The sequence below is a fragment of the Vibrio sp. SG41-7 genome (assembly GCF_014164465.1).
Taxonomy (GTDB): domain Bacteria; phylum Pseudomonadota; class Gammaproteobacteria; order Enterobacterales; family Vibrionaceae; genus Vibrio; species Vibrio splendidus.
The window spans coordinates 1-50,112 of record NZ_JACJFF010000029.1 but is presented as its reverse complement, the minus strand read 5'-3'; the positions used below and the strand labels follow the sequence as shown (position 1 = coordinate 50,112).

At 43.3% G+C, this 50,112-nt stretch carries 48 protein-coding genes and 1 tRNA gene; 14 read left to right on the top strand and 35 right to left on the bottom strand.

Annotation, left to right across the window (positions count from 1 at the left end; translation table 11 throughout):
- Positions 1-314 precede the first annotated feature (314 nt).
- From H5300_RS10455 to H5300_RS10440, 4 genes are read right to left on the bottom strand one after another with little or no spacing between them, the layout of a single operon-like run.
- The gene (locus H5300_RS10455; protein WP_017078033.1) at positions 315-878 is read right to left on the bottom strand and encodes a condensin complex protein MksE; all 564 of its coding nucleotides are present in this window, start codon (positions 876-878) and stop codon (positions 315-317) included.
- On the bottom strand, positions 875-2,287 hold the full coding sequence (locus H5300_RS10450) for a hypothetical protein (protein WP_182795938.1): 1,413 nt from the start codon (positions 2,285-2,287) through the stop codon (positions 875-877). Before H5300_RS10450 ends, H5300_RS10455 begins: the two co-directional genes overlap by 4 nt.
- Entirely contained in the window at positions 2,280-5,219 is a 2,940-nt protein-coding gene (locus H5300_RS10445) for a hypothetical protein (protein ID WP_182795937.1), read from the bottom strand. Before H5300_RS10445 ends, H5300_RS10450 begins: the two co-directional genes overlap by 8 nt.
- Positions 5,220-5,222: 3 nt before the next feature.
- Complete coding sequence (locus H5300_RS10440) at positions 5,223-6,002, bottom strand: Wadjet anti-phage system protein JetD domain-containing protein (protein ID WP_017078030.1); 780 nt, start codon at positions 6,000-6,002, stop codon at positions 5,223-5,225.
- A 203-nt stretch (positions 6,003-6,205) separates the two neighbouring features.
- Between H5300_RS10440 and H5300_RS10435 the strand changes: the two genes are divergently transcribed.
- Positions 6,206-7,066, top strand: a complete 861-nt coding sequence (locus H5300_RS10435; protein ID WP_182795936.1) for a YafY family protein — start codon at positions 6,206-6,208, stop codon at positions 7,064-7,066.
- Positions 7,067-7,092: 26 nt separating this feature from the next.
- Here H5300_RS10435 and H5300_RS10430 read toward each other — a convergent pair whose 3' ends face one another.
- The 4 genes from H5300_RS10430 to H5300_RS10415 all read right to left on the bottom strand — a co-directional run bounded on the left by H5300_RS10430 (position 7,093) and on the right by H5300_RS10415 (position 10,117).
- Positions 7,093-8,220: an HNH endonuclease gene (locus tag H5300_RS10430; protein WP_182795935.1), complete on the bottom strand. Its 1,128-nt coding sequence runs from the start codon at positions 8,218-8,220 to the stop codon at positions 7,093-7,095.
- A complete protein-coding gene (locus tag H5300_RS10425; RefSeq protein WP_017078028.1) occupies positions 8,220-8,837 on the bottom strand; it encodes a bifunctional 2-polyprenyl-6-hydroxyphenol methylase/3-demethylubiquinol 3-O-methyltransferase UbiG in 618 nt (205 codons plus the stop codon). The genes H5300_RS10430 and H5300_RS10425 overlap by 1 nt, the downstream gene beginning before the upstream one ends.
- Positions 8,838-9,107: 270 nt before the next feature.
- A tRNA-Val gene (locus H5300_RS10420) sits at positions 9,108-9,184 on the bottom strand.
- Between the two features lie 264 nt (positions 9,185-9,448).
- Positions 9,449-10,117, bottom strand: coding sequence for a DUF2726 domain-containing protein (locus tag H5300_RS10415; protein ID WP_102556137.1), 669 nt, complete (start codon positions 10,115-10,117; stop codon positions 9,449-9,451).
- A 272-nt stretch (positions 10,118-10,389) separates the two neighbouring features.
- Between H5300_RS10415 and H5300_RS10410 the strand changes: the two genes are divergently transcribed.
- A complete protein-coding gene (locus tag H5300_RS10410; RefSeq protein WP_004734943.1) occupies positions 10,390-10,575 on the top strand; it encodes a hypothetical protein in 186 nt (61 codons plus the stop codon).
- Between the two features lie 153 nt (positions 10,576-10,728).
- On the opposite strand, the gene H5300_RS10405 is transcribed toward H5300_RS10410, so the two are convergent.
- Positions 10,729-12,693, bottom strand: a complete 1,965-nt coding sequence (locus H5300_RS10405; protein WP_182795934.1) for a GGDEF domain-containing protein — start codon at positions 12,691-12,693, stop codon at positions 10,729-10,731.
- A gap of 259 nt (positions 12,694-12,952) precedes the next feature.
- On the opposite strand from H5300_RS10405, the gene H5300_RS10400 reads away from it, so the two are divergent.
- Positions 12,953-14,059 (top strand): M20/M25/M40 family metallo-hydrolase, encoded by a 1,107-nt coding sequence (locus H5300_RS10400; protein WP_061024866.1) that lies wholly within the window; start codon positions 12,953-12,955, stop codon positions 14,057-14,059.
- Positions 14,060-14,214: 155 nt separating this feature from the next.
- Here the strand turns inward: H5300_RS10400 and H5300_RS10395 are convergent, their stop codons facing one another.
- Complete coding sequence (locus H5300_RS10395) at positions 14,215-14,637, bottom strand: DUF3859 domain-containing protein (RefSeq protein WP_009846913.1); 423 nt, start codon at positions 14,635-14,637, stop codon at positions 14,215-14,217.
- Positions 14,638-14,711: 74 nt separating this feature from the next.
- A complete protein-coding gene (locus H5300_RS10390; RefSeq protein WP_145568296.1) occupies positions 14,712-15,080 on the bottom strand; it encodes an ATP-binding protein in 369 nt (122 codons plus the stop codon).
- Positions 15,081-15,353: 273 nt separating this feature from the next.
- Between H5300_RS10390 and metA the strand changes: the two genes are divergently transcribed.
- Complete coding sequence (metA, locus tag H5300_RS10385; protein WP_004734938.1) at positions 15,354-16,295, top strand: homoserine O-succinyltransferase; 942 nt, start codon at positions 15,354-15,356, stop codon at positions 16,293-16,295.
- Positions 16,296-16,464: 169 nt separating this feature from the next.
- Positions 16,465-17,232, top strand: a complete 768-nt coding sequence (gene pilW / locus H5300_RS10380; protein ID WP_017080657.1) for a type IV pilus biogenesis/stability protein PilW — start codon at positions 16,465-16,467, stop codon at positions 17,230-17,232.
- Positions 17,233-17,339: 107 nt separating this feature from the next.
- Here the strand turns inward: pilW and rlmF are convergent, their stop codons facing one another.
- Positions 17,340-18,698 (bottom strand): 23S rRNA (adenine(1618)-N(6))-methyltransferase RlmF, encoded by a 1,359-nt coding sequence (rlmF, locus tag H5300_RS10375; protein ID WP_182795933.1) that lies wholly within the window; start codon positions 18,696-18,698, stop codon positions 17,340-17,342.
- A gap of 4 nt (positions 18,699-18,702) precedes the next feature.
- On the bottom strand, positions 18,703-19,200 hold the full coding sequence (locus H5300_RS10370; RefSeq protein WP_004734935.1) for a YgjP-like metallopeptidase domain-containing protein: 498 nt from the start codon (positions 19,198-19,200) through the stop codon (positions 18,703-18,705).
- A gap of 153 nt (positions 19,201-19,353) precedes the next feature.
- Here H5300_RS10370 and H5300_RS10365 point away from each other — a divergent pair, with 153 nt between their 5' ends.
- Positions 19,354-19,590, top strand: coding sequence for a glutaredoxin family protein (locus tag H5300_RS10365; protein ID WP_004734934.1), 237 nt, complete (start codon positions 19,354-19,356; stop codon positions 19,588-19,590).
- A gap of 89 nt (positions 19,591-19,679) precedes the next feature.
- Here the strand turns inward: H5300_RS10365 and H5300_RS10360 are convergent, their stop codons facing one another.
- Complete coding sequence (locus H5300_RS10360) at positions 19,680-20,552, bottom strand: LysR family transcriptional regulator (protein ID WP_182795932.1); 873 nt, start codon at positions 20,550-20,552, stop codon at positions 19,680-19,682.
- Positions 20,553-20,662: 110 nt separating this feature from the next.
- Here H5300_RS10360 and H5300_RS10355 point away from each other — a divergent pair, with 110 nt between their 5' ends.
- Both H5300_RS10355 and H5300_RS10350 read left to right on the top strand, forming a co-directional pair.
- On the top strand, positions 20,663-21,862 hold the full coding sequence (locus tag H5300_RS10355; RefSeq protein WP_182795931.1) for an MFS transporter: 1,200 nt from the start codon (positions 20,663-20,665) through the stop codon (positions 21,860-21,862).
- Positions 21,863-21,947: 85 nt separating this feature from the next.
- Positions 21,948-22,514, top strand: coding sequence for a DUF1415 domain-containing protein (locus tag H5300_RS10350; protein WP_017059169.1), 567 nt, complete (start codon positions 21,948-21,950; stop codon positions 22,512-22,514).
- Between the two features lie 28 nt (positions 22,515-22,542).
- Here the strand turns inward: H5300_RS10350 and H5300_RS10345 are convergent, their stop codons facing one another.
- The gene (locus H5300_RS10345) at positions 22,543-23,613 is read right to left on the bottom strand and encodes a sensor domain-containing diguanylate cyclase (protein ID WP_182795930.1); all 1,071 of its coding nucleotides are present in this window, start codon (positions 23,611-23,613) and stop codon (positions 22,543-22,545) included.
- Between the two features lie 213 nt (positions 23,614-23,826).
- On the opposite strand from H5300_RS10345, the gene H5300_RS10340 reads away from it, so the two are divergent.
- Positions 23,827-24,402: a nucleoside triphosphate pyrophosphohydrolase family protein gene (locus H5300_RS10340; RefSeq protein WP_017059167.1), complete on the top strand. Its 576-nt coding sequence runs from the start codon at positions 23,827-23,829 to the stop codon at positions 24,400-24,402.
- A gap of 190 nt (positions 24,403-24,592) precedes the next feature.
- On the opposite strand, the gene H5300_RS10335 is transcribed toward H5300_RS10340, so the two are convergent.
- The 9 genes from H5300_RS10335 to H5300_RS10295 all read right to left on the bottom strand — a co-directional run bounded on the left by H5300_RS10335 (position 24,593) and on the right by H5300_RS10295 (position 33,681).
- Positions 24,593-25,081 carry a GNAT family N-acetyltransferase gene (locus tag H5300_RS10335; protein WP_050052538.1) on the bottom strand — a complete coding sequence of 163 codons (489 nt, stop codon included), beginning with the start codon at positions 25,079-25,081 and terminating at the stop codon, positions 24,593-24,595.
- A 287-nt stretch (positions 25,082-25,368) separates the two neighbouring features.
- Positions 25,369-25,548 carry a hypothetical protein gene (locus tag H5300_RS10330; protein WP_004734908.1) on the bottom strand — a complete coding sequence of 60 codons (180 nt, stop codon included), beginning with the start codon at positions 25,546-25,548 and terminating at the stop codon, positions 25,369-25,371.
- 222 nt (positions 25,549-25,770) lie between these two features.
- Positions 25,771-25,872 carry a cytochrome bd-I oxidase subunit CydX gene (gene cydX / locus H5300_RS10325; RefSeq protein ID WP_004734907.1) on the bottom strand — a complete coding sequence of 34 codons (102 nt, stop codon included), beginning with the start codon at positions 25,870-25,872 and terminating at the stop codon, positions 25,771-25,773.
- A gap of 19 nt (positions 25,873-25,891) precedes the next feature.
- Positions 25,892-27,019: a cytochrome d ubiquinol oxidase subunit II gene (gene cydB, locus H5300_RS10320; protein WP_102442770.1), complete on the bottom strand. Its 1,128-nt coding sequence runs from the start codon at positions 27,017-27,019 to the stop codon at positions 25,892-25,894.
- 12 nt (positions 27,020-27,031) lie between these two features.
- Positions 27,032-28,618, bottom strand: a complete 1,587-nt coding sequence (locus H5300_RS10315) for a cytochrome ubiquinol oxidase subunit I (RefSeq protein ID WP_182795929.1) — start codon at positions 28,616-28,618, stop codon at positions 27,032-27,034.
- Between the two features lie 142 nt (positions 28,619-28,760).
- Positions 28,761-30,191 carry a PLP-dependent aminotransferase family protein gene (locus H5300_RS10310; protein WP_182795928.1) on the bottom strand — a complete coding sequence of 477 codons (1,431 nt, stop codon included), beginning with the start codon at positions 30,189-30,191 and terminating at the stop codon, positions 28,761-28,763.
- Between the two features lie 208 nt (positions 30,192-30,399).
- Positions 30,400-31,854: a lytic polysaccharide monooxygenase gene (locus tag H5300_RS10305; RefSeq protein ID WP_102453571.1), complete on the bottom strand. Its 1,455-nt coding sequence runs from the start codon at positions 31,852-31,854 to the stop codon at positions 30,400-30,402.
- Positions 31,855-32,229: 375 nt separating this feature from the next.
- Positions 32,230-32,562: a DUF6559 family protein gene (locus H5300_RS10300; RefSeq protein ID WP_182795939.1), complete on the bottom strand. Its 333-nt coding sequence runs from the start codon at positions 32,560-32,562 to the stop codon at positions 32,230-32,232.
- 192 nt (positions 32,563-32,754) lie between these two features.
- The gene (locus tag H5300_RS10295; RefSeq protein ID WP_108196361.1) at positions 32,755-33,681 is read right to left on the bottom strand and encodes a LysR family transcriptional regulator; all 927 of its coding nucleotides are present in this window, start codon (positions 33,679-33,681) and stop codon (positions 32,755-32,757) included.
- Between the two features lie 184 nt (positions 33,682-33,865).
- Here H5300_RS10295 and H5300_RS10290 point away from each other — a divergent pair, with 184 nt between their 5' ends.
- Both H5300_RS10290 and H5300_RS10285 read left to right on the top strand, forming a co-directional pair.
- Entirely contained in the window at positions 33,866-34,801 is a 936-nt protein-coding gene (locus H5300_RS10290; RefSeq protein ID WP_102442777.1) for an NADP-dependent oxidoreductase, read from the top strand.
- A 26-nt stretch (positions 34,802-34,827) separates the two neighbouring features.
- Positions 34,828-35,241, top strand: coding sequence for a RidA family protein (locus H5300_RS10285; protein WP_017057425.1), 414 nt, complete (start codon positions 34,828-34,830; stop codon positions 35,239-35,241).
- 53 nt (positions 35,242-35,294) lie between these two features.
- Here the strand turns inward: H5300_RS10285 and btuD are convergent, their stop codons facing one another.
- The 9 genes from btuD to H5300_RS10240 form a co-directional block, all read right to left on the bottom strand.
- The gene (btuD, locus tag H5300_RS10280; protein ID WP_182795927.1) at positions 35,295-36,053 is read right to left on the bottom strand and encodes a vitamin B12 ABC transporter ATP-binding protein BtuD; all 759 of its coding nucleotides are present in this window, start codon (positions 36,051-36,053) and stop codon (positions 35,295-35,297) included.
- The gene (gene btuC, locus H5300_RS10275; RefSeq protein ID WP_102453527.1) at positions 36,040-37,035 is read right to left on the bottom strand and encodes a vitamin B12 ABC transporter permease BtuC; all 996 of its coding nucleotides are present in this window, start codon (positions 37,033-37,035) and stop codon (positions 36,040-36,042) included. The genes btuD and btuC overlap by 14 nt, the downstream gene beginning before the upstream one ends.
- A gap of 133 nt (positions 37,036-37,168) precedes the next feature.
- Positions 37,169-38,197, bottom strand: a complete 1,029-nt coding sequence (locus tag H5300_RS10270) for a succinylglutamate desuccinylase (protein ID WP_017057427.1) — start codon at positions 38,195-38,197, stop codon at positions 37,169-37,171.
- Between the two features lie 278 nt (positions 38,198-38,475).
- The gene (locus H5300_RS10265; RefSeq protein ID WP_182795926.1) at positions 38,476-40,272 is read right to left on the bottom strand and encodes a M3 family oligoendopeptidase; all 1,797 of its coding nucleotides are present in this window, start codon (positions 40,270-40,272) and stop codon (positions 38,476-38,478) included.
- A gap of 137 nt (positions 40,273-40,409) precedes the next feature.
- Positions 40,410-41,027, bottom strand: a complete 618-nt coding sequence (locus tag H5300_RS10260; RefSeq protein WP_182795925.1) for a histidine phosphatase family protein — start codon at positions 41,025-41,027, stop codon at positions 40,410-40,412.
- 9 nt (positions 41,028-41,036) lie between these two features.
- Positions 41,037-41,648, bottom strand: a complete 612-nt coding sequence (gene cobU / locus H5300_RS10255) for a bifunctional adenosylcobinamide kinase/adenosylcobinamide-phosphate guanylyltransferase (protein ID WP_182795924.1) — start codon at positions 41,646-41,648, stop codon at positions 41,037-41,039.
- A 9-nt stretch (positions 41,649-41,657) separates the two neighbouring features.
- Entirely contained in the window at positions 41,658-42,464 is an 807-nt protein-coding gene (locus tag H5300_RS10250; RefSeq protein WP_182795923.1) for an adenosylcobinamide-GDP ribazoletransferase, read from the bottom strand.
- Positions 42,464-43,510 (bottom strand): nicotinate-nucleotide--dimethylbenzimidazole phosphoribosyltransferase, encoded by a 1,047-nt coding sequence (cobT, locus tag H5300_RS10245; protein ID WP_182795922.1) that lies wholly within the window; start codon positions 43,508-43,510, stop codon positions 42,464-42,466. Before cobT ends, H5300_RS10250 begins: the two co-directional genes overlap by 1 nt.
- Before the next feature lie 44 nt (positions 43,511-43,554).
- The gene (locus tag H5300_RS10240; RefSeq protein ID WP_182795921.1) at positions 43,555-44,166 is read right to left on the bottom strand and encodes a flavin reductase family protein; all 612 of its coding nucleotides are present in this window, start codon (positions 44,164-44,166) and stop codon (positions 43,555-43,557) included.
- A gap of 736 nt (positions 44,167-44,902) precedes the next feature.
- On the opposite strand from H5300_RS10240, the gene H5300_RS10235 reads away from it, so the two are divergent.
- Positions 44,903-45,598 carry an NAD-dependent epimerase/dehydratase family protein gene (locus H5300_RS10235; protein WP_182795920.1) on the top strand — a complete coding sequence of 232 codons (696 nt, stop codon included), beginning with the start codon at positions 44,903-44,905 and terminating at the stop codon, positions 45,596-45,598.
- 184 nt (positions 45,599-45,782) lie between these two features.
- Positions 45,783-47,156 carry an L-cystine transporter gene (locus H5300_RS10230; protein WP_017085107.1) on the top strand — a complete coding sequence of 458 codons (1,374 nt, stop codon included), beginning with the start codon at positions 45,783-45,785 and terminating at the stop codon, positions 47,154-47,156.
- Positions 47,157-47,269: 113 nt separating this feature from the next.
- On the opposite strand, the gene H5300_RS10225 is transcribed toward H5300_RS10230, so the two are convergent.
- Positions 47,270-47,662, bottom strand: coding sequence for a heme-binding protein (locus tag H5300_RS10225; RefSeq protein WP_102442784.1), 393 nt, complete (start codon positions 47,660-47,662; stop codon positions 47,270-47,272).
- 9 nt (positions 47,663-47,671) lie between these two features.
- Positions 47,672-48,682 carry an aldo/keto reductase family oxidoreductase gene (locus H5300_RS10220; protein ID WP_182795919.1) on the bottom strand — a complete coding sequence of 337 codons (1,011 nt, stop codon included), beginning with the start codon at positions 48,680-48,682 and terminating at the stop codon, positions 47,672-47,674.
- Positions 48,683-48,814: 132 nt separating this feature from the next.
- Between H5300_RS10220 and H5300_RS10215 the strand changes: the two genes are divergently transcribed.
- Positions 48,815-49,699, top strand: a complete 885-nt coding sequence (locus H5300_RS10215; RefSeq protein WP_182795918.1) for a LysR family transcriptional regulator — start codon at positions 48,815-48,817, stop codon at positions 49,697-49,699.
- Positions 49,700-50,112: the final 413 nt, after the last annotated feature.

The window sequence follows — 50,112 nt, the reverse complement described above, 5'->3', positions numbered from 1 at the left end:
CGGTTAATGAGTGATTGGTTGTATTGCTTCCAGTTGGTTGTTTTGTAACGAGGCTTAGGCATAGGGCTACGAGAGAGGGTGGAGGTAGCTGATCAGATCGTAGGTTCTTGATTTAGTACCATTGAATTACGCAACAAAGCCCATATTATGGGATATGTTGGGACTAACAATCAATTAAGAACCTTTAAAACATAAACTTACGGACACCAAAAGCCCACGGCAGGTGGGCTTTTTTACTTGTTCATAAGGAATGGATTCACAAACGCCTGGTAGATGATTAGAAATAAAACCACTCAAGCTTCGAATTGACACTCTTACTGATCTTCTGAGTATTTCTCAACATGTAAGTTCAAAAAGTGCATTCCAGCTGAACTTAGAACGTAATGTTTATCACCGCAAGGGTAGAGAAAGTTTCGATCTGCAAGATAATTTATGGCCTTTTCCCAAGTTTCGATTCCAAGCGCCTGTCGAATATCGTCATAGATGGTTTGCTCTGCAATCTCTTCTAGTGCAGTACGCCCGAGCCCAAGAACCGGCGTGGTTAGATCGTCTAGATCAAAACCTTTATCCACCCAGTAACGGGCAATAATTAATAACATTGCCTGAATTTTGGTGGCATTAGTGTCTGCGTCTTCTTCTGCTTCACTACGGCTGATATAGAAAAACTCCCCTTCTACATTGAAATTAAGAGTGAAGCCAATATGCAGATAAAGCTGCGTAAAGTGGTCAAGGTTATTGTAAAGCTCAGTATAGAGAACGCTTTCTATAAAACTTTGCTGGTAAAGGTCATAGCCCTGCTTGGTGATCACTTTACCACTGACGAAGGTAGCGTATATCTGTTGGCTTTTAATCATGTTGATTTGAGAAAATGGAGTCATTGTTGAGGTACTCGCTCTGTTCGAATTTTACGGTATAGATAAATAGTGTCGCTTCGGGCGATACGTTGGCGGAAATTAGTCATTTTAAGTATGTGTCCATCAAGCATCACGTCACTGCGTAATAGGAAATTGAGCCCTTCCAACAGATCAACAAAATGATAGTCAACCAGTTGATCTTTTAGGCGCCGATGCAGTGAAAGTGTAAGGTTTTGATATTCCGTCATTTTCATCTGTTTCACCAATTCAAAGATCTGCTCTGCGCGAGCGAGCCTTCGCTCAGTAGAATCATCTTTAATACTAACTAACTCCACATAGTGGCTCTGCTCTAGCAGACCTTTATCCGCGACTCGCGCATCTATATCACTCACTACGTTGTTGAGGTAGGCTTCTGAACTACTGATTCGAAGCACTTTGGGTCTTGCTTGCTGCATTAAGCCCATAAATGCCCCGTTATCACGGGCAAATTGTCCATCAATCTGGCTGCGCTTTAGGTTGTGCTTTGTTGCATCTAGCTCATTGACTAAATCACCAAATGCCGTTTCAATGGCATTAAACTGTTGAAGACGCTTCTTGGATCGGGCCAAAAACTGGTCTACCGATTGAGACACTTTGCTGATCTGTTTGTGAAAACTGTTAAAGCTTACTTCGTACCTTAGCATCGCAGTAGAACGTTGATGATCTTGATGGTGTTCAAACAGACTGCGCAAGCTTTGCAAGCACTCAAATAAGTTGGGGCCATCTTTCAGGCGGCTTTTTTCATCAAGAAACTGCCGAGTCGGTAAAATATGCCGTGATAAAAGAAGCGATATCTTTTCAATGGATTCTCGCTGCAACACAGAGAAGACTTGTGGGCTATCTGATTTTGCTGCTAGTTCACTAGCTTCACTCAGCTCTTGGTTAATCATCTGCATTTTAACTAAGTTCAAACGGATACTATTTAGCAGTTCACTTAGGCTGTGAAAGAGCTGGTCTATCAGCTCTTTAAAATCCAGGTTCTCATCGCAAAAAAGTAATGTACTTGCTTGAAGTTTGGTCAGTAGCAAACGTATCCCGCCGAGTTGGATTTTTAATGCCACGTCGGTTAAGTCTTGAAACAGACTGCGATCAAATAGCCTAAATACACCAATAACGGAACGTTCAAAGATTAGCCGGCTTTCACCACCAAATTCATCTTTATCAACCAAAATATGCGAAGCAAGTAAGTTCTCGGTCGAAAAAGCTGTCCGTAACTGTTTCTGTTTATCTCTACTTTGTCCTTGAATATAACGATGTAACCGAGCAATAAACGTCGCTTCACGTATATAAGGCTCACTCGTTTCATCCATTTCTCGGATGATGTCACGCATGATTGTGTGATGCTCAAGCATGATGGAAAAAGTCGGAATCGTTAGAAGCCGTTGCTCACTCATCAGCATCTCCAAACATATCAAGCTGCTCTCTATCCAATACACTACCTTGGGTAACAAAACTATCGGGCATACCAGTAAATGCAATGGTCCGTGCCGAACTGTAAGGCGTTGCAGTTCGCATAGCGTCTAACCGGAAGTGCTGCCCGAATTTAAAAATTATTTCGCTGGACGCTGAATTAGTAGAAGCGCTCAATACCCTAAAACCAGCTTTCTTCATATTAGGCAACAGCCAATCAAACTGAGAGCTATCAACAGAAGCACCTTCATCAATAATCAAAGGAAACTGAGTCGTACAAGCGCTATTTCTCAACCTTCCAAGTAGAATCTCAACAAGTTTGATGTTGATGAGCATAAGGGTCGAAGTGGATTGTGATTTGCTCTCCCAACCTGTTTGTCCCTGCTTTTTCACTCGATAAGCAATACCAGATACTATCTGCTCCATCGTTAATAAAGCTGCCTTTCCATCCGGGAAAAATTTCTTACTAAAGGCTTTAAGACGTTCAATAAATTGATTCGAAGCTTTTTGATCCGAATGGGTATCTAAGTGCTCTATTTCACCCACTAAATCACTAAATCTTGCTTCGACCTTAATCTTTGCCTCGACTTCCGCTAGATCATTAATCGTCACCCCCTCAAAAGAGCGATTAATACTCTGTTCAAACTGTAGGACCATTTCTCGATTGTTCTTTAACTCATTAATAATGGCGTGAACGGAATGTTTATGCTCAACAAAGTTTTTCCGTAGAATATCAAACTCTTCATCCAACCCTTGATAGCGAGACTTGAGCTGTTGGAATGCATGCTCTAGCAACTCGTCGTCTATGTGAGAACTCATTAGTTTATCATCGTTCTCAAGCACTTGAGTTCGTACAAAGCTTTGGACTCTTTCGACAATATCAATTTTAGCTTGTCGTTTATTTTGTACACTTTTAATACGAGCTATCAAGTTTTCTTGATTGAGCTCTAATTCATTATCGGGTAAAACTGAGAAATCAGTGGTCGGTAAAGTGTGAGCTTCAAGCTCTGCCTTAACTCGAATTTGATAGCTACCTAGTTTCGCTAGGTCTGAATTCATCTGGCCTACTTTAGTCTTTTGCATTTCAAATGCTTTCTTATCTTGAGCTAATACTAATTTCTGACTTTCAAGTTGACGTTTAAAGTTCTGTGCTTTGTTTTCTATTTGCTCAAGTTCTTCATTTACACTATGAAGCTGCTGTGCGTTGTTGCTAAAAGCCAGTAGCAATTCGATTTCCACCTTAGTTCGCTTAATTTCAGTTTCAAGCGCTGTGATGGCTTTAATTCGCTCAAATCGGCTTTCATTATCCATCGCACTAATTTCTGCTGCACGTCTTCGATTTTTATCAAGCTCTAATCGGACTTTATCTAGCCTGATTTGATCTGATTCTCGATTATCTACAGAAGTCGCTTCCAGCTTTACACCGAATAGGTCATAACCATGCTCATCAATTTCTACTAACTCAGCAAAAGATTCTATTGCTTGTCGCTCTGAAGAGGTCAGTTCACGCTCTGGGTTTGCCTCTGCTACAACAGAATTCATTGCAGCGAGTTTTAACCAGGTAGATTCTGATAACTGCTTAAATAGCTTAAATTCCTGCTTACTCACTGAAGCTTGGTAGCTACGTTCCATCACTTCAAACTTTGTTATCTCTTGATTAAGATCTTGTAGTTCAATCTGTCGCTGCTCAGCACTCTGTTTAAGTTCCAGCTCTTTTTCTTTGCTAGCTAAGTGCTCTCTATGACCTGATACAATCATTTCGAGGGATTCTGACTCATCGTATTGATTCACTACTAGCTGAGTTTTATTCACTAAACCATCTAACTTTGCCTGCTGACGAAGTAGAACCTTTCCCTCGCCTTCTAAACTTTTCTGTTCATTGGTTATATCGCCACAATTTTTGTTAGCTGAACGCACTTTACCTTCCATCAGGCTCAACTGAGCTTCTTCCAAAGCAAGTTCTTTACTTTCTTTACCAATACGATTTTGCGTCATCATGGCGTACTGCATTAACTCATCGTCAGCATTTCTATTTTTCGTTAGTTCTTGGTGGCTATCTGAAAGGACTTCAAAATCAGGCCTTAAACTTTCTATGCTTTTGAGCAGCTCTTCTCTACGTGCCAGTGACTCGTTATGCCCAATGAAGGCATCAATATCAAAGTTAAGCTCATCTTTACGCTCTTTTTTCTGCGACTCAATAATATTAGCGACTGCTAAACGGACGGTATCGGAGCCCGTTTTCATATCAAACAACAAACGAACTAATGCTCGAAAGGCATCTACATCAGTATCATTCGTCGTACTCAGTGGGAATAGGCAATAGCGCATTGCATCAATGTCTAACAACTGGTTCGCATAAATCACCTCTTTAATCGCTGCTGAGCGCATAAGAGTCTTATAATGCTTATCCTCTCGTTTGAGAAAGGATTGAATTTTGCTGACACTCAGATCTTCTACTCGCCCACCGATTCCATCCTCTCCAACACTTGGGTCCCAAAATAGGTGACGAATTTGTTCATAGCGTAAAGCGGTAAACATTCTGCGGTAATCCAGTTTATCTGAGTTTCCTCGATAGAGAATCTGACAATGAGGTAAGGGACCGCCTAAGTAGTTATTACACTCCAAAATCAGAAAGCTCGTACTACTTGGAAAATAATGCTCGAAGCTCTCATCGTTAGTGTAAAACTTACCCTCTTTATCTGAAAAACCAAACTTTCTGGCTGAGTCTTTGAAGTTTTCTTCAGGTAATAGAAATAACCTTATTGCATTGAGGATTGAGGTTTTACCAATATTCCCGCCACCAATGAGTATCCCTCCTTCTCGCAAGTCAATTTCGGCGATAGCAACCCCCGCGGAATCTACGATTACAAGACGAGATATACTTATCAAAAGATTATCGATTGCATTATTAAACATGAGTTAGTCCTGTGATAATTCTGGTAACAGAGCTTCTTGCTCTAAGAAAGCGCGAGTTTGGTTCATGAGATCTGCTTCAGTATTCAATTGAAGCTCACGAGCGAGCTGTATTGCTTTAACAAGGTGAGTATTATGTTTTGGCTTTAATTTAAATTTGTTTCTGAAGATGTCCCAATTATCTGGCGCTAACCAATCGCATTGGGGAAGCGAGGATTTGAGAGTTTTGTATATTTTTAAACCACCGAGTTCGACATCTTGAGCACAATAAATCACCTCATAACAGGAAAGGAACTTTCGATTCATGTGATGACATATTTGATTACCAGAACCAAAAATAATGTCACAATTATCAGCTAAGCCAGAGTGTCCGATAAATTCTAAAAATTCTTGGTAACGATAGAAATTCTCGATATTTTCTATAAGAACAGCCCTTTTCCCAATAAGCTTTCCTTCCGTTTTGAACCCATTAACATCAGAGACAACAACAAAAGGAACCTGAGATTTAATCAAATGATTTAAAACTAAGATATGGGAAAAATTACTTGGAAAGTCATGAGATCTCCCCATGTTAGACGCACTAACTCTATCGCTTGGATCTTCCTCATAAAGTGCGTTATGCCGATCTTCATTAACAATTACTAACTTATAGCCACCGCGAACACGTGTCGCGCTATAGATTTTACGCCACTCATTCACATCAGAATATGGTAAGCATTCGATAAAACGAACGAGGTTTATCGAGCCTCCCTGTGAAATTTTCTTGAGATATTGATTAAGTTTCATTTAAGTAAATCCAGTTTAATCATGTAGATAATGTCCAATATTCCACAAAACAATAAAGAGTATTGCGAACCAGGTCGATATATTGGCGAAGTTATCCCCCGTACCTGTTGACTACTATTTGCTCTAAAAATAATATGACGTCATTAGCTACGGGTAAATACTGAATACATATACACGTAGCATAACTAGGCAGGAGGTGCTCGATGAGTAAATGGCCAATTAGGTGGGATTTACTATCTCGTTATCGCATGATTGAGATTATTGCGTTGTGGGAAGGTCGATTGAATACGAGTCATCTTATTCAAAATTTTGGCATAGGAAGACAACAAGCTTCAAAAGACATAAAAACTTATCTAGCCGATATTGCTCCTGGCAACCTTATATACGACAAACAGCTAAAGGGTTATAAGCCCAGCAATTTCTTTAGCCCAAAACTTACACGTGGTCATGCTGACGAATACTTGCATGTTTTATCACGCACTGAAGATATGGCAGTTACTTTTGATGGTCTTGATATGGGCTTTGAAAATACAACAATGGTCCGCCCGGTGACGCGTAACATCGCACCTGAAATTTTACGACCATTAGCTCAGGCAATCAGAGAAAAAAAACGTGTCGATATAAGCTACACATCACTAACAAATGGTGAAGAAGTAGATAGGATAATTTCGCCACATACTCTGGTTTGCACCCCTCTACGTTGGCATGTTCGAGCTTATTGCGAGCACTCTGCTGACTATCGCGATTTTGTACTGAGTCGAATTAGGGGTATTCCTGACTTAAATGGTAAAGCAGCTTATGAAAAATCAAATGATATACGTTGGAGTACTAAACTTTCTATTGAATTAAAACCAGATCCTCGATTAACTAGTGCTCAAGCAGCAGTTGTTGCTAATGATTATGGTATGGAAAACCATTCTCTACAGATAAACACTAATGCCGCTTTAGCTCGCTACGTTATAGACGCATATAATATAGATATCAATGTGTTAGATTCAAACCCAAAAGGGCAACAGATCATCTTAGAAAACATTGAGGAACTAAGGCCATACTTAGTCTTCTAAGCCAATGGTAAACCTAAGGCAATGAATTATCGGTCCTTAAATAACTCGCCTCGATGATAACGAAGGTATGGTCTGTGATCCGGCATGATTCTAAATGCCATATCTTCCTTTAAACCGATCATATCCGGAGACTCCAAGTAGCTTGAAATAAGTACCTTTCCGTTATCATCAAAGGAGATAAAACCGAGATCAAACGCTTTATCTAGGTTGGCAAGAAGCAGCAAACCATTAAATCTATCTAATCGCTCTTCATTACTAGAATCTCGCCAGGGTTTAATGTGTGAAGCCAATAACAGCTGTGTATTTCGATACCCTGTAATGGCGCAACCTCCCCACATCTGAATCAGTTTAGATCTAAAGTGTCCCTGCCCTACTCTTGTATTAACCAAAATAGTCTTTTCAGTTTCGGACAAAGTTTTGTCAGTCATCACTTGTTTGATGTCTGCATTAACATCGACTTGAGATAGGTCAGCTAAAAACTTGTGGTAATGAGACAAAGCGGCGCTGTACATCCCCTTACCCCTAGAGTCACAAATTTGAAACTGTTCCAACTTTCTCGCTTTTTCTTCATAACCAACAAACTCACGATACGAATTGATATCAGTAAGCGGTGCTTCTAACTCACCAACATCCATCAACCAATTAGATATCGAGCCTCTTATGGCTCCAAGGTAGTTCTTCGCGGTTTTTTCAGATTTACCAATATCAATCAACCACTGATGATATAACGTCGCTAGATCAGATAGATTAGAAACTAAAGCATCCTTTAGTTCGTTAGAAACGATATAGCTTTTCATGTAGCTAAACAGCTCATCGTCAATATATGCGTGGGAGACCGCCTTTACTGAATAACGACTGGTTGACGTATTGTCATAACCGTCATTGAAGAAAAGGTGCCAAAAGCCTTCACTTCTCAAATGGAAGAAAGGGTTTTCTGGGGTATTTTTATCAGCCCCTTGAGCCAAGTTGTCAAAGTGATGAGTAAACCGTTCTTTAAGGGCTTGGTTAAGGCAAATTTTATTGGTCGAAATATGCCCGGCTTGAATTAGATCCATAACAGCCAGCAACATACAGACTTTATGAGGACTTTTTTTGCCACCAGCATTGTTCATTTTCAGGTTTTGAAAACGATCTAAGTAGTACTCTAATGCCATTATCGACCCTTGTTTTTGTTAGACCTTGCATGCTCTAACACTACGGTTTGCCAAGATATACCGGTTCTCTTCAATGAATCAGTGTCTTCGGCAACGTGACAGGCTGCCAGCCCTACAGCTTCACTTAACCTTTCTAATTGTTCGACTGAAACACTGTAAGCACTACGGCCATCATTAAAGCCGCCATGACGCAATGTGATCACTAGTTTTCCATTCTCGGAAAGCAGTTCAGACAATACAGCGATCGACTTTTTTCGAACCGCCGAATTTAGATGCATCCATACCGCTGAAAGTAAAATCAAATCGTAATGACTGCACAGCTCTCTAGCTTTGCTTAAAGCAGGCAGAGCATCGTCTAACCACTGAACTTGAGTCGAGGAGTTTAAGCTCCCTAACTGTCGAAGTTCGCTTGCTGGTTCAACGGCTACCACTGAGCAACCTTGTTCAACAAACCACCTCGTATCTCGGCCTGAGCCAGCACCGACATCAAGTACCCTTGTAGCACCGCAAGGCCAATACACATGCCACGCACGGTGGACATTTTCAAATTCCAAAGAATCATATTGCTTTGAAAGCTGGACCGCGTTTTCGTTGTAATAAGAAGTGTTTACCGACATAAGTCAACTCGTATATCAATCTCACTCGATAATATCTGGGTTGGTTGCATATGACGATTTAGCATTAGATAAGTATTAGTAATTGTGATGAAGATCGCCCGCTTTCGATTAATTAACGGCAACAAGGACAAAATAACAATTAGAGGTCGTAAGCTTAATTCTTAGAATCGTTCATCATGGAAAAATTGAACATTTAATAAAGATAGGAATTGCAGACACAAAAAAGCCCACACTAGGTGGGCTTTTTTGCTTGTTCATAAAGAACGAATTTGGTGCCCGCTACTGGACTCGAACCAGTGACACCTTGCATGTCATGCAAGTACTCTAACCAACTGAGCTAAGCGGGCAATGCTTTGAAACTTAACTAACCGCTTTACTAAGTGGCTAACGCTTCAGAACGAGATGGATAATAACGAGTGAATGGGTAGCGTGCAAGGATAAATTTGCACAAAACGGTTCGTTTGCTTTTAAAAACAACAATCAGAATAAATTTTAAACACAAAGCAGATCAATGGCTTGAAGTAGATCACATTTCGCCTCTAGTTCAATAGCTATATACCTCTGCCTGTTTCGTGTCTTACCCCTCTGATAAAGCATTTTAACTCAAGATATTAGTTAGAATCTTCATCCACATCGAATACCACGTTGTAGTTCTCTGTATACGTACAGTTTGGCTGACGGCTACAAGTGAAAAAGCGTCGGCCTTTGTAATCGCCTTGGCTGGCCAGTTTGATGATCATCGGGCTGCCGCACTTCTTACAGAATCGAACTTCTTTTGATGGCTCGATCAAATCGATGTGTGCTGCCAGTAACCTCTTCAAACGGCTCACTTGGTAGCTGTGTTTAATAGATGCACCAATCAGTGGCAAGCCTGCCGATTTACACACGTGGATCAGTAGCTTTTCTCGATCGGCCTTTCCCTTGTTGAGCTCCTTGCCGTTATCAAGTTCTATGATCACGCGGGGCTCTAACGTTCGCGGGTCGCACACAACAAAATCAAAGTAGCTACGTGAGATTTTGTTGTTGGCGATAAACCAATTCTTCTTGTTGTTCGCCTTAGCAGGAACAAGAACGTTCGACATGCTGACCTTGGCAAACACTTCGCCATGGTTGCCCACCGCGGATTTAAGTGCGTTATAAAATGTCGCCTGTTGCGCCGACATCAACGTCCCTTTTTTCTGGTAAGCATGATCTTTGGTGTCGTCATGCTTCACTAGATACTTTTGGATAAAGTAAAAGAACACAACCAGAACAATTACAACGATAAAGATATTAGTCATTTTCCAACACAATCACGTCTGTATAGGGATTAAGAGAGTGGCTAGCGTATGTAGAAAAGCCTCACGTGGCAAGCAAAAGAGCGAGAGTTGCCAACCAAAATCACGACCTTTGAATGCTGTAATCACCAAGAGGTCGCTCATACGCTAGACACACCTCTCCTATTTGCTAATCAAATCATCAATTACACTCTAGATTGATTCAGATCAATTTACCTAAATTTGTGATCAACTAGTCTGAAAAACGTTAGGCAAATGTTAATAAGGAAATTGATATGGAACTCAAACAAGACCCAAGATGTTATACGGACGTATGTGTAGACGGTAAATGGTTCCACTATGACCACTGCGGAACTCGAGCTTATATGTTAAAAGGCGGTGCTTCCGCGGTGATTGAACTTGCGAGAGAACCAGCTACAGAGGGGGAGCTGGTTGAAATGCTGCAAGGTGCCGCTAAATAACTCATTTAGAAAATGTTGATATAGATAAACTCGACATATCGCTAAGTAAACCCCACTTCTCACTCAAATTTTGATATTAGCGATCTCAGAGTGTTCCAGAAGCCATTCTTATCTCACGAAGATCAGAATGGCTTTTTGTTTACTGATTAGTGGTTAACTTTCAGCGATGATGACTTGATTCCTACCCGACTCTTTCGCTTGATATAATGCATCATCCGCGGCTTTGAGGTACTTCTTGTAAGTATCTTGATTGAGTTGCTCATGAGCAATACCAATCGACGCTCCTATCGATGTGGTGAGGTCCAAAGAGCCGGAGTGCGTATCAATGGGTGTTTCGGAAATAGCTAAACGGATAACGTTCAACTGTTGCTCAGGATCAATGGAACCAGACAGCAGCATAACAAACTCTTCACCACCCCAGCGAGCCACTACATCATTTGGGAATAAGTGCTGTTTTACTCGCCTTGCGACTTCCACTAAAACCTCATCACCAATATCATGGCCAAAGGTGTCATTAACGCGCTTAAAGTGGTCAAGATCTAGAATGACGAGACTGATCCCAAACCGTGAAGTATTAAATGGCATTGGCTGAGTTAACAACTGCTCTAGATAGCGTCGGTTGTATAAACCCGTTAGCGCACACGTTGTAGATTGAGTCACCAGCGCTTTATTTTTACTTTGAATGCTGCGAAGCCTAATCGCCAATAATACAGCACTAATGCTGACCATTATGATCAATGCCACCACGATTCTGTTTCTCAGTTGTTCCTTTTGAAGCAGTAACTCGTTGAGGTCTTTTTCTGTATTGAGTAATTCATTTTCGTTAGCAAGTGTCTGTTTTGCATAGTCTTGTTCTAGCAAGAAAATGTCACTCTGCCTTTTATCAAACAATAACGCTTTGTTGCCATGATAATATTGTTTGTAGTAACTCAGTGCAGTATCAAGGTCACCTTGAGATTCGTAATATTCAGCCAGTGTTTTTAAGCCTAGTACCTTCCAACTTCTGCTCCCAACCACGTCAAAGATTGCAAGTGCTCGTTCAAGATCATTCAATATGGCGTCATCTTGATCCAATCCAATGTTAGCTAACGCTCGGTTTAGGTAACACTGCCCGTTTTGAAGCGTGTACTTCTTAATATTCGGCGCTTGAAGACATTGATTAGCCACTTGTAATGCTTTGCTGAAATTGCCCTCTGATAGCAGTACATCACTGTAGGTTCTCAGTAATAAGATTTTGTATCGAGCACTGACTCTTTTGCTATCGAGTGCTTTTGCCTTCTCATAAGCAATTCGGCCATTAGTCACGTCACCACTGCTCAAATGCAGAAATGATTCGTTGATGTAAAGAATGCCAATCGCGTCATCTTCAAGTAAGCCACTTTTAAAGTAGAGCTTTTTTGCTTTCTCGATAATACGCAGGGCTTTAGGCCAATCCTCTAAATAGATATAGAGCAACGCCATGTTCGACATCAGCTTGCTGTTATAAATGTGCGTTGGATAGTGCTTGCCAAGTTGCAGCCCTTTATAGAAAAAGTACTGAGCGTCCTGCAAGTCGTTCCGCACGTTATTGATCGCCCCCGCGGTGTTATACGCTTTAACCAATAACTTATCGTAACGAATAGATTCAGCAATGCCTATCGCGGACCGAATTTCAATTTCAGCAATTGCAAGTTCGCCTTTCTTTAGATATTCAATCGCAGATTCAACCAATGATTCTGACTTCAACCACAACATACCTTCATGCTCAGACAACGCTTTTATTTGTTCTACGTAGGCCATCACGGCGTCGGCATCCCGTTGATGTTGAGCGACATTCGACAAAATCATAAGTCGATAAGCTTGGTATATTGCTTTGTCATTAACGCCATTGGGCGGCCGTAGCAGATCAAGCTGATGTTTTGCAACAGAGGGGTCACTGCGTGATAAACCGAGAATATGAATTAACTTTTTTCCATATTCAGTTTGAGAGAGTTCTTTTTCTGGGGTGTAGACAGAAGTGTTGTCGGCTTGAGGAGGGCTCAAGTCCACATCATTGAGCGGATACAGTAAATAAAGCCCGAGTACGGCACTCATTGTTACAACGAGTAGAAACGAACCTAAAACGTTGTTTTTATTCATGTATTAAGACCGTTACAAATTGAATGACCATATCACTGCTGTTTATCTATATTAGAAACTTATTATACCCGAGCCCTACACAGATTAAAATGTTGTCATCTCGACGAACTTAACAAGGTTATTCTCACTAATTAGAATAATCAGGCAACTTTCTTGATTTAACTCAGATAATCATCTACCTCATTGGCGTTATAGTAATTTTCCTGTTCCTACCTCCGCGGCTTCTTTAGAACAAGCGGAAGCATAATGAGAATTAACAATGACCCAAATTAATGAACAACGTCTTGTAGAACATTTCTGCAATCTAGTGAAAATTGATAGTGAATCTCGTAATGAAAAAGCGATCGCTGAAGCTTTGGCTGAACAACTTGGTGAACTAGGCTTTGAAGTTCACAAACTGGCTGTCCCTACAGAAGTGTCTAACGGTTTCAACATCTACGCTCGTCTAGATGGCACTCTTCCAGGCAGCACAGTATTCAGTTGCCACATGGACACAGTAACGCCAGGTATCGGCATTGAACCAATCATTGAAGACGGCATCATCCGTTCAAAAGGCAACACAATTCTCGGTGGCGACGACAAGTCTGGTATCGCAGCTATCATGGAAGCGGTTCGTTGCATCAAAGCTGAAGGCAAAGCGCACAAAACTATCGAGATTGCGTTCACTGTCTTCGAAGAAGGCGGTCTGTTCGGCTCTTTGAACTTCGATATGTCTTACATTCAATCTGAGCACGCTATCGTACTGGATACAGGCGGCCCAATTGGCACCATCGTAAACGCAGCTCCGGGTCAGCAGAAAATTGTTGCTAAGATCAAAGGCCGCCCTGCTCACGCTGGTTTAGCGCCAGAAGAAGGCATCAGCGCAATTCAAGTTGCTGCAGACGCTATCACTAAGATGAACCTACTTCGTATCGATGAAGAAACAACAGCAAACGTCGGTATTGTTGAAGGCGGTCAAGCGACAAACATCGTAATGCCAGAGCTTAAAGTAGTGGCTGAAGCACGCTCTCTAAACGGCGAAAAGCTAACGGCTCAAGTTGAGCACATGATCTCGACATTCCAAGAGAGTGCAAAACAGTTTGGCGCTGAAGTAGAAATCGAATCGACTCGTGCTTACGATGCATTCGTTATTGCAGACGATCACCCGCACATTCTTTCTATCAAATCAGCGTTTGAGAAGCTTGGCGTAACCGCAAACACTAAACGCACTGGCGGCGGTAGCGATGCGAACAACTTCAACGCGAAAGGTCTAACAACGGTTAACCTTTCTACTGGTATGGCAAAAGTTCACACCACAGAAGAGTACATTGCGGTGAAAGATATGGTCGCTATCACTGAGTTTGTTGTGGCTTACGTGACTCAATAGTCTTACTGGTTAACTAGCCAGTCTTATTTGTTAACTAGACAACCTTACTCGTTAATGAGATAGAAAATGCCATCTAGTTAATGTCAAAAAGCCGAGTTCACGTATGATCCGTGACTCGGCTTTTTTGTTGTCTGAGCTTAGCTAGAAGATTAAGCTTAAAAACCCCTACGCTTCCAGAATTGGCCTTCATCTTTTGCAACAAGGTCGAATGTCTTATCAGCAATGATGTTGCCTTTTAACTCCACGGTCATGCGCCACTTGCCTAGCTTGTTCGAGACTGGCGCCCAGATGGTGTCGCCTAAGTAGAAATCCCAGTCGTTGTTACCGACATGCTCTTCACCATCGAACGGTTCGAGCACTTCGCCTTTATCTGTGGTGATATCCGGGTGATAGATGCAGTAGCGGATCTTTTCACCTTTGGCTTTCTTGATATTCAAGATATAGCCAAATTCCACATCGATTTCGGCATCAACGGTAGTGGTGAACTCTTGGATTTTTGGAAGGTCTTTAGATTTTGAATCCCATGTGGAGTAGATACCATAGGAGGTCATGTCGACCACAACTGAGCGCTTTGCCATTTCAATCGTTACCTTGAAGTTGTTCTATTCATTTAATTCTATTTGCCATTCAGCCAAGCTGGATAAGCACGAGGCTATTCTTGCCAATCTTTTGCCATGCGCTTAATCACAGACGGTTCGATGTCGTGAATACTGCCATATTGCTCTCGGCATACCTCGATGATCAATTCTGCTTTGTATTTTCTTGCAAGTTGACGGTAAGCCTTCATTTCCCAATGCTTAATAAAGGTATTCGAAACAACAACATCCAACCCTTGCTTCAAGCCATTCTCTGCAGTGTTCTGACACCACTCATGAGCTTGCTGTAGCTGCCTAGGATCAAAATGGTAGTCACCTTGCTCATTCACGTAATACATATCGGCTTCGACATGCAACGCATCGTAGGTTTTTGCTTTTGTTGACTTGCCAGAACCGGGCAATCCTCGAATGAGTATTAACTTCATCTGTCACTTTACAGGCTAATTCGAAAACATGAGTTTATCGTAAATGCTAACCGCTTGCTCTGATAACTGCCTAGTTCTACATAACAGAACCAAGCACTTATGCCTTACTCGGGTAGTCGTTAAACATTATAAGACGCCCTCGACGTCGGAAGGTGGCTTCTGATAGAAAACACAAATAATTTACATCTATCCATTTTGGATATCGACAAGCGTATCAAACTACTATAGATTTAGATGTATAGACGTCTACATATCTAGCTTAGGGAGAAAGCTTTGCCTATTCGCATTCCAGACCAATTGCCAGCATCTGATGTTCTTCGTGAAGAAAACATCTTCGTGATGCCGTTATCAAGAGCATCGACACAGGAAATTCGTCCACTTCGAGTCTTGATCCTCAACCTAATGCCGAAGAAGATTGAAACTGAAACTCAATTCTTACGCCTACTATCGAACAGCCCATTGCAAGTGGATGTAGAGCTGCTGCGCATTGATGACCGACCAAGCAAAAACACACCGACTGAACACCTTGATAACTTCTACCGCCAATTTGAAATGGTCAAAGGGAGAAACTTTGATGGATTGATCATTACTGGTGCACCGCTTGGCTTGGTTCAATTTGAAGATGTTATCTACTGGGATCACCTAAAAACCATCATGGAATGGGCAAACAAGCACGTGACCTCAACCTTGTATGTGTGTTGGGCGGCTCAGGCGGGTTTGAAATTACTGTATGATTTGCCAAAGCGCACTCGTAAAGAGAAGCTTTCTGGTGTTTATAATCACGAGATTCATCACCCTTATCACCCGCTTCTGCGTGGCTTTGACGATACCTTCTTAGCACCGCACTCTCGCTATGCAGATTTCTCTCAGGAATACTTAGCCGAGCATACCGACCTTGATGTTCTTGCGACTTCTGATGTGGCTGGCGTATATCTGGCGGCGACCAAAGATAAGCGAAACGTGTTTGTAACGGGTCACCCTGAATACGATGCGCATACATTACACGGTGAGTACGTTCGTGATTTAGGCGAAGGCATGGAACCCGTGATTCCAATCAACTACTACCCGAACAACAATCCAGATAATAAGCCTGTCGCAAGTTGGCGTAGTCATGGGCACTTGTTATTCTCAAACTGGTTGAACTACTGCGTTTACCAACAAACGCCTTACGATTTGGATCACTTCAGCGAAGACAACTTTACCAAAGACGATTAAGTTGTTTCTTCCGATTCACAAACACATAAAGCCGTGTTCAGTAGGTTGTTGATAAAACGCCAAATTGGACGCGGTTTTTTTATGGTGTTTGAGTCGCATTCCATAATAGATTTACCACTTCAATGGGTTTGATTTCATATGATGGGTTGGTGTTCATAAGGAGCTTCACATGCCCGCCAAGTCGTTATTATCTAAACCTATTTCATTATCCCGCCCTCTTTCGTTATCGAGTCTGATACTACTCGCCTCTCTTTCGTTGGTCGGTTGCGTTTCTGTCACTGAAGGACCGCCAAAGATTGAAAGTGACCCTATTGCGATGTCTGAATCTCGTATTGAATTAGGTTTGGGTTATATGGGGCAAGGGAATATGGTGAGAGCACGTGAGAACCTAGAACTCGCCATCAAACACGCACCTAGCTACTATCGAGCTCGCCTTTCCATTGCGCACTATTACGAACAAGTTGGGGAAGTTGACGAAGCAAGAGATGCCTATAAAAAAGCGCTGAGGTTAGACGCAAGAAACGGCAACGTATTGAACAACTACGGTACATTCTTGTGTAAACAGGGCGAATACGAGCAAGCCGATAAATACTTTAACCGTGCCATCGACCAACCCTATTATTATCTCGTCTCTGCCAGTTATGAAAATGCGGCATTCTGCGCGTTTAAAGCCGGAGAGGTCGAGCAAGCAAAATACTACTTCTCTCGTGCGATTGACCACGACCCAAATCGAGCTAGATCCGTATTACAGCTTTCTAAAATTGAGGTCAGTGAGGCTGAATACAATGACGCTAGGCTCCGCTTATTCAAATTCCACCAACGTTATGGCTATCAAATTCCATCGCTTCAAATCTTGGTCGAACTCGAAAAGAAAGCGGGTAACCGTGCACTTCAACAGAAATACCAAAGTAAATTAGACGAACTGCTCTCCGTTTAAGGCTAACTGAGCTTAGAGTCGTTGCGATAAATATAAAAACGGGCTTGTTGCGTTAACAACAAGCCCGTTCGTATTTTCAGCTTAATATCTTAACTAAGTACAGTCTGTTATTTAAGCGCAATCCACTCTTGTCTTTGTTCGTCGTCCATAAAGGTCCATGCGATAAAGCGACTCACCTTCTGGCCTTGTGACATCTCAACCACTTTAACTTGTTTAGCTCTCAGCTTGCCAAGCTCTGAACGAACCATATCAACGTTGTCTTTCTTAGAAATCAATGTCGTAAACCACAATACTTGAGTAGCAAAAAGCTGGCTCTCTCTCGCCATCTTCATAATGAAAGCCGCTTCACCACCCGGACACCAAAGTTCAGATTTTTGGCCACCAAAGTTTAAGGTTGGTTTATCTTGCTTAGTTGGTTTATTTTGCGTAGTTGATTTATCTAACTTAGCTAGCGTCTTATTCGTTTCTGGCTTGAATGACTTACCCGATTTCTTAGCTCGGTTTGCTGCTAGGTTATCCAGTTTACGTTGTGATCCCTTTTCCGCCTCTTCTAGAGAGCTATGGAATGGAGGGTTACAAATTGTGACATCGTAACGTTCATTATCCTTAATCACGCCCTTAAAGATAGATTCTGAGTCGGCTTGCAGGCGAGCTCGGATCTTACCTTTTAGATTAGGGTTACTTTCCGCAATGAAGTTCGCTGTTTTGATGGAGACTGAATCGACATCAGTACCTGTCCAGCGCCACTTATACTCTGTCGCACCAATGATTGGATAAATACAGTTTGCACCAACACCGATATCTAATGCTTTCACAGAAGCATGATTGTAAGGTTCACCTTGGCCATCGCTATTAAGGATGTCTGCCACTCTATGAATGTAGTCTGCACGACCAGGAATTGGCGGGCACAAGTAGCCAGCAGGAATATCCCAATGCTTAACGCCATAGTGATGCGCCAGTAAAGCCTTGTTAAGTAGCTTAACGGCTAATGGATCAGAGAAATTAATGGTGTCTTCGCCCACCGGGTTCTTGATCAGATGTTCTTTTAGCTCAGGCAATGCTGCAACCAATAACTCGAAGTCATAGCGACCTGTATGTTGATTTCTTGGGTGTAATCCACCTTGAGGCTTTTCAGTCGAGCGTCTTTTCTGGGCTGCGTTTTTGTTAAAAGCAGTTTTATTGAAAGAACCCTTATTCGATGACCCTTTATTCGCACCCGGTTTACCTTTGCTATCTTTTGCAAAAGGTCGCTTTGCTTTGTTGTTGTCAGCACCTTTGGGAGCACTGTTTTTGCGGTCTGATGTGTTCTTTGTAGAAATACGCTTGTCGCTGCTTGGCTTGCCTGCATTTGGCTTAATATCACCGTGCTTACGGTTACCTTGTTCAGCTTGGTTGTCTTTTGTTTTTGTTGATGAGGTACTGTTTTTCGACAGGCTTAGCGTAGTTCTATTTTGTGATTGGCTCATTGGGCTACTTCTTTAAGTCTAAATACATCATGAATAAACGGGCATCTAACTCAAGTTGATGATATTCCGGCTCCATGTGACAGCATAGTTGGTAAAAGGCTTTGTCGTGTTCTTTCTCTTTGATGTGCGCCAGTTCATGCACCACCAGCATTCTCAGCAAAGGTTCTGGTGCATTTTTAAAAACACTGGCGATACGAATCTCGTTCTTCGATTTGATCTTTCCACCGTGATTCTTCGCGACGTAAGAGTGCAGACCTAATGCATTATTAATTAGGTGTATCTTGCCGTCGTAAATCACTTTACTGATCGGTGGCGTTTTTTTCATGTAGCGATTTTTAATCTCAATCGCATAGTCAAACAGGGCTTTCTCGCTTTTGATTTCATGATTCTTTGGGTAGCGAGCTTCAAACCACGGCACCAATTTGCCCGATTCAACAAGTTGAGTTACCGGGTCGAGAATGTGCTTCGGGTAGCCTTGAATATAGCGTAAAGAAGGATGCATGCTGAAAGACCGTACAAGTTACACCACAACAATCTGCTGTAGTCTTGAAAATTGAGCCGCATAGTGTAACTGATCACACTTTTCTAATCACCTAGGATTCGTTACACTTTAGCGAGATTCACCAAGAGCTACACTCAAAAAGAGATTGTAAAAATGAAACGTGTTGTATTGTACGTCGCAGACAAATGCCCGCACTGTAAAGATGCACAACGCTATTTGGATTCGAAGAAAATTGAATATCGCCTAACGAATGCAAAAATGCAGCGTGGCCGTAAAGAATTACAGGCGATGGGTGCTCGCTCTATCCCTGTGCTGAAAATCGGTGACCAAGTGATGGTCGGCTGGAATCAGAAGAACTTCGATAAGATGTATAACTCAAAGAACACCTAACGTGTTCTGAGCCAGTCATACTTCTATACAACAAAGCCCGAATATCCAATCTAGGATGTTCGGGCTTTGTTTATTTAAATCTTACTAAATCACACATACCGCTTAACGAAATCAATAAAGGTTCTGTCAGCTTTCGACAAATACCCTTCCTTTCTCCAGGCCAAAGATAGATTCAGTTTTACAGGGTCTTTAAATGGCACGCCTATCACGTCTTTCTCATATTCCGTCACTAAGCTCAACAGCGCGGTGATCGCAAACTCTTGTTTAACGATAGAAAGAATCATCGGGAGCAAGTTGGTTTCAAACGCAATGGTCATATCAAGATCGTACTTCTTACAGGTCGCATCAATAAAATCGCGGTGGAAATAGCCCGATTTGAACATGATCAGCTCTTGAGCAAAGAATTCTTCAAAGGTCATCGAAGGCTGTTGTGCTAACGGATGCTCCTTACCGACAACGGCGACCATCTCAGAACTTAACAGATGATCCGTTTCCAAATCATCAGGCACGTTTTCATGGTTGACTACGCCAATATCGAGTTCGCCGTTTAACAACATTTCGCGAATAGAAGCGGTGCCAGCATCAATCAGAGTCAACTTTAGGTTTGGGTACTGGCTTTTAAATGCCATCACAACTTGAGGGAAAAAGTAGCTGCCCATCATGCTTGGAGCGCCTAATCGAACCTCGCCTTTTTCTAGTCCCTTTAGCTCATTCATCGCAAGCTGAGCATCGTCGAACTGCTGTGCGATTCGCTTCGCATGCTCAAATAATACCTTTCCCTCTTCCGTTAAGGTGACGGATTTATCTCCACGACGGAATAAAATCAACTCAAGTGTCTGTTCTAGTTTTTTAATGGAGATACTCAATGCAGGCTGTGCAATATGCAGCGCTTTGGCTGCTTGGGTAAAGTTACCAAACTGAGCAACAGCCAGAAAATGTCGAAGAGGTTTTGATTCAAGCATGGCGATATATTTAATATATAGAGGCGATATCTTTAATATATTTCTTTAATCGCACCTGTACTGATAACTTGTTCACAAATAGCTTACTAACTCGCGCAGGCACAACGTCAATGTTTGATAAAGGCAGTCCTCAATACAAACGCATCACCCAATCATTGGCGATTGGCTCGTTTATCATTTTCTGTAACCTTTACCTCTTTCAGCCTATCTTGCCGCATATGGCTGAGCACTTCCAAGTATCTGAAACTCAAATCAACTGGCTGTTTGCCGCGACAACACTTGGCCTTTCGATTAGCTTAGTGCCTTGGGCAATCGCTTCTGAAACCTTTGGTCGAAAACCCATTATTCTGTTCAGCTTATTTGCAATCCCGCTAATCGGGCTGAGCATGGTGTTCACAACCACTCTACTACAACTTGTTATTGCCAGAGCATTCATGGGAATTGCCGTTGCTGCTTTTGCAGGCGTGGCGGTTGCCTATATGGTCGAAGAGTTATCACCCAAAGCATTTGCTGTCGCGATAGGCGGTTATATTGCGGCTAACTCATTAGGTGGTATTTTCGGGCGTGTATTGGGTGGCTTGATTACGGATTATTTTGACTGGCATGCAACGGTTTTGTTTTTCGTGGTCGGCTCTTTGCTTGGCGCTCTCTATATTGCGTATAGTCTGCCTGACCAACAAAACTTCAAACCTCAGAAAGGGTTGTTCTTTCATCATAACCGCTCGGTTGTGATGCACTTAAGAAACCGTACCTTGTGGCTCGCGATGTTGATTGGTGGCGCTAACTTTGCGCTATTCGTTAACCTGTATTCAGTAATGGGCTTTAGGTTGGTATCCGAACCTCACTCAGTACCAGTGGGCTTAGCTTCACTGATATTCCTATGTTACTTGGCCGGTACGGTAAGCTCTAAGCTCTCCAACAAATGGACACTTCGCTTTGACCCGTTAAACGGTATATTGATGGGCGTGTGTATTAGCTTAATCGGAATGCTAATTTCTGCCGTCGACAAAGTCCCGTTCATGCTAGCAGGCTTGTTATTGATTAGTGGCGGCGCGTTCTTCGCCCATACCCTTACCTACTCTTGGGTAAGTCAAAAAGCACCAAGCGCTAAGGCGACAGCAACTGCACTTTACTTGGTTCACTATTATATTGGCGGGAGCTTAGGTGGTTTCTTACTCTTGTATTGCTGGCAACTGTTCGGTTGGAATGGCGTGATTGCGGGCGGTTCAATCTTCTATGTTGCGATATTTGCTTGGGTCTACCAATTAAAACAACTTCAAGTATCGGCCTCTAAACTCGCACAAGCATAAGTGTGACAGAGGTTGTAACTCAATTAGTGCTTTTGATTAACGTCCGTTCTGATATCCTACGCAAAATTTCATTTCGGAACCTGTTATGTCGAACACTCAAAGCACAGATCTTCAAACCATCCACGACCAAGTAAAACAGTGGTTAGACGATGTCGTTATTGGCCTAAACCTGTGTCCATTCGCAGCCAAGCCACAACGTAATAAACAGATTAAGATCTTTGTGAGTGAAGCAAATACGGAAGAAGTGTTGTTGCAAGACATCATGACGCATTTCGTAGAGTTAGATAACACGCCAGTCGCGGAATTAGAGACGACGTTGGTGGTTGTACCTAACATGCTGCAAGATTTCTTCGACTACAACATGTTCATTGATTGGATTGAAGCGTTAATCAAGCAAGAAGATTGGGAAGGCGTTTACCAAGTGGCAACCTTCCACCCAGACTATTGCTTTGGGGGTGCAGATCCAGAAGACGATGAAAATCTAACTAACCGCTCTCCGTATCCGGTTTACCATTTGATTCGTGAAGCGAGTATGGAAAAAGTGTTGAAGCACTACCCTAACCCTGAAGCGATTCCGGATACCAACATCGCGAGAGTTGAATCTTTAACGCCGGAAGAACGTCGTCAACTGTTCCCTTACCTGTTCAGTTAATCGTTCAGTTAATCGCTAACAAGATGGCTCATATTCCTGAGCGTTCTTGATGATATGGACGAGAAATGAACTGATCTCGTCCATTTTGTTTCGCAATGTACAGGCATTCATCGGCAACTTTGATGAGCTTATCTAACGCCGACATCCTTTCCCCTTTGGTATCCCCTGTACTCAACTCAAAATGACACGCACCGATTGATATAGTGACTGGCTTTCTATCAAGCGTGATTTTCTTCATCTCTTGTAAAGGAGTCATGAACTTATCTTCAACACAACTTGGTGTTTTATTGGGGTACCAAAGAATGAACTCCTCGCCACCAAAGCGCGCCACAAACTCACCCTCTTGAGTGTTATTACTCAGCACGTTCGCCACTTTCTTTAAAACAACATCACCCATTTGATGGCCGTAAGTATCATTAACGACCTTAAAGAAATCGATGTCGACAACTGCCAAGGTTCCCTTTCCTAAAGAGCCTTTTAACTGCTCAACTTCCGTATTCAGCGTTTTGAACAAGCAACGCCTATTCGGTAAGTGTGTAAGAGGGTCATAAAGAGCTTGGTACTCTAACTTCTCATTCGGCTCTTTGAGTTTTCGTTCTTGCTGTCTTCTAACCAGCTCCACTTCGATCCATGAGGCCATTAACCTCATAACGTCGATATCAAACTCTTTGAATTCACGATGATAAGGAGCCGGGCTTGAAAAGTTTAACGTGCCATAAAGCTCGTCATTAACGAAAATCGGGATGCCAATATAAGACTCTAAACCAAAAGACTGGTAAGCGGGATGCGTCGCATACTTATCGTGTTTGCCACAATGCTCAATGCAGATAGGACCAATCGATTTACAGGTAATTTCGCAATAGGTAGAACGATAATCGAAGGTGTCACCAGTGTTGAGTTCAACCCCTTCTGGCGTAACACAGTGCTCGACTAAATAGGAATTGCCATCGACTTTAGATAAAATACCGATATCAAGGTTGAAGCGTTCAAGCCCCATGATAAGCAGCTGAGCGATCTGAATATCGAAGCCCTTCCGGTAATCATTGGTGATTTGATACAAGCGACGTATAACAATTTCGCTGTCACTGGCTTGGTTCATAAATGGGGTCCCACTGCAGCCGAAGTTAATGGCAACATCAACATTTGGTATATTAAGAAGAGTAAAGTGTAAAAAAACATAATAATCAATTGGTTTGTATGCAAAATACCTCATTGGTCCAATGAATAAAAGTCGACTTCTTCGACTTTGCGTTAGCACCCTATTCCTAGCTTTGGTAAAATAATCCATTAACGAAACAGAATGGATAGGAAAATGAACCTTTCTCAACTAAGCCAAGAAATCTACGATCACCTTTACCGCGACATTGAAGAGTTCCGCAGTACTTTTGATCTGCCTGTTGCTGCTCCTGAAACAATGGACGAAAAAGGCGATACGCTACATACCTCTCTAGCGATCGAAGAACTGACAGAACTTGCAGAAGCTGACTCAAAAATCGAACAAGCGGACGCTATTGTAGACAGCGTTTATGTTTTGATGGGGCGTCTGGTTCACCTTGGCCAAGCTAAGGTTGAAGACAACCTAGCAATCAGCTACCTGATCGACCTGCTATTGAATGTTTCTAAAAACCGCTCAATTGACTTCTTGCCTTGCTGGGACGAAGTACACTCAAGCAACATGAGCAAAGTATGTCGCAACGAAACTGAATACGCTGAAACAGAAGCTTTCTATGCTGAGCAGAACATCAAGCTGATGGCGGTTCAAAAAGGCGAATACATCATCGCTAAGTGTGCGGAAGATTTCGTATCTGAAGGCAAGACAGTTCGCCAAGGTAAAGTACTAAAATCTGTACACTACCGTCCTGCGAACCTTGAGCCACTAACGGCTTAACTAAGTTTACGACTGAACTAAGATTAAGCTGGTTATCTAAACCGACCAGCGCACCAAAATAGCAAACGCCACGTTTAAATAACGTGGCGTTTTATTATCTGTCCGTAAATTCTAACTGTGCGCTAATCGTAGCTGCGTGCTAATTGTAGCCGAGTGTCAGTTGCAGTTGTGTGTTAATAGTAGCTAAGTGTTATACCAGTCGCGCCATATGATAAGCCGCCACATATTCGCCATTTCTGAAAGCGAACCCTGCGGACTCTCCTTCAATCACGAAACCAAACTTCTTATACAGACTGATCGCTCTTTCGTTATCGGTATACACCGTTAACTCCATTCGCTTGATGTTAATCCAGTTATCACACAGATCGATTGCGGTCGCGAGCAATTGACTACCCACACCTTTGCCTAACACATCGTCTTTAACACCCATACCAAATGAAGCCACATGTCGTCTTCTTGGATTCACACACACTTCCATTCCCAAGTTGCCAACAATCTCATCGTCGATCATCGCGACATAAGAGTACACGTTATCAGGCATATTAGAGATTCGTTTTTGCCAGCTTTCCAGAGATGGATTTGGGAGTTGCAGCGTACCAGTATAAGCATTAGTGCATTCGTAGATTTCTTTTATTCCCTTCGCATCTGACGGTTCAGACCGTCTCACTATAATACTCATCGCAACTCCTACTATGATTCTTCGCTAAATGTGATGCACATCCTCAATGTGCACCTAGACACACTATCAAATAGTAAATATTTAACAATAGGTTAGATGAAATTGTTTCAAATTAAAAAATTAGTAAGCGGGGTAAATAGTATTCTGACGAAGGCGTGTTAATAGTGCGGTTTTACTTGTCGTGGCTAACGGAAAGTTTCCGATGGAGAGAGTAAAGACTAGGTTATTATGTTGATGTGATATGGACACAAAGGTATGTGCCCATATTGTTTAACTAGTTCTCTTGATTAGTCACGTTCACATTGAACTTGCATGACTTTAAGGTCCGTAGCATTGAGCTTCTTAGCTAACGCTGCGCCTTCTTCATTACATTGCTCAAGGGTCGTAAATTGAGTGTTAACTTCCATTTCTGCTGTGCTGTCTGCACCACCCATCATTAGACTTAGAATCAGTGTTAGTTCGTACATAAGTTAATCCTCTTGCGAGTTTTCAAAGCATCCATTCGAATAAGATAAAGTGATCAGATTAAGTCCTAGCTCACTTGTTTCGTTTGAGATAATTCTAGTCATTCACTCAATTCGAGTCTTACCATTTTGTGCCACTAACTAATAAGCAGCAACGCCATGATTTAAATGTGTAAAAAAGACCAGAGCATCATGCTTCTGGTCTTTTTATGAATCAAACGTCAATCAGAACTCAGTTTCTGAGTCACTTTTCTCTAGGCTGATGACATTCAAAACTGCAAATGCAGAGGCTAGGAATAAGCCTAATATCCAAACAAAATACCACATGAGAAACTCCTTAATACAGTCAATGGCCATTACGTTCGACATACTCGTTATCGAGTCGTCCAAACATGGTGCGATAACTAAAAGCGGTGTAACACAGGATGATTGGCACCATCACAAATGCTACGCCTGTCATGATGTTCAAGGTCAGTTCGCTTGATGTCGAATCCCAAAGGGTTAAGCTATGGCTTGGATTAACGCTAGACGGAATAATGAATGGGAACATCGCGAAACCAGCCGTCAAGATGATGCAAGCATTAGTCAGGCTTGAACTAATAAAAGCTATCGCATCCCATTTCAACCTTGCGCTGATCAAAGCTAATAGCGGAATAAGCACACTGCCAATTGGCGCAAACCACATCCAAGAGTACATCTCGAAGTTAGTTAACCAAGCACCAGTTTCTACTATTGCTTGTTTGTTTAATGGATTCGAAACAGCGCTATGGTTCAACTCACTGGCAATCAAATAACCATCAATTTGGCTTATCGCTAAACCTCCAATGACCATCAAGCTAGCTACAAGTATCGCGCTCGCCTGCACAACTAATCTTGCCTTGTTGTATAGCGCATCTGTCGTTTTCATCATCAGCCAAGCACTGCCTTGCAACAACGCCATCAATAACCCAACGAAGCCACACAACAGAGCAAACGGATTAAGCAAATCAACAAACGATCCGTGGTACTCAACCATAAGCAAGCTATTGAGCGAGAAAGGAAGCCCTTGCATCAAGTTGCCAAACGCGACACCAAATAAAATCGGCGGGAAGAAGCCTGAAAATGAAATTGCCAAATCACACACTTTTCGCCATTGGTCGTTGTCTATCTTTGCTCGGTACTCAAGTGCAAGAGGACGCAGCCACAATGAGATAAGAGCCAAGTACATAGCAACATATAAGCTTGAAAACGATGTCGCATACACTAACGGCCAAGCCGCAAACAAAGCGCCACCTGCGGTAATTAACCACACCTGGTTGCCGTCCCAATGGGGTGCAATGGAGTTAATCATCACTCGTCTTTCAGAGTTGGTTTTACCGATAAACGGTAACAACGCTCCTACTCCCATATCAAAGCCATCGGTGATCATAAATCCAATCAGCAACACACCAATCAGAACCCACCAAATTAAACGCAATGTGTCATATTCGAACATGAGTCAGTCACCTTATTGTTGAACTTGTTGTGCCAATTTGGCTTCAAGTGAAGTTGTATTTTGTTCATAGTGATAGCGACCCGTTTTTAAACTGCTTGGGCCTTTTTTAGCAACGGTAATCATCAAGTAACTTTCAACAATGATAAATACGGTATATAGGCTAATAATTAGCGCGAGAGACGTAAGTAAGTTCTCAACAGTTAGAGAAGAAGCCGCGACCGCAACAGGGAGAATTTCACCGACCGCCCATGGCTGACGACCATACTCCGCAACAAACCAACCGGCTTCAATTGCCACCCAAGGTAATGGGATTGACCAAAGTGCTGCTTTCAATAGCCAAGGCTTTTGAGTGATGTTTTTACGGTAGGTTTGTAAGAAAGCCGCGCCAAAGACAAACAACATAATGAAGCCACAACCCACCATGATTCTGAATGACCAGAACAGAGGCCACACAGTTGGAATTGAATCATCAGCTGCTTGTTGGATTTGCTGTTCGGTAGCGTCGGTCACGGTATCTGTGTATCGCTTAAGTAATAAGCCATATCCGAGGTCTTGCTTGGTTTGATCAAAGGCTTGTTCCGTCTCATAAGAGGTGTCGCCAGCTCGTAAACGCTCTAGCAATTCATAAGCGATGATTCCGTTGCGAATGCGGACGAGGTGTTGGTCTCGTAGGTCATGAAGACCAGTGACTTGCTCATCCAAAGATCGCGTTGCAATAATTCCCATCACATAAGGGATTTTTACCGCGAAGTCGGTTTTGCCTTCTTCTTGGTTGGGTAATCCGAACAAGGTAAACGCCGCAGGTGCAGGTTCTGTGTGCCATTCCGCTTCAATAGCCGCGAGTTTCACTTTTTGAACATCACCCAGTTCATAGCCCGACTCATCACCTAATACGATCACCGAGATAATAGAGGCAATGCCGAACGAAGCAGCGACAGCAAACGAACGTTTTGCAAAAGCAACGTCACGACCTTTAAGCAAATAGTAAGAGCTCACGCCAAGGATAAACATTGAGCCACAGGTATACGCTGAGGCCACGGTATGCAGGAATTTAACTTGAGCGACAGGGTTGAGCACCACTTCTGCAAAGCTGGTCATTTCCATACGCATAGTTTGGTAATTGAACTCTGATCCAATTGGGTTTTGCATCCAACCATTGGCAACCAAAATCCACAGTGCAGAAAAGCTCGAACCCAGAGCCACCAGCCAAGTCACCACAAGGTGTTGGCGTTTCGATAGCCTTTCCCAACCGAAGAAGAACAATCCAACAAAAGTGGATTCTAGGAAGAACGCGACAAGCGCTTCGATGGCTAAAGGTGCACCGAAAATATCGCCGACATAGTGAGAATAATAAGACCAGTTGGTGCCAAACTGGAATTCCATGGTTAAACCGGTCGTGACACCCAAGGCAAAGTTAATGCCGAACAGTTTGCCCCAGAAGCGGGTCATGTCTTGATAGATTTGTTTACCGGTGAGTACATAGATCGACTCCATGATCGCCAGTAAGCACGACATACCGATAGTCAGAGGGACGAAAAGAAAGTGGAACATAGCGGTTAGCGCAAACTGTAAACGCGACAATTCAACTACATCAAACATTTTAGCTCCAAACATCATAATGATGGCTTTCATATTAAGAATTGGAGCGTATTTCAGCACAGTTCTCACGAACCAAACTAGAACAGATTGATTATTAAAAAACAGAACAGATTTACTTATTAGACGAACGACTAGTCAGAGTTTAGCTGCAACTATTGGCTTGCAATTCCATTGCCTGAATCAAGCCTCCTAGCGTTCGTATGGCTTCTGCTATTTTGTCGTCACAAGCATACGAACAGTTGAGTCGAATGTGATGAGAGAACTTTTTGTCACTGCTGAATATGATTCCCGGTGCGACAGAGATGTTTTGTTCAAGGGCTAGTTCATACAGCTTCTCAACACAAACAGAGTGCGGCAGTTCTATCCAAATGAAGTAGCCACCTTGGCTTTTATGAATCAGAGCACTCTTAGGCAAACTGGATTCTAGAAGTGCTATATGTGCCTTCTTCCTTTCATTCAAAAGCTTGCGAAGTTTTTTAAGATGGTTGTCATAACTATAAAACGTCAGGTAGTGAGACAGCCCAAGTTGGATAGGAATACTGCTCGAGAGCGTCGAAAGGTGCTGCAATCTCTGAATCTTTAACGCTTGTTTCCTTGCAACTACCCAACCGATTCGAAAGCCAGGCGACAATGATTTGGAAAACGAACCACACAACATGATTTGCTCGCCAGTGTCATAGGCTTTAGCAGGCAATGAGCTTTGATTACCAACGTGCAGTTCTCGATACACATCGTCTTCAATCATCGGGATCTTATGTTGATTCACCAACTCAGCGAGTCGCTGCTTGTTGCTATCACTCATCGAATAGCCTACTGGGTTTTGCGACTCTGTCATAAACCAGCACGCTTTGATGTCCATTGAAGCGAACACCGACTCCAACACATCTAAATCAATCCCTGTTGTCGGGTCTGTTGGAATCTCAACAGCAGTGAGGTTTAGCCTTTCTATGGTCTGTAACACACCATAAAACGCTGGGTACTCGATAGCGACTAAGTCACCCGGCTCGGTACAGGATTGTAGGCATAAGTTAAGTGCCTCCATCGCCCCAGAAGTAATTACAATATCGTCAGGTAGGACGTTCAAGCCTTGAACTTGATAGCGTTGGGCAATTTGTCTACGAAGTGTTTCACTACCTGGAGGCAAATTGGTGAGCATGCTGTTATCGGGCATTTGGCGACTGGCATTGGCTAAACTGCGCGACAATGCTTGATGCGGAAACAAAGCAGGGTCAGGGAATGCCGAGCTAAGTGGAATGATGCTAGGGTCTTTGGCACGTTGGAGCACATCGTAAAGCAAATCACTGATTTTAACGGGATACGGCTTGATGGCTTTTTGTTGTGCGAGTTCTAAGGTGAACACATTTCTACGCGGTAACACGAAATAGCCGGACTTGGGCTTTGAGCGCACATAGCCTTGATCCTCAAGCTGCTGATAGGCTTGCAGTACCGTCTCTATGCTGAGTTTATAACGTTTACACGCATCTCTAATTGATGGGATCTTCTCACCACTCAACCAAATATTTTGCTCTATCTGATTCTTGATTGTATTGGCGAGTATCTGTGATTTTTTCATCAAAAAGTCTTTTCTATCTAATGTGCAAAATATTACTAAACCGTGAATATTCGAAGTTCTCGAACATTCAGGTATAACAAAGCCCTACCCTAAACCCAATTACCTTCACGGTCGACTTGTTTATTTCTCCCATAAGAAAAGACACCGCACTCGTCAAAAAGTGTGGTGCCTTGGTTATTACTTTAAAACTAACTAACGTTAATTAAGATTAGTTGGCTGGACGCCACACGCCCCACTGATCATTTTCATAGGTCGCTTTAGGGTTTTCACCACCTTGAACCCACCATTGCGCTTTCCACGACTGGTTTGAGTACGTTACTACTTCACCGCCTAGGTAAGTCGCTGATGAGTCCCACGTGCCATTGTCTGGGTCAGGAGTCGGATCTGGATCCGGCGTTGGATCTGGGTCTGGTGTTACGCCACCGTCATCAGAAATTACTTCAAAAGTAAAAGTTTCAACACTGTCGCTTTCAATCGAGCTAGCCATAAACGATAGAGTTTCGTTTGCAGTGATGCCAGTGGTATCAACTACGATAGAAGCCGTGCCGTTATTTTGAATGCTTACTGAAGAGCCTTGTGTCTGAGTTAGATTTGCCGCTTCGCTTGTTGCAATCACAACTTTGTCGCCAGCATTCACTACGTTGTCACTCTTCACTAGCTCGTAGATGTCACCTTTCAGTGGTTCAACACCACCGTCGCCACCATCAATCAGCGTTAACTGACCAGAAGCACGGCTATCTTTTGAGTTGAAGAAGTTACGTGAAGGGTCGTTTTGGAAATACATGTAGTGCTGCATTTCAGCGTGCCAGTCACCAATGAAGATCGCGCCATCCTTAAACTCTTCGTGCCAGCCGTTAATTTCTGAAGCCAACAAACGAGCCCAATCGTTAACGTTTGAAGCGTCGATAACGATGTCGAAGCTACGCGCTACTTCACCGTACTTGTTGATGATGTCGTACTTAACGGTGTCGCCAACTTGTGGAGTACCAAATTGGTCAGAAACAAACAGGTCGCCACGGACTAGATCAGGCTCAGGACCCGGCTCTGGTGGAGGGGTTGTACCACCTGCGATAGTGATGTCAGAACAGTTATAGAAGCCTTCACCCGCGGCATCGTCACGTTGCCAACGTACGTATAAGATTGCGTCGCCAGAGCGGTCTGAAGGAATCGTCACGTTGATACGGTATTTGCCACCGCTTACAGGAACATTCCCCACTTCTTGGATAAGATCTAAGTCCCCCCACGCTAGGCCTTTGCTCAGGTCTGCGTTCGGCTTCGTTAGGTAGAACTCCCAAAATGAAGGGTTGTGTGGTGCAGTCGCGTTGAATACATATTCAAATGTACCAGTATTTAGCTCGGTTCGAGTCCAGCCTGTATGAGGTGCACCCATGCCGCGTTTTTGCGAATCATTGGCGTAACATAACGTGCCGTCAGGAATCGCCGCTTTTACAGCATTGATGTTGTTGAAATCTTGGATATTTTTCGCGTACTCGTTACGTTGAACGAACGGGTATGAACCAGAAATATCTTTTGCTTGAGCACATGCAGCATTTGGTGGTGTACCTGACCAAACCCCTCCTTGCTCATAACACGTGTTCTGACGTGCACTTGGAAATTCAGACCAGCCATGAGCATTTGCCACTGACGGCACACTCGATAGCATAGCCATACCCACTGCTATTTTTAGAATATTATTATTTACTGTTGTCACTTTCCCACTCTCTATTATTTTACCCTAAACACAAAACCAATTGGTTACTAACCAACCAGCACTGTAATTCGAAGGTTTATAGTTTCTGACTTAAAGAACAACGAAAAATATATACGTCAATTTTATCAATAACAGCGGGTTTTATATTGATAGGAATCAGCATCACACAACTCAAACAAATGCGTTGTAGATAGATGATGTTGCTTCGAATTATGAAATTTCAGTATTCTATGTTGATTGAGGGAACATTATTCAAAATGAATAAAAAATCGGCTTTATGATTAAGCCGCTTTGGGGATATAAAGGCGTTAGGTAGTAAGAAGATATTTAATAACGGCTATGCATACCCATGCGATGTGACATGTCATCGTCCATGCGGCCGCCTTTCCAACCGCCGCCACCCAAAAGATTGAGCACATCACGCGCGGTGTAATTCTCGCCGCCGAAGAAATCATTAGACACATCATTACGTAACAGCTGGATAGTGGGAACCAATTCAACATCTAAATCTTGTGGATCAGCAAACAAAGCCAATGCGATTTGTTGTTGGCGCTTACTCAATTCACGAGAACTCGTTTCTACCTGACCAATCGAGAAAAAGTCACGGCTTCCATAGCTCTTTACCAATCTTGCAGACAGTAGCTTAATAACCTTTTTGATCCTTCGTCACTGAATATATCTAAACACTCTAATTCCCCTTCCAATTTACAAATATCACATCAAATGTTGTTCAGATTTGAGCAACACTTAGAATGTCACTCTTTATGATGATGCTCAATATATAACGTCAGTAATATATTGATTAACAATGCGAAAAAGAAATTTCGAGACGAATACTCTTTGCACCGCTTCTCATTGAAACGGATCAAAAAGTAAATTCTTAGGCAAACCATGGTTCAGAACACTAAGCACTTTCTCACGCAACCATAACGTACCTTGGTCACGTTGATGGCGCACATGCCAAGACATCGAAATGGGCCCCGGTGGCATGGTGAATGGCGTATTCTTAATCACCAGATCTCCCTTGCTCACGCTCTCCAATATTATCGGCAATGGAATCGTCGTGATCATGTCAGTATTAATGAGCAACTTAGGTATGGAGTAACAGTGGTTCACCGTCATGGCGATGCGCCGTTTCATTCCCTTCTGTCCTAGTAGCATGTCTACCCCGCCTGTCGCCTCACCTGATAACGAGAGCAACAAATGATCAGCACTAGCAAAAGCACTTAGCGATAGCTCTTCACTAGCCAACGGGTGATCGGCACGCATTGCGCACACAAAGTGATTATCAAATAGATGCTGAGTTTGTACTTGAGCTGAGTTGCCTTCGAAGTAATCCAAGACCATATCGACATCGGCACTGAGCAATAACTTTTCTCCATTGACGTTGTAAGGTACGGCGTGAATATTAACGTCAGGCGCTTCAAGCTCTATTCGTTGCTTTAACGGCAACCAAAACAGATCTGCCATCCAATCTGTCGTTGCGATTCTAAACGTGCGCTTTAACGTCGCAGGATTAAACTCATCACGCTCTGTTGCTATCCGTATTGCCTCTAACGGCTCACCAATCGTTTTCCACAACTCGACGGCGTAAGGGGTTGGACGAATCCCTCTTCCTTGTTTCACGAATAAAGGATCTTTCCAAGCATGGCGCATTCGAGAGACTGCGTTCGATACCGACGGTTGCGTCATCGACAATCGTTCTGCAGCCACGCTAATCGAGCTTTCCTGCATGATTGCATCAAAAATAACCATTAAATTCAGATCGACATTCGCCATCTTACTTGCCTAATTACACAGGGAGTTAGTGAATGAGTATCGACAAACTCATCATATTAATCAATGCATATTATACCAATCATCAATTAGACGATAAGTAACAAGTTGGGCAAAGTGAGTTCCACAAGCAGATTAACCCGCTGTTAGAAAAACAAATCAGATGACTCACTTATAAGGAAATACGATGAAAGCCGTGTATTTAGAAGAGTATGGAAGTGCGCAGAACTTAACCTTCGGCGATATAGCCAGACCGACCATCACCCCAAATCAAGTGCTGATCAAAGTACAAGGCGCGGGGGTAAACCCTGTCGACTGGATGGTAAGAGAAGGATTCTTACAGGCTAGCGGTCAACATGAAATGCCACTCATTGTTGGCTGGGATGCAGCAGGACAAGTTATCGAAAAAGGCAACAATGTAAGCAACCTCAAACTTGGGGAGCAGGTCTATGTATATGCGCCCATTTCTGAACAAGGCGCCTACGCCGAATACCTTGCTGTCGATAGTGATTTAGTAGCAAGTGCGCCTAAGTCTCTCGACATCGTGACCGCTGCAGCTGTGCCATTGGCCGCAACAACAGCATGGCAAGCACTTGTTGAAGGCTGCCAACTCAAAGCCGGTCAACGTGTCCTTATTCACAATGCATCCGGAGGTGTTGGTAGCTTTGCGGTTCAAATAGCGAAATCGCTCGGTGCTTATGTTATCGGAACAGCATCATCTAGCAACAAAGCCTACTTAATGGCCTTAGGGGTCGATCAATTCATCGATTACCAAACTCAACGCTTTGAAGACGAGGTTGATGAGTTAGATGCTGTGCTCGTCGCTGTTGGGGGTGATGGCATCGCGGAGCGTTCACTCGAAGTCGTACGAAAAGGTGGCAACGTAGTTTCACTATTAGATGACATTGAAAGCGCATTACCACTGCAACTAGGCGTAAATTTTCAACGTTGGTGGGTTTCACCCAATGCCAGAGATCTACAACGTATTGCCGCTTTAATTGATGATGGCGTAATTAAAGTGAACATCGATAAGGTGTTCCCACTATCTAAAGCCGCTCAAGCACACGAGTTAAGTCAATCAAAACGTGCTCGTGGCAAAATCGTATTGGAAGTTTCGCTGTAAACACTATCAAGTAGAGAGGATATAAAATGGCCATTAAACAAGCTTTTCGTAATAAGAACCTACCCGATATGAGCAATGCGTTTAGTTGGGGACTGAAACTAAGTGAATTCAGCGAAGTATTCTTTGTGACAGGACATGCTGACTGTAACCCGGACTTTATCACTCAACACCCTAATGATCCTGTTGCTCAAACACGATTGATTTTAGACCAAATGAAGGCATTCTTAGAAGAAGCTGGCTTTAGTGTTAACGACATTGTCAGGACAGATTGGACATTTACCAACGAAGTCAACTCTGCACAATTCGAAGGCATTGCTCATGTCTGGGAAGAGTTTTTAGGGGATGTTGAAGTAAAACCAGCGACAGGCACGTTGCGCTATGTTCAGCGTTTAGGGATGCCAGATATGATGGTTGAATATGAGATGATGTTAGCCCGATAACTGCCGAGTTTTCCAATCCTAAGATTCAACCGTCTTACCCAAACGATAAAGGCTTAACCAAACAACAGATAAGTTTGATTATCGACTGAGATACTTTTGACTTCAGTGTTGAACACGGACTCTAGCTGTTCAGGCGTAAGAACTTGTTCTGCACGACCTGATGCTTGAAGTACGCCTTTGTCGAGCAACAACACTTGGTCTGCATGTCTTAAGGTCCGGTTTAGGTCGTGGTTAGCCATGATCACGGCGATGCCCTTCTCTGCCACTCGTTCAATGAGTTTGTAGAGTAAGGCTTCTTGCGCAATATCTAGTGGAGCTGCGGGTTCATCGAGGAGCAGCAGCTTTGCGTAAGGATTAAGCGTCGGCCAAATTTGCAGGCACATTCCGGCCAAACGAACGCGTTGCCATTCACCACCAGACAGTGTCTGAATTGAACGATGAAGTTTGTCTGTGATGTCTAGCATCTGACTAATTTCTTCCAAAGCTGCGTTGATTTCAGCATCAAGGCCGTGTGAGGAGCTTGGCAGTGACAACGCAAGGTATTGAAACACTTCCAAGTTGAAGGCAGGTCTTGCACTTTGACAAAGATAAGCACGATGCAATGATAAATCTTGTAGAGACAGTTCAGACAAATCCTGCCCGTCGAGCTTTATATCCCCTTTGTAGCCATCACCAACGCCAGATATCGCTTCGAGTAAGGTACTTTTACCACTGCCATTAGGACCGATGACATGAGTCACCTGCCCTTGCTTGAGCTCAAACGATAGTGGTAATAGACGAGCGCCGACTCTCAGGCTCTTAATTTGAATCATGATTTTTAATTAACATCCAAATGAAGATTGGTGCACCGATACTGGTGGTCATCACACCCAAGGGTAATTCTGCAGAATCGAGTAATGTACGTGCGCAAATATCAGCAAACACCAGTAACGCGGCACCTGCAACGGAAGACAAAGGAAGAAGGTATCGGTTGTCAGTACCAATCGCTAAGCGCAACAAGTGTGGCACAACCAAGCCAACAAAGCTGATCACGCCGCCCAATGCCACCGCGCAGCCGACTAAAATAGACACGGCGAAAATTAGACGCCAGCGTAATCTCGGAACATTCACGCCCAGTTGTGCGGCATGCGTTTCGCCAATCATCAGTTTGTCTAGTTTACTGCCTTGCAGACACAACCAAATAATCACAGGGATCATCACTAACGTAAGCGAGTGTTGATACCAAGTGACACCACCCAAGCTGCCCATTAGCCAATACATCAATAAGCGTAGGCTGAGGTCATCACTAAAATAGAACGCCCATGTCACCATCGCTCCTGAAAGAATACCTAGCGCCACACCGACTAGCAGTAATTTAGCCGTGGTGAGCCGCATCGTTTTTACCATGCTCACTAGAATCACGGTAAAACAGAGTGAGCCTAAAACGGCAGCAATCATAAACAGTTCTGGTGTAGGAGCAAACGGTAAGAAGAACAGTACGATAACCATCGCCAAACTTGCGCCACCAGAAATGCCGAGCACACCTGGCTCTGCTAATACGTTACCCAATAAGACTTGTAGGCTTGCGCCAGATACAGCTAACCCTGCCCCGATAGCAATCGCTGCTAATAATCGAGGTAAGCGTAAATCAATCAGTAGTTTTTGTTCTAACGTGGACAAAGTGCCCAGAGGGGAAATGAAAAGATCGCCAACCATTAGGTAAATCGCACTCAGCGCGACAAGCAGTGCTGCCATCAGATAAATGGCTCGGGTCCATTTGCGCTGTTTTTGGTGAAGAAGTTGTTGGAAATCCATATCAAGCTACTTTGAAATTGTTCGCGTAACCTTACCTGTATCCCTAAATAAACTCAAGGCTCACACCGTAATGTGAACCTTGATATTTCAACCAGTTGAGCGGTTGTTTTCGTCGCTTTAACCCAGCTCGGTATTAATCGTACACAAGCTGACCGTGGTCGAATCGTGTTTCAACTTCGCACACCATTAAGGCCGCTCGTTGACCGATAGCAACGTTACGATTTGGGAATACCACGGCTTCGTTTTCATTCTTCGCCATCAATGGCTTATCACCATCATGACCAAACACTTCTCCGTGCTTGAATGCCGTAAAGTTTTCTACGTCATCAGAGAACATGAAATCAAAGTCATCGTGCAAACGAACAATGGTTCGGCTTACGCGATAAGTAATGGTTTTCTTTGGTAAATGCTCTGGTTCTATTTCAGCAATCAGATTGCGCATTGCCAAATCGAAAGCCGTTAGCTTATCAAGCTGGTTCTCACCAATTCTTGCTACCTGCCCTAGCTCCATTGTCAGTGCTTGGGCTTCGAAGTTTTCAGCGCTGTACCAACTGAAAGTGCTCGTTGGCGCATTCGACAACAACACAGCTTCAACGTGAGCACTGTTAATGAAATCGAACAAGGCTTTACTGCGAACTTCGTGGCGAACCTTAGGGCTCACGGCGAAAGAGTAATGCTTAGACAAACGGATCGCACAGTGCAGATCTAAGTGCCAACGAGTGGCAGGTACCGTTTCCTTGTAAAACTCAGTAACCAAGTACTTAAGGTTCTTCGCGATATCCACTTCTCGATTACTCTCGTGCTGTTTTTCATCAAACAGACGGTTCATATTCACATCAAGAAAACGAGTATGCGCGTTGGTTGCTTCTGGGTGAGCAATGATGAACAAACATCTTGCTGTCACTACTTGGAAGCCTGTTTCAATATCCTCAATGAGCTTATCAATCAGCTCCATTGGTGAAGTTTCGTCGCCATGAACACCTGTTGAAAAGATGATGTTCTTGGTTTCAGAATTATACTCCGCGGGAATCACTTCCAATACACCGCGTTGATGAAGCTTAATTTGAACACCGTTACTCAGTACGGTCTGTCCTGCAACCACTTCTTGCTCAAGATCTAGGCTGTCAAAAAGAAATGATTGGCGAAAGAGGGTCTTCGTCATGCGTTACTCCTTAATTGCACGGCCGTATGTTAATAAATTGTACATAGAAATTGTGTTGCTAGGATCGCACTTATCAATAGAAACTCCGTTATCACTCACAAATACTACCCATATATTTTTATATTACCTGCTGACTTTACTAACCGACATCTGTTCCAAATAACTTTCTCTATTTAAAGCAACTTTTGGCTGTCTCAGCTTTTCTCAAGTCATGTCAGCAAGATAAGAGCCACGTAAGCTAACACAGCTCTTACCTGCCATGAACAGATTGAGATCAATTAATCTTCCTGATCGAGCAATCTTTCAAATTCATCGATTTGAACTTTGACCATGTCGATGCTTTGTTGCCAAAAATCCGCTTGAGTCAGGTCCATTCCTAAGTGCTTTTGAACGACTTCTTCCGCCATCATGCTGCCCGTATCACGAAGCAACGAAACGTAATCGCCGTAGAATTGCTCACCTTTCGCATCGCGCTGAGCGTAAACACCTTTACTGAACAGATAACCGAACAGGTATGGATAGTTATAAAAGCTCACTTGAGAGATGCTGAAGTGCAGCTTGCTCGCCCAGAAGTAAGGGTCGGCTTCTGTCATTGCATCGCCGTACCACTCTTTCCAAGTCGTTTCCATCAAGTCACACAGCTGCTGAGCCGTGAGCTCGCCTTTTTCACGCTGCTCGTAGAAGGCTTTCTCAAACTCAAAACGCACAGGAATGTTCACCATTAATGCCAAAGAAGAAGAAAGCTCTTCCCACAGCATTTCAAGTTTCTCATTACGTGTTTGTGCTTGCTTCAATAGGTGGTCACGAACGATGTTTTCCGCAAAGATCGAAGCGGTTTCTGCTAACGTCATTGGGTAGCGTGTTTGACACAACGGCATGTCTTTCATCACCCAGTTGTGGAACGCGTGGCCTAGCTCGTGCGCCAATGTCATTAAGTCTGAGCGGCTACCACTCCATGTCATGAACACAAGCGGGGTGCGTGTCGCAGCAAACTTAGTGCAGTACGCGCCTAAACGTTTGTTGGCTGCTGGTGCGGCATCAATCCAACCGTTCTCAACCATTAATGCGACAAAATCAGCCATCTCCGGATTCACTTCAGCGAACGCGGTTTTAATCACTTCGATCGCTTCATCAAATGGGTAAACCTTAGATTCAGCGTCACCCAGTGGTGGCATTGCTGCTAAATGATTCCAAGGCTTCATTTCATCGAGCCCGTGAACTCTTGCCATCAACAAACCCGCTTTCTGACCAACAGCTCGATTCGCTTTTGCTACCGACATCATGGTGTCTAGCGTTTCTGGCACAATACGGCTGCCGTGTAGGCTTGGATCTAGGAAGTGCACATCGCTAATCTTCGAGCGCTTTTTGTTTTCAGTCAGGCGCCAACCTGCCAGCGCATTTAGGATCGAAGCAAACGACTCTTGATGGGTCTTCATTGCACCTTGAACCGCGCGCCAGGCAGGTTCTTGTTTGTCGAATTCGCTGCCGTACAACAGGCTCGCAGCTTGTGAAAAGCCTAGAGTTTCCTCTTCACCGTCCAGCTTTAGCGACAATTTTAAAGATCCGGTTAGGTTATCGTATAAACGACCCCACCCATCACGGCCATCAACCTTCATCGCCGCTAACAACTGCTCTTCGGCAACACTGAGTCGGCTGCTTGATAACTTACGTGAGCTTTCAATCGCAAAGCGTTGGCCTGCTACGTCCGCACTCTCATGCTCTAATACTGCATCAATAAATTCTGGTTCTGCGTGAATTAGCGTGTCTTCGTAAGGGCTAAACGCTTGAGACATTTCAGAGTTCAGCTTCGCAACTCGACCAAGCAGTGCTTTGGCTTCTGTGTGCGTCGCGTCTACCGATGCGTGGCAATTAGCGAAGGTGTTGATCGTGCTCAGTAACGTGCCTGCCGCTTCAGAAGTTTGAATGGCGTTTTGCATCGCTAGGATAATATGACGCTTTTCAACGTGTAGGTACAACAGCTCAATACATTGTTGAATGAGTTCAATGTCCTGTTCGATTTTTGCATCATTAAGATCGCGATAAGCAATGCTTAGATCCCAACTCGGTGTTGTCATGACTAAATTCCTTTCACGTAGGTAGTAATACCAATCTGGTATAGCGGCTGTAAACGCCGCTTTATACTTCTAATTACTTTTAATACTTCTAATATTTTTAGTAGATTGTTAATTCTTAAACTGTGTTTTTTGAACACTCAGAGAACAGGTAGCCCTATCGATTTAACGCTGATAAAACTCTGCGCAAACTGAGTGATTTGAATATGAGTTATCGACGCGTTTTCTATCGATAGCTTCGAGTACAAACTCGGATTTTTCCAATCAATATCAAGACAATGTGCTAACAGAATGCGAATCACACCACCATGGGTAACCAACAATATATTGTCACTTGGATCATTCAAAAGTTGTGACCAAGCTTGAGTTACTCTGTCGTGGAAGCTCTGTAAACTTTCTGCGCCAGTTAATTGATGATTAGCAGGGTCTTGCCAAAAGGTTTCTAACATTCCCCACTTGTCTTCAAGTGCATCAAATGGGACACCGTCAACTTCACCGAAGTTCATTTCCTGAAAGTCTGGTGCAACTGATAAAGGCACTGACATACGCTCTGCAAACAAGCTCGCAAGATCACCACATCGTCTGAGTGGCGAGGAAACCACACTATCAAAGATAATGTCTTGTTTAGCGAGAGCTCCACAGATCTGATATTGAAGATCAGGGTTGACCAACACGTCTGACAATCCGTTAAGTGCTGCTTCGCCTTCGACCTTGCCATGTCTTAATAAATAGATGTTTTTAGTTGTTCCATTAACCATGTGTGCGACCTAGCCTTGAGTATCAAGCAAGTGATTAGATGGTTTTAAGTGCAGCGGCAATCCGGCAGCAACCAGCGTAACGCGTTCAACGACCCGAGCTAACGCTTGGTTCATTCGCCCTGCATTGTCTACAAACAAGCGCGACACTTTACCCAGCGGCACCACACCTAAGCCGACTTCGTTAGACACCATGATAATTTGCGCTGGGCTTTGCTCGACGCTTTTGACCAATACTTCAACCACGGCTTCAACCTGTTCATTGGTTGCATCATCACCCAGTTCAAAGATGATGTTGTTCAACCACAAAGTTAGGCAGTCAATCAGCACCACATCGTCTTGGGTAAAAAACTGCAGTTCTTCGGCTAATTCAACAGGGGCTTCATGTTCAATCCACTGCTCACCACGACGTTGTTGATGGTGCGCGATTCGTTCTCGCATTTCATCATCAAGATATGTCGCTGTCGCAATATAATTGAGGCGTCCATTTGAACATGCTTCAAGCGCACATAATGCTTGTTGCTCTGCAAAACTAGACTTACCAGAACGAGCTCCACCCAATACCAGGTGGCTGTTTCGCTGACTTGTTTGATTAATTTGACTAGCTTGATTCGTGTTTGTCATAGGAAACCGTTATAGAAAGCCATTGTAAAATGCAGTAATGAATACAAGGTAAATCAGTAACTCCATCAACTGTTGAGCTGCCCCCAAGCAGTCGCCAGTAAAGCCGCCAATTCGAGCCGTTAACCACTTTTTGAAACCTGTTCTGAACAGATAGGCGACGACAGATAAAACCAAAGCGAATTCAAGACCAAACCACAGGCTTGGCAACACGCCTACAAGCAATAAGAAGGCAAGTTCACCTTTGGTTTGCTTGTTGGCCAAAGGCTTACTTTTACTGGTATCTAAATCGCTAACATAAGGCATGTCATAAATCAGTGATGCAGCAATCGCGCGGCTAAAGGTATAACTGGTCACTATAACCATAAACAGAGCCGTCATGTTGACCAGCTCATTCAACAACACCCACTTGCCAAGCAAAGCCATAACTAGTGCAGACGCGCCATAAGTACCAATTCGACTGTCTTTCATGATGGTCAAACGACGTTCTAGAGTCATGCCGCCACCAATGCCATCCGCCATATCAGTCAAACCATCTTCATGGAATGCACCTGTGAGCATCAGGCTAAAACTCATCATCAAGAAAATCGCCACTGCACTCGGCAGTACCGTATCAAGTAGCAAAAACACACCGCCACATAGAACACCAAGTAACAAACCAACCGTTGAAAAGTAGCGACCAGAACGGTTCATTCGCTCCGATGAATAGGGCGTGTTCTTTGGCATTGGTAAACGAGAAAAGAAGCCCATCGCCAGCGCAAACAGCTCCCACTGGTAAGTGACTCGATCTCTCAACGATCTTTCTGGTGCATCACTCATTAAACCGTGACTCCAGCACTTTCGAAGCTAGCCATGTTGTTATAGAACTCGGCTGCCGCACGAATAATGGGCATAGCTAGCGCAGCACCCGTGCCCTCGCCTAATCTCAATCCAAGATCGAGCAGTGGCTCAGCGTCTAGCAGTTCTAATAGAATTTTGTGCCCTGACTCTTCAGAGCGATGAGCAAAGATCATGTAATCACGGCAACTCGGTTCAATTAAAGTCGCGACATACGCTGCAACCGATACGATAAAACCATCGACCAATATTGGTGTTCTGTTTTGGTAAGCGCCCAGGAAACCACCGACCATTTGAACGATTTCATAGCCGCCGACTTGTGCTAGTACCTCTTTAATATCTTTAACTTCTTTAAGATCCAAGCCTTTGCAGCGAGCTACACCTTGCTCAACCACAGCCACTTTACGTGCAAGCTGTTCATTGTTGATGCCAGTGCCTAGGCCAACACATTTAACGGCAGTACGGTTTGCTAGTGCACTTAAAATCGCTGATGCGCTGCTGGTATTACCGATGCCCATTTCACCAAACATGATGATATTGGTGCCATTCGAAATGGTTCTAGATACAAGCTCGGTACCCAGTTCAATCCCACGTTCAACCGTTTCTAAACTCATTGCCGCTTCATTGGCAAAGTTATTGGTTCGCGTTCCCAAGCGCTGAGAGATCAACATGTCACTGTCTGATTCCACAGGTAACAATATCCCCGTGTCGACTACCGTGATATCGATATTATTCACCGTACAGAAGCAATTGATCGCCGCGCCACCGCTTAAGAAGTTCAACACCATCTGCTGTGTTACGGCACTTGGAGCAATACTCACACCTTCATCTGCTATGCCATGGTCGCCAGCAAAAATGATGATACTTGGCTTATTCAATTCGATGTGTTCAACAGCAGCTTCTTTGCCTTGGCTCTGAATCAATGCCAATTGATGAGCGACTTTTTCTAGTAAGCCAAGCGCACCGAGCGGCTTGGTTTTTTGGTCAATTCGGTGTTGGATGTACTGCGAGTATTGGGTATCTAACATAGTTTTTAAAAACGCTTATTCTGGGTACGTTAATTTAGGATTGGCTATTTTGGGCGAGCAACAGAGAACACATTAGAAAGCGTCGCGTATTCACCGCCACCAAGTCGAGACAGTGGGTCCAATGCCAACGCATCAACCTTAAGACGTTCACTCTCTTTATCGATCACATCTTCGGAAATGTACACGGTTTCGACTTGGGCAAAGATGAGGCTTTGTGGCACCTCTCCAACCTCTTTTACTTCGTACAAGGTGCAGCCAAAAGCGACCGCGCACTCTTTTACCCTCGGTAAAGAAAAGCCTTCAAATTCAACCAGCTCAAGATTATTAGCGGTGATTTCAGAATCACCATGATCGAGTGTGGCTGCTGTCGCAGTCATTGTTTCGGCAGAACTTGAAGAAGCAATGTGAATCACTAGCTTACCCGTTTCTAAGGCGTTACGAGTGGTATCTTTGATTTCGCCAGCCGGTTTCTTCCCGACCGACAACATCAGTAGCGGCGGATTGCTAGAAACAGGCGTGAAATAAGAGAAAGGCGCTAGGTTGTACTCTTGTTCAGAAGATTCCGTCAATACCCACGCAATAGGGCGAGGAACAACGGTTTGTGTCATCAGGTGATAAATCTGAGTGGGAGCAAGAGTATCAAGCTTGAGGTTCATAGCACGTCCTTGGTCTATGTGAATTACGACTCAGTTTACGTGTTAAACAATGCTGTATCTATGCCTAATCAACAGAAACCGTAGAGAGTGTTCTTAATTTAAACAGATCACACTGGTTTTTTCTCAAATTGACAATCAAATTGACGAACCCTAAAACACCTACAATACTGATAATAGATTTATCAATAACTTACATTTTGGCATCGTTTATGCTTTATCTAAAGTACTTGTTAATCTCTCCATTGATAAGTACCCATACAGTGAATGCCCACAACACTGACGCTACACAAAGAAAGACAATCGATTGAAAGACAAAACAGAACAACGATTTAGGAGGTGTAATGATTCCAAACTCAAGTAAAAGAAAACCAAATAAATCAAGTAAGCAAACCAGCAAAAAGGTAAGGAAAATCCCACTATCCTTCACCTAGAAAGCAGCAAAGTAAGTAACAAAGCCCGTCGCCCAGCGGGCTTTGTTATGTTTAACATCTTAGTTATTTTTAACCCCGTACTTATGTTTCAGACCGCATTTATATTTCACCCCACAATTATGTTTCAGACTGTACTTATGCTTCAGACCATGCTTATGCGTCAAGCCAAACTAAACCATCTCTTTTTCCACAAACAGGCGACTCCCCACATACTACTGACCACTCGTTTAACAAACTTTTATTCGCTTAAAATTCAAACACTGTTTATATTAAACAAGCACTTGTGGAGTGAATAAGGGATTAAAATGAGCATTGCTGGAGACAAAACATCGGTTGTTGTGGCTGGTGCAACAGGGCTAATTGGTCATCATGTGATGAGGCAACTCATTGATGAACCCGCGGTCGACAATATCTATGCGTTATCCCGAAGATCACTCAATGCACAGTTTGACTCCAATAAACTCCACACGCTCATTCACAATGACCTGCAAGTTACCAGTTGGGATGATACGAATGCGACGCCTAAACTTGGCGTTATCTGCTTAGGTACGACTAAGAAAAAGGCAGGATCAAAAGAAGCACTTCGCAAAGTCGATGTTGAATTGGTTAGCCAAGTTGCACAGTCGATGAAGTTTCTTGGGGTACAACGCGTTGCCGTCGTTTCGAGCTATGGCGCTTCACCAGATTCTTATTCACACTACCTTCGTAGCAAAGGGCAAATGGAGCAAAACTTAAAACGTATTGGCTTCAAGCAACTTTTCATCGCACGTCCGGGCCCGCTGGTTGGTGAACGTGATGAACCAAGAGCCGATGAAAAACTCCTGCAAAGCATCTTTCCTTTAGTCTCTCCCTTTATGTTTGGTCAGTTCAAAAACCTACGCCCTATTCAAGCGGAAGACGTCGCGAAGGCAATGTTGTTCCGATTATTCGAAAATAATTTCAAAAATATCGAAATTTACTCGTCAAGTGACATGCTCAATTTATTGGCAAAATATCGCTAAAAAGCTCACCTATTCATCACAATGTTGAATATCCACCCATACCATTGAGTGGATATTACTAATCGTTCTAATAAATTACTTTTCCTTATTTTACGTTTTGTAACAGAACGTTATTTTAGCAGCAGTACTGACACCTATACATCTAGGTGCCTAATTGATTTAGAGTTATTCATAAGGAAAACAAATGTCATTTTCAGCTATCGCTGCCTTAGCGGTATTCACTGGTATCCTCTTCTTTCTCTACGGACAGCAGAAAAAAGAAAACACACTTTCTCGCCTCGTTTTACTCGGTTTAGTTTTTGGTAGTGCATTTGGCCTTGGTCTACAGCTGCTATTTGGTGAAGGCAATCCCATCATCAAAGAGACACTAGACTGGGTAAACATCGTTGGTCGTGGTTACGTTGGATTACTTAAAATGGTAATCATGCCATTAGTCTTGGTTTCAATGATTGCGGCGGTGGTGAAGCTTGAAAAAGGCGGTTCACTGGGCAAGATTTCTGGTATCACTATTTCAGTATTACTCGCAACAACGGCGATCTCTGCGATTGTTGGTATTGCAGTGGCTCAGGCATTCGGTCTTTCGGCAGAAGGCTTAACAGAGGGCGCGCGTGAAACAGCTCGTATTGCAACACTAGAAAGCCGCATGGGAAGTGTTTCTGACCTAACCATTCCACAAATGCTGGTTAGTTTCATTCCGACTAACCCGTTTGCTGATCTAACCGGTGCTCGTTCTACTTCAATCATTGCGGTTGTTATCTTCGGCGTGCTAACAGGTATTGCTGCTCGTAAAGTAATGGCTGAGAAAGAAGAGCTAGAATCACCGATCCGTACTTTCGTTGACGCTGCACAATCTATCGTTATGCGCTTAGTTAAGATGATCATGGCACTCACGCCATACGGCATCGCTGCGTTAATGGCGAAAGTTGTAGCAACATCAAGTGCTTCTGACATCTTAAGCCTACTCGGTTTCATCGTTGCTTCTTACGTAGCTATTATCCTGATGTTCGTCGTTCACGGTGTGTTGGTTTCTTTTGTTGGTGTAAACCCAAAAGAGTACTTCCAAAAAATCTGGCCTGTTCTAACGTTCGCTTTCACTTCGCGTAGTTCTGCTGCAACGATTCCACTGAACGTTGAAGCTCAAATCACTAAGCTAAATGTGCCACCAGCGATTGCTAACCTGTCTGCAACTTTCGGTGCGACGATTGGTCAAAACGGTTGTGCGGGTATCTACCCTGCAATGCTAGCAGTCATGGTTGCGCCAACAGTCGGCATCGACCCAATGGACATCAACTTCATTCTTTCTCTGATTGCTATTATCACAGTGAGCTCATTCGGTATTGCCGGCGTAGGTGGCGGTGCAACGTTCGCGGCACTTATCGTGCTACCCGCTATGGGGCTTCCAGTAACGATTGCAGCACTGCTTATCTCTATCGAACCCCTTATCGATATGGCACGTACAGCGCTTAACGTATCAGGTGCAATGACAGCCGGTACGATAACAAGCCGCCTAATGGGTAAGAAAGACAAGCAACAAGATCTGGAACAAGCGAACGCTTAATGAGTTCGGTTGATTCAATAACTTGAGTCTCGTTAAACAAAAAACCGATGCACATGCATCGGTTTTTTATTATCTGTTACTTCTAACTTCCATTGCTTCACAAGCAACAGCACTTAGAGCACAAGTTGAATCACTTTCTCAGCAAGTGCTTCATCGTCATCTTCACTCAATCCACTGATACCAATAGCGCCAATCATCTGCCCCTTTAACTCAATGGGAACACCGCCTTTAAAGCCAGTGATCTTTGAGTCGGTCCAGTAACTTAAGTCTTTACCGGTTTCTCTCGCCCAAGCGCCTAAGTTACCGCTTGGCTGTCTGTCTCTTGCAGACGTATAAGCTTTGTTCTGTGCTAACAACCCGGCTTGTACGCTCACATTATCCATGCGAATAAATGCCAATAACTCTCCGTGCGTATCACATACGCTCACCGCAATTGCTTGTTGATGATGCTTGGCAATATCAAGAGCATTAGACACCAATTGTTGTGCGATCTTTTGATTCAACATGTTTATTCCTTATGGCAGCGCTTGACCACGTGAGTACACGTATAAGTTGTACCACTCTTCACGAGACAGGTTTATCTGAGTCGCCACCGCTGAAGCTTTGATTCGGTCTAGATTTGTGGTGCCAATAACAGGTTGGATACGAGCAGGGTGACGAAGCAAAAATGCCAACACAATCGCTTCACTTTCTACGCCATATTGATTTGCTAACTGAGCCACATAGTGCGCCGTCTTTTTCACGTGTTCATGTTCTGAATACAAACCTTGCTCAGCAAATCGGCCTTGTGCCAAACAACCCCAAGCTTGCAGTTGGATGTTATTCATTTGGCAATGTTCAAGGGTGCCTGCGGCGAAGTCTGATTGATGGTGCCCTTGCGAGTTAATCATCACCCCATCGTTCAACCAATCCAATTTGGCTAAGCTCATCTCAACTTGATTCGCGACAATAGGTTGCCCTAGCGCAGATTGCAGATACTGGATTTGGTGACTGTTCATGTTCGACACACCAAAGAAATCGACCTTACCCTGCGCTTTTAAGTGCTCTAACACTCTTGCCAGGTCATCGAGTTCCATCAAAGGATCAGGGCGATGTAATAACAGCACATCGAGCTTTTCAGTATTCAATCGGTTGAGAATACCGTCTACCGATTGGCTTACCCAATCTACCGAGAAATCATAACGAACAACATTGCCCTCGCCTTCAAAACGAATCCCACACTTAGATTGAATGAACATCTGTTCACGCAGCTCAGGCGCTTGTTGTAATGCTTGACCAAAGGCTTGCTCAGCTTTGCTGAAGGTATAGATATCCGCATGGTCGAATAAATTAATACCCGATTCTAATGCTGTGTCGATGACGCTTCGTGTTTGAGCAACATCCGCACTCGTCACTGGATTATCATTCCAACCACCACCTAACCCCATGCTGCCATAGGCAACTTGCCCAACATTCGGCAGATAGTTTGATAATGGGATACTCTTTTTGTCATTCGTTTTGTTTGTAGATTCAATGCTGTTCGTCATATCGATTCTCGCTTAGAAGATTTGCTGACCAGAAATATGCCTCTATCATATTGTTCTTTTTAAAAAACAGAATATGCTAGTTACGAAATGATTGTTTGATATGACGAACAATAGATTGGTAGGAACGCGCGAATGAACGAACACAAAAGAATAGAACGACTGATCCTGTTTGTAGAACTTGCTCAGCAACTTAACTTTACCAAGGCAGCCGAAAAACTCGGTATCTCTAAGAGCTACCTTTCTGAGCAGATCAAACGTTTAGAGAATGATTTACAGTGCCCGCTTTTGGTCAGAACCACTCGCAGTGTTCGTTTAACCCAAGAAGGCGAACGCGCCTTACAACAAGGCTTAACGATTCGCTCACAAGTTTTACAGCTTGAGCGCAGCGTTTCAGAGCAACACGACATCGTTAAAGGCCTATTACGCCTCACCGCGCCAAAAATGTTTACTGAGGTATATCTATTCGATATCTGCCAACAGTTTAGGCAACAATATCCAGAAATCCGCTTTGAGATAAACAGCAGCTACACCAACTTTAATCTCAATCAAGATGATATCGATATCGCGTTTCGTGCCACCAACACGCCACCAGACAACATGGTGGCGAAACACTTGATTAGCTATCAGCATGATTTAGTCGCGACTCCTGGCTATCTTGATCAGTTTGGCCGCCCAACCAATGTGAGTGACTTAAGTGATCATCAATGCTTAGCAACGCTGCACCAAACCGAGTGGCCTTTAAAATCGGCAAATATTGATGTGTCCGGCTGGCTTTCAAGCAATAACAACCACGTGCTCAAACAACAAGCTATGGCAGGCAGTGGCATCATCCGTATTGCAAGTTACTACGTTGCGAAAGAGGTCGAGCTTGGAGAATTAGAGCGAGTACTGCCTGATGAATGTCTACAACAAGGCAACAGTATTTACCTTTTCTATCCGCAAGTTATTTATCCGGCAAAGAAACACCAAGTGTTCGTTAAATTTGTTCAGCATTACTTCGAAAACTTGAGAGCTTGATAATTTAAGAGCTTGAAGATTTGGTAGTTTAAGAATATGAAAGCTGAGTTAACGAGTTGAAGAAACGGAAACCGATGAACAGATAAATCAAATAACACGAAATAAGGTTTAAATAACCCTCTTGATTTATATACCTATATTTAGAATGGTATTATCGAACAATAATAAAGCGATTTTTTCGAATGCTCTCATTGATGATTGTTTTTGATAGAAAGAAATCGTGCATTTGTTCAATAATACAATGAGTTATCTATGAATGATTAACATAACTGATATATGATGCACCGCTCGGTCATGACTCCAATCTGTTGTTTTCTGTGGTAGAATCTACGTTTTTGGGGTACCAATCATGGCAACTATTCAGGTTAATTGTCGATTTTGCAGTCAGAGTAATGCTGTTCGAAAGCATGGTA

Excerpts from the sequence above, each read along its gene's own strand:
- H5300_RS10455 (WP_017078033.1), bottom strand. The coding sequence starts at position 878 with ATGACTCCATTTTCTCAAATCAACATGATTAAAAGCCAACAGATATAC.
- H5300_RS10450 (WP_182795938.1), bottom strand. The coding sequence starts at position 2,287 with ATGAGTGAGCAACGGCTTCTAACGATTCCGACTTTTTCCATCATGCTT.
- H5300_RS10445 (WP_182795937.1), bottom strand. The coding sequence starts at position 5,219 with ATGTTTAATAATGCAATCGATAATCTTTTGATAAGTATATCTCGTCTT.
- H5300_RS10440 (WP_017078030.1), bottom strand. The coding sequence starts at position 6,002 with ATGAAACTTAATCAATATCTCAAGAAAATTTCACAGGGAGGCTCGATA.
- H5300_RS10435 (WP_182795936.1), top strand. The coding sequence starts at position 6,206 with ATGAGTAAATGGCCAATTAGGTGGGATTTACTATCTCGTTATCGCATG.
- H5300_RS10430 (WP_182795935.1), bottom strand. The coding sequence starts at position 8,220 with ATGGCATTAGAGTACTACTTAGATCGTTTTCAAAACCTGAAAATGAAC.
- H5300_RS10425 (WP_017078028.1), bottom strand. The coding sequence starts at position 8,837 with ATGTCGGTAAACACTTCTTATTACAACGAAAACGCGGTCCAGCTTTCA.
- H5300_RS10415 (WP_102556137.1), bottom strand. The coding sequence starts at position 10,117 with ATGACTAATATCTTTATCGTTGTAATTGTTCTGGTTGTGTTCTTTTAC.
- H5300_RS10410 (WP_004734943.1), top strand. The coding sequence starts at position 10,390 with ATGGAACTCAAACAAGACCCAAGATGTTATACGGACGTATGTGTAGAC.
- H5300_RS10405 (WP_182795934.1), bottom strand. The coding sequence starts at position 12,693 with ATGAATAAAAACAACGTTTTAGGTTCGTTTCTACTCGTTGTAACAATG.
- H5300_RS10400 (WP_061024866.1), top strand. The coding sequence starts at position 12,953 with ATGACCCAAATTAATGAACAACGTCTTGTAGAACATTTCTGCAATCTA.
- H5300_RS10395 (WP_009846913.1), bottom strand. The coding sequence starts at position 14,637 with ATGGCAAAGCGCTCAGTTGTGGTCGACATGACCTCCTATGGTATCTAC.
- H5300_RS10390 (WP_145568296.1), bottom strand. The coding sequence starts at position 15,080 with ATGAAGTTAATACTCATTCGAGGATTGCCCGGTTCTGGCAAGTCAACA.
- pilW (WP_017080657.1), top strand. The coding sequence starts at position 16,465 with ATGCCCGCCAAGTCGTTATTATCTAAACCTATTTCATTATCCCGCCCT.
- rlmF (WP_182795933.1), bottom strand. The coding sequence starts at position 18,698 with ATGAGCCAATCACAAAATAGAACTACGCTAAGCCTGTCGAAAAACAGT.
- H5300_RS10370 (WP_004734935.1), bottom strand. The coding sequence starts at position 19,200 with ATGCATCCTTCTTTACGCTATATTCAAGGCTACCCGAAGCACATTCTC.
- H5300_RS10365 (WP_004734934.1), top strand. The coding sequence starts at position 19,354 with ATGAAACGTGTTGTATTGTACGTCGCAGACAAATGCCCGCACTGTAAA.
- H5300_RS10360 (WP_182795932.1), bottom strand. The coding sequence starts at position 20,552 with ATGCTTGAATCAAAACCTCTTCGACATTTTCTGGCTGTTGCTCAGTTT.
- H5300_RS10355 (WP_182795931.1), top strand. The coding sequence starts at position 20,663 with ATGTTTGATAAAGGCAGTCCTCAATACAAACGCATCACCCAATCATTG.
- H5300_RS10350 (WP_017059169.1), top strand. The coding sequence starts at position 21,948 with ATGTCGAACACTCAAAGCACAGATCTTCAAACCATCCACGACCAAGTA.
- H5300_RS10345 (WP_182795930.1), bottom strand. The coding sequence starts at position 23,613 with ATGAACCAAGCCAGTGACAGCGAAATTGTTATACGTCGCTTGTATCAA.
- H5300_RS10340 (WP_017059167.1), top strand. The coding sequence starts at position 23,827 with ATGAACCTTTCTCAACTAAGCCAAGAAATCTACGATCACCTTTACCGC.
- H5300_RS10335 (WP_050052538.1), bottom strand. The coding sequence starts at position 25,081 with ATGAGTATTATAGTGAGACGGTCTGAACCGTCAGATGCGAAGGGAATA.
- H5300_RS10330 (WP_004734908.1), bottom strand. The coding sequence starts at position 25,548 with ATGTACGAACTAACACTGATTCTAAGTCTAATGATGGGTGGTGCAGAC.
- cydX (WP_004734907.1), bottom strand. The coding sequence starts at position 25,872 with ATGTGGTATTTTGTTTGGATATTAGGCTTATTCCTAGCCTCTGCATTT.
- cydB (WP_102442770.1), bottom strand. The coding sequence starts at position 27,019 with ATGTTCGAATATGACACATTGCGTTTAATTTGGTGGGTTCTGATTGGT.
- H5300_RS10315 (WP_182795929.1), bottom strand. The coding sequence starts at position 28,618 with ATGTTTGATGTAGTTGAATTGTCGCGTTTACAGTTTGCGCTAACCGCT.
- H5300_RS10310 (WP_182795928.1), bottom strand. The coding sequence starts at position 30,191 with ATGAAAAAATCACAGATACTCGCCAATACAATCAAGAATCAGATAGAG.
- H5300_RS10305 (WP_102453571.1), bottom strand. The coding sequence starts at position 31,854 with ATGCTATCGAGTGTGCCGTCAGTGGCAAATGCTCATGGCTGGTCTGAA.
- H5300_RS10295 (WP_108196361.1), bottom strand. The coding sequence starts at position 33,681 with ATGGCGAATGTCGATCTGAATTTAATGGTTATTTTTGATGCAATCATG.
- H5300_RS10290 (WP_102442777.1), top strand. The coding sequence starts at position 33,866 with ATGAAAGCCGTGTATTTAGAAGAGTATGGAAGTGCGCAGAACTTAACC.
- H5300_RS10285 (WP_017057425.1), top strand. The coding sequence starts at position 34,828 with ATGGCCATTAAACAAGCTTTTCGTAATAAGAACCTACCCGATATGAGC.
- btuD (WP_182795927.1), bottom strand. The coding sequence starts at position 36,053 with ATGATTCAAATTAAGAGCCTGAGAGTCGGCGCTCGTCTATTACCACTA.
- btuC (WP_102453527.1), bottom strand. The coding sequence starts at position 37,035 with ATGGATTTCCAACAACTTCTTCACCAAAAACAGCGCAAATGGACCCGA.
- H5300_RS10270 (WP_017057427.1), bottom strand. The coding sequence starts at position 38,197 with ATGACGAAGACCCTCTTTCGCCAATCATTTCTTTTTGACAGCCTAGAT.
- H5300_RS10265 (WP_182795926.1), bottom strand. The coding sequence starts at position 40,272 with ATGACAACACCGAGTTGGGATCTAAGCATTGCTTATCGCGATCTTAAT.
- H5300_RS10260 (WP_182795925.1), bottom strand. The coding sequence starts at position 41,027 with ATGGTTAATGGAACAACTAAAAACATCTATTTATTAAGACATGGCAAG.
- cobU (WP_182795924.1), bottom strand. The coding sequence starts at position 41,648 with ATGACAAACACGAATCAAGCTAGTCAAATTAATCAAACAAGTCAGCGA.
- H5300_RS10250 (WP_182795923.1), bottom strand. The coding sequence starts at position 42,464 with ATGAGTGATGCACCAGAAAGATCGTTGAGAGATCGAGTCACTTACCAG.
- cobT (WP_182795922.1), bottom strand. The coding sequence starts at position 43,510 with ATGTTAGATACCCAATACTCGCAGTACATCCAACACCGAATTGACCAA.
- H5300_RS10240 (WP_182795921.1), bottom strand. The coding sequence starts at position 44,166 with ATGAACCTCAAGCTTGATACTCTTGCTCCCACTCAGATTTATCACCTG.
- H5300_RS10235 (WP_182795920.1), top strand. The coding sequence starts at position 44,903 with ATGAGCATTGCTGGAGACAAAACATCGGTTGTTGTGGCTGGTGCAACA.
- H5300_RS10230 (WP_017085107.1), top strand. The coding sequence starts at position 45,783 with ATGTCATTTTCAGCTATCGCTGCCTTAGCGGTATTCACTGGTATCCTC.
- H5300_RS10225 (WP_102442784.1), bottom strand. The coding sequence starts at position 47,662 with ATGTTGAATCAAAAGATCGCACAACAATTGGTGTCTAATGCTCTTGAT.
- H5300_RS10220 (WP_182795919.1), bottom strand. The coding sequence starts at position 48,682 with ATGACGAACAGCATTGAATCTACAAACAAAACGAATGACAAAAAGAGT.
- H5300_RS10215 (WP_182795918.1), top strand. The coding sequence starts at position 48,815 with ATGAACGAACACAAAAGAATAGAACGACTGATCCTGTTTGTAGAACTT.